At 46.7% G+C, this 44,369-nt stretch carries 42 protein-coding genes; 16 read left to right on the top strand and 26 right to left on the bottom strand.

Annotated features, from left to right (window positions below):
• The 3 genes from HMPREF1144_RS33025 to HMPREF1144_RS14820 form a co-directional block, all read left to right on the top strand.
• Positions 1-345, top strand: a 345-nt coding sequence (locus HMPREF1144_RS33025) for a hypothetical protein (protein WP_227500443.1), incomplete at its 5' end; no start/stop codon positions are given.
• 8 nt (positions 346-353) lie between these two features.
• Positions 354-830 carry a hypothetical protein gene (locus tag HMPREF1144_RS31595; protein WP_071532275.1) on the top strand — a complete coding sequence of 159 codons (477 nt, stop codon included), beginning with the start codon at positions 354-356 and terminating at the stop codon, positions 828-830.
• Positions 831-835: 5 nt separating this feature from the next.
• Complete coding sequence (locus HMPREF1144_RS14820) at positions 836-1,510, top strand: hypothetical protein (protein WP_042927826.1); 675 nt, start codon at positions 836-838, stop codon at positions 1,508-1,510.
• Here the strand turns inward: HMPREF1144_RS14820 and HMPREF1144_RS14815 are convergent.
• The 8 genes from HMPREF1144_RS14815 to HMPREF1144_RS14775 all read right to left on the bottom strand — a co-directional run bounded on the left by HMPREF1144_RS14815 (position 1,505) and on the right by HMPREF1144_RS14775 (position 10,507).
• The gene (locus tag HMPREF1144_RS14815; RefSeq protein ID WP_009653215.1) at positions 1,505-3,634 is read right to left on the bottom strand and encodes a hypothetical protein; all 2,130 of its coding nucleotides are present in this window, start codon (positions 3,632-3,634) and stop codon (positions 1,505-1,507) included. The genes HMPREF1144_RS14820 and HMPREF1144_RS14815 overlap by 6 nt on opposite strands.
• 1,370 nt (positions 3,635-5,004) lie before the next feature.
• Positions 5,005-6,639, bottom strand: a complete 1,635-nt coding sequence (locus HMPREF1144_RS14805; protein ID WP_009653248.1) for a Na+/H+ antiporter — start codon at positions 6,637-6,639, stop codon at positions 5,005-5,007.
• Between the two features lie 241 nt (positions 6,640-6,880).
• Positions 6,881-7,483 (bottom strand): HAD domain-containing protein, encoded by a 603-nt coding sequence (locus HMPREF1144_RS14800; protein WP_009653244.1) that lies wholly within the window; start codon positions 7,481-7,483, stop codon positions 6,881-6,883.
• Complete coding sequence (locus HMPREF1144_RS14795; protein ID WP_009653226.1) at positions 7,483-8,001, bottom strand: hypothetical protein; 519 nt, start codon at positions 7,999-8,001, stop codon at positions 7,483-7,485. The genes HMPREF1144_RS14800 and HMPREF1144_RS14795 overlap by 1 nt, the downstream gene beginning before the upstream one ends.
• Before the next feature lie 59 nt (positions 8,002-8,060).
• A complete protein-coding gene (locus tag HMPREF1144_RS14790) occupies positions 8,061-9,017 on the bottom strand; it encodes a DsbA family protein (protein WP_009653228.1) in 957 nt (318 codons plus the stop codon).
• A gap of 60 nt (positions 9,018-9,077) precedes the next feature.
• Positions 9,078-9,419 (bottom strand): hypothetical protein, encoded by a 342-nt coding sequence (locus HMPREF1144_RS14785; protein WP_009653225.1) that lies wholly within the window; start codon positions 9,417-9,419, stop codon positions 9,078-9,080.
• A 13-nt stretch (positions 9,420-9,432) separates the two neighbouring features.
• Entirely contained in the window at positions 9,433-9,762 is a 330-nt protein-coding gene (locus HMPREF1144_RS14780) for a hypothetical protein (RefSeq protein ID WP_009653221.1), read from the bottom strand.
• Between the two features lie 16 nt (positions 9,763-9,778).
• The gene (locus tag HMPREF1144_RS14775; RefSeq protein ID WP_009653217.1) at positions 9,779-10,507 is read right to left on the bottom strand and encodes a thioredoxin fold domain-containing protein; all 729 of its coding nucleotides are present in this window, start codon (positions 10,505-10,507) and stop codon (positions 9,779-9,781) included.
• Between the two features lie 133 nt (positions 10,508-10,640).
• Between HMPREF1144_RS14775 and HMPREF1144_RS14770 the strand changes: the two genes are divergently transcribed.
• Complete coding sequence (locus HMPREF1144_RS14770; RefSeq protein WP_009653227.1) at positions 10,641-11,240, top strand: lytic transglycosylase domain-containing protein; 600 nt, start codon at positions 10,641-10,643, stop codon at positions 11,238-11,240.
• Positions 11,241-11,377: 137 nt separating this feature from the next.
• On the opposite strand, the gene HMPREF1144_RS14765 is transcribed toward HMPREF1144_RS14770, so the two are convergent.
• Together HMPREF1144_RS14765 and HMPREF1144_RS14760 are read right to left on the bottom strand one after the other, a co-directional pair.
• The gene (locus HMPREF1144_RS14765) at positions 11,378-13,321 is read right to left on the bottom strand and encodes a DEAD/DEAH box helicase (RefSeq protein WP_009653237.1); all 1,944 of its coding nucleotides are present in this window, start codon (positions 13,319-13,321) and stop codon (positions 11,378-11,380) included.
• Between the two features lie 492 nt (positions 13,322-13,813).
• A complete protein-coding gene (locus tag HMPREF1144_RS14760; protein WP_009653218.1) occupies positions 13,814-14,614 on the bottom strand; it encodes a hypothetical protein in 801 nt (266 codons plus the stop codon).
• Between the two features lie 427 nt (positions 14,615-15,041).
• Between HMPREF1144_RS14760 and HMPREF1144_RS31585 the strand changes: the two genes are divergently transcribed.
• Entirely contained in the window at positions 15,042-15,314 is a 273-nt protein-coding gene (locus HMPREF1144_RS31585; protein ID WP_071532273.1) for a hypothetical protein, read from the top strand.
• A gap of 296 nt (positions 15,315-15,610) precedes the next feature.
• Here the strand turns inward: HMPREF1144_RS31585 and HMPREF1144_RS14755 are convergent, their stop codons facing one another.
• The 6 genes from HMPREF1144_RS14755 to HMPREF1144_RS14735 all read right to left on the bottom strand — a co-directional run bounded on the left by HMPREF1144_RS14755 (position 15,611) and on the right by HMPREF1144_RS14735 (position 24,413).
• Complete coding sequence (locus HMPREF1144_RS14755) at positions 15,611-19,537, bottom strand: conjugal transfer protein TraG N-terminal domain-containing protein (RefSeq protein ID WP_009653229.1); 3,927 nt, start codon at positions 19,535-19,537, stop codon at positions 15,611-15,613.
• A gap of 1 nt (position 19,538) precedes the next feature.
• Positions 19,539-20,948: a conjugal transfer protein TraH gene (locus HMPREF1144_RS14750; RefSeq protein ID WP_042927830.1), complete on the bottom strand. Its 1,410-nt coding sequence runs from the start codon at positions 20,946-20,948 to the stop codon at positions 19,539-19,541.
• Positions 20,932-21,975, bottom strand: coding sequence for a conjugal transfer protein TraF (traF, locus tag HMPREF1144_RS14745; RefSeq protein WP_009653234.1), 1,044 nt, complete (start codon positions 21,973-21,975; stop codon positions 20,932-20,934). Before traF ends, HMPREF1144_RS14750 begins: the two co-directional genes overlap by 17 nt.
• Positions 21,976-22,390: 415 nt before the next feature.
• Positions 22,391-22,924, bottom strand: a complete 534-nt coding sequence (locus tag HMPREF1144_RS31580) for a hypothetical protein (protein ID WP_071532276.1) — start codon at positions 22,922-22,924, stop codon at positions 22,391-22,393.
• Between the two features lie 10 nt (positions 22,925-22,934).
• A complete protein-coding gene (locus HMPREF1144_RS14740) occupies positions 22,935-23,465 on the bottom strand; it encodes a hypothetical protein (RefSeq protein ID WP_042927821.1) in 531 nt (176 codons plus the stop codon).
• 192 nt (positions 23,466-23,657) lie between these two features.
• The gene (locus HMPREF1144_RS14735) at positions 23,658-24,413 is read right to left on the bottom strand and encodes a hypothetical protein (RefSeq protein ID WP_042927819.1); all 756 of its coding nucleotides are present in this window, start codon (positions 24,411-24,413) and stop codon (positions 23,658-23,660) included.
• A 621-nt stretch (positions 24,414-25,034) separates the two neighbouring features.
• Between HMPREF1144_RS14735 and mobI the strand changes: the two genes are divergently transcribed.
• The 8 genes from mobI to HMPREF1144_RS14695 are packed head-to-tail and all read left to right on the top strand — an operon-like array spanning position 25,035 to position 35,078.
• Positions 25,035-25,499, top strand: coding sequence for a conjugative transfer protein MobI(A/C) (mobI, locus tag HMPREF1144_RS14730; RefSeq protein ID WP_009653245.1), 465 nt, complete (start codon positions 25,035-25,037; stop codon positions 25,497-25,499).
• A complete protein-coding gene (locus tag HMPREF1144_RS14725) occupies positions 25,499-26,341 on the top strand; it encodes a hypothetical protein (protein WP_071532272.1) in 843 nt (280 codons plus the stop codon). The genes mobI and HMPREF1144_RS14725 overlap by 1 nt, the downstream gene beginning before the upstream one ends.
• Positions 26,342-26,356: 15 nt before the next feature.
• Positions 26,357-29,245, top strand: a complete 2,889-nt coding sequence (mobH, locus tag HMPREF1144_RS14720) for a MobH family relaxase (protein ID WP_009653253.1) — start codon at positions 26,357-26,359, stop codon at positions 29,243-29,245.
• Complete coding sequence (gene traD, locus HMPREF1144_RS14715; RefSeq protein ID WP_009653241.1) at positions 29,242-31,368, top strand: conjugative transfer system coupling protein TraD; 2,127 nt, start codon at positions 29,242-29,244, stop codon at positions 31,366-31,368. Before mobH ends, traD begins: the two co-directional genes overlap by 4 nt.
• A gap of 2 nt (positions 31,369-31,370) precedes the next feature.
• On the top strand, positions 31,371-32,459 hold the full coding sequence (locus tag HMPREF1144_RS14710; RefSeq protein WP_009653239.1) for a hypothetical protein: 1,089 nt from the start codon (positions 31,371-31,373) through the stop codon (positions 32,457-32,459).
• Between the two features lie 23 nt (positions 32,460-32,482).
• On the top strand, positions 32,483-33,157 hold the full coding sequence (locus HMPREF1144_RS14705; RefSeq protein WP_009653243.1) for a DUF4400 domain-containing protein: 675 nt from the start codon (positions 32,483-32,485) through the stop codon (positions 33,155-33,157).
• 8 nt (positions 33,158-33,165) lie between these two features.
• The gene (locus HMPREF1144_RS14700; protein ID WP_009653247.1) at positions 33,166-34,302 is read left to right on the top strand and encodes a S49 family peptidase; all 1,137 of its coding nucleotides are present in this window, start codon (positions 33,166-33,168) and stop codon (positions 34,300-34,302) included.
• A 2-nt stretch (positions 34,303-34,304) separates the two neighbouring features.
• On the top strand, positions 34,305-35,078 hold the full coding sequence (locus HMPREF1144_RS14695) for a nuclease-related domain-containing protein (RefSeq protein ID WP_009653231.1): 774 nt from the start codon (positions 34,305-34,307) through the stop codon (positions 35,076-35,078).
• A 50-nt stretch (positions 35,079-35,128) separates the two neighbouring features.
• Here the strand turns inward: HMPREF1144_RS14695 and HMPREF1144_RS14690 are convergent, their stop codons facing one another.
• The 5 genes from HMPREF1144_RS14690 to HMPREF1144_RS14670 all read right to left on the bottom strand — a co-directional run bounded on the left by HMPREF1144_RS14690 (position 35,129) and on the right by HMPREF1144_RS14670 (position 37,488).
• Positions 35,129-35,485 carry a hypothetical protein gene (locus tag HMPREF1144_RS14690; RefSeq protein WP_042927816.1) on the bottom strand — a complete coding sequence of 119 codons (357 nt, stop codon included), beginning with the start codon at positions 35,483-35,485 and terminating at the stop codon, positions 35,129-35,131.
• A 400-nt stretch (positions 35,486-35,885) separates the two neighbouring features.
• Complete coding sequence (locus HMPREF1144_RS14685) at positions 35,886-36,290, bottom strand: hypothetical protein (RefSeq protein WP_042927814.1); 405 nt, start codon at positions 36,288-36,290, stop codon at positions 35,886-35,888.
• A 102-nt stretch (positions 36,291-36,392) separates the two neighbouring features.
• Positions 36,393-36,782 carry a hypothetical protein gene (locus HMPREF1144_RS14680; protein ID WP_133116577.1) on the bottom strand — a complete coding sequence of 130 codons (390 nt, stop codon included), beginning with the start codon at positions 36,780-36,782 and terminating at the stop codon, positions 36,393-36,395.
• A 113-nt stretch (positions 36,783-36,895) separates the two neighbouring features.
• Positions 36,896-37,183, bottom strand: a complete 288-nt coding sequence (locus HMPREF1144_RS14675) for a hypothetical protein (RefSeq protein WP_009653236.1) — start codon at positions 37,181-37,183, stop codon at positions 36,896-36,898.
• Between the two features lie 89 nt (positions 37,184-37,272).
• Positions 37,273-37,488, bottom strand: a complete 216-nt coding sequence (locus HMPREF1144_RS14670) for a hypothetical protein (RefSeq protein ID WP_009653220.1) — start codon at positions 37,486-37,488, stop codon at positions 37,273-37,275.
• A gap of 1,534 nt (positions 37,489-39,022) precedes the next feature.
• Between HMPREF1144_RS14670 and HMPREF1144_RS14665 the strand changes: the two genes are divergently transcribed.
• Positions 39,023-39,400, top strand: a complete 378-nt coding sequence (locus tag HMPREF1144_RS14665) for a hypothetical protein (protein WP_042927811.1) — start codon at positions 39,023-39,025, stop codon at positions 39,398-39,400.
• Between the two features lie 362 nt (positions 39,401-39,762).
• On the opposite strand, the gene HMPREF1144_RS14660 is transcribed toward HMPREF1144_RS14665, so the two are convergent.
• Complete coding sequence (locus HMPREF1144_RS14660) at positions 39,763-40,734, bottom strand: hypothetical protein (RefSeq protein ID WP_009653249.1); 972 nt, start codon at positions 40,732-40,734, stop codon at positions 39,763-39,765.
• Positions 40,735-41,272: 538 nt separating this feature from the next.
• Here HMPREF1144_RS14660 and HMPREF1144_RS14655 point away from each other — a divergent pair.
• On the top strand, positions 41,273-41,533 hold the full coding sequence (locus tag HMPREF1144_RS14655) for a hypothetical protein (protein ID WP_009653224.1): 261 nt from the start codon (positions 41,273-41,275) through the stop codon (positions 41,531-41,533).
• A gap of 207 nt (positions 41,534-41,740) precedes the next feature.
• Here HMPREF1144_RS14655 and HMPREF1144_RS14650 read toward each other — a convergent pair whose 3' ends face one another.
• Entirely contained in the window at positions 41,741-41,902 is a 162-nt protein-coding gene (locus HMPREF1144_RS14650) for a type I toxin-antitoxin system Hok family toxin (protein ID WP_017900895.1), read from the bottom strand.
• 69 nt (positions 41,903-41,971) lie between these two features.
• Between HMPREF1144_RS14650 and HMPREF1144_RS14645 the strand changes: the two genes are divergently transcribed.
• Entirely contained in the window at positions 41,972-43,051 is a 1,080-nt protein-coding gene (locus HMPREF1144_RS14645) for an IS481 family transposase (RefSeq protein ID WP_009653230.1), read from the top strand.
• A gap of 292 nt (positions 43,052-43,343) precedes the next feature.
• Here HMPREF1144_RS14645 and HMPREF1144_RS14640 read toward each other — a convergent pair whose 3' ends face one another.
• The 3 genes from HMPREF1144_RS14640 to HMPREF1144_RS33665 all read right to left on the bottom strand — a co-directional run.
• Positions 43,344-43,829 carry a GNAT family N-acetyltransferase gene (locus tag HMPREF1144_RS14640; RefSeq protein WP_009653238.1) on the bottom strand — a complete coding sequence of 162 codons (486 nt, stop codon included), beginning with the start codon at positions 43,827-43,829 and terminating at the stop codon, positions 43,344-43,346.
• Positions 43,817-44,083, bottom strand: coding sequence for a DUF1778 domain-containing protein (locus HMPREF1144_RS14635; protein ID WP_009653219.1), 267 nt, complete (start codon positions 44,081-44,083; stop codon positions 43,817-43,819). Before HMPREF1144_RS14635 ends, HMPREF1144_RS14640 begins: the two co-directional genes overlap by 13 nt.
• Before the next feature lie 97 nt (positions 44,084-44,180).
• Positions 44,181-44,369 (bottom strand): hypothetical protein (locus HMPREF1144_RS33665; RefSeq protein ID WP_042927808.1); only part of this gene is annotated, 189 nt, incomplete at its 5' end.

Here is a 44,369-nt window from a genome sequence, read left to right as displayed (position 1 = left end):
CCTTATAGTACAATAATTTTCGATATCCAAACTGACCCCCATAAGAGTTATCAAACTATCACCCACTACCATTTTGATTGGTTGACCCCTGCTGGCGACTACCCCAAATCTGCTATTATGGTAGTTGAATGCAAGGATGGCCGGTGGATGATAGTTCAGGAGTTTGGGGAAGATTATGGCTGCTTCGAAGGTGTGCTGAAGAATGAAAGCGATCTTATCACTAAGCCTACTTTTTATCCCGGCTTGCGAAGTGCAGCTATCTCCGGTTTTGGTATGATGAAGCAATTATACCCACTGTACGATGATAATCTCTTTAATGAATTCCTTTTAGAAATTTCGGAATAGGTATTTATATGACCAATATCCTTATGCCCGATTGCCTTGTAATGTTAAATAATCTCTTACAGGCTATTGAGAATGCACCCGTTGAGTGCGATGGTCATACATTAATGATAAGCAGTGCTCTAAATCATGCAGGCATTTCTCATCAACGAATGTGCGGGGTAGTTAAAAACCCAAAAACAAACTTTGAGTTATATCCACACTTCTGGATTCAGATAGGCGAATTTACTCTGGATTACCGACTCAGGATGTGGGTTGGGTATTATTCCGGTGAAAAACTAGCAGAGGATGCCCCTCACGGGATATTCCATGTTCGAGGGCTTGAGTATCAATACGCTTCTGGTACCCTTTGCCCACCAGCAGAGCTTGACTTTAATTTATTGAACTTTATGAGTGATGATTTTTACGGAAAAATTAACCATACTGAACTTACCGCTCTTGCACATTCAGTAAATTTAAGTGACTTAACCTGTGTAAAAAATCCTTGATAAATATGTCGAAAATACATCTCATTACTACATGTGCGAAAAGTAAAAACGGCCCGGTTCTGGATACTGTATTTCCCTACAATATTCCGGATATATGGAATGCGTACCAGCAATGGAAATGTCTTGTGCAGTCCAGATACACTTCGGGTAAAGATGAAATTACTGAAACCCAAAATATATACCGTGGCGCTCACTGGAATACGGCTAAGTCTATTGCAGCCTCACATTCTCGTATCTGCCTCTGGGTTATTTCTGCAGGTCTGGGCCTGCGGCACAGTTCTGACCCCGCAATCCCTTATGAAGCGACGTTTTCTCAGCCTGGAAAAAAGAGCGCCAGCATCTGGGGAATGCTGACCTCCGACCCTGTTCTGCCGGGAAAAGTAACTTCTCTTGCGGAGCTGTTAAGTTTGTACCGGCATGATAGCTTTGTCATCGCCGCCTCTCCCGTCTATCTGAACGCTGTAGAGGACGATCTTCTTAAAGGAATGGCTTATCTCACCTGTCCAAGAGAACAGCTTAAAATCGCTTCCAGCGCTTCCTACAACGGCAGATTAAGGGAGTATGTGCGATACGGTGGAATCCTGATGATGAAAGACCTTAATTCGAACATGACGACTCTGAACATAAAGCATGCTGGCATGCTGATCCATGATATGGGGATCATGCCAGACACACTATGATTGATCAGATTGGCGGCGAACCTCGATATCAACAATGTGGCGAGGTGTTCGCCCAAGCCGAGGATCGCCATTGGCGACGGCGATGATGTCCTCATGCTCGTCGCCAGCCCACAGGCCAATAAGCTCGTGCAGAAAAAAATCCGCGTAGGAGCAGCTGGCGTCCCGCACCTGCAACGCCGAAACCGAGGTTTTGCTCGTGTGCAACTGAGTCAAATTCCTAACGAGCCGCGCTGGGGCAACCCAGAGAACCGGGCGAGGCGAGGCCGGAGTCGCGAACAGATAGTAGGCGTGTTCTGACTGCTTGAGTATGTCCTCGCACTGCTTCAGGTTGATGCCTACCCTCGAACTGAACCCCCGTCCCGAATCAGTGCCTCTGCGCTTTTTTACCTGCATAAGGGTCGCACGCTGAATAACTGTTTCCCCCTTTTCCACGATACGGCTCAGGAACAGCACGTCTGCCCCCAGCGGAGCACCGGCTGGTGTATTCGCCCCTTCCTCCCGCTTGCTGGGTTGACGCACCTTCACTGTTAAGCTCGGATACCTCCCCCGCGTCGTAATTGAGAGTTGGCGCAACTGGTTGCTCACATTGCCGATCGCCTCCATCGTCAGAGTCAGGAGGCGCGCCGTATGGGCCTCCTCGTCCTCTCCCCAGGTCTCCGAATATTCGCGACAAAATTCTTCCTCAATCTGGCTAAGCGCCCTATAGATGACTTGCTCCACAGAAGGATCGCTCAGCCAAGTTTGGGCTCCTACGCTAGGCAACTCTGTGGCTCCCTCGCCTCGTCCTACCGGCCCCTCTAGGTCCAGTGCACCCTGCTTGGACCGCAGTAGTCCCTTGCACCTCAGTTGCAGTTGCCTTACATCAGTGCTGACAAGCCGATTCGCAAACGCCAGATGTTCCTCGTCATCCATCAATCGCAAAAGCACTGGCTCAACTTCGGCGAATGCCGTCTGCTCGAGCCAAAGGCAAGCAAAATTGAGGAGCCCCTGGGCTAATTCTGGATCCTCATTCACCTGTTCGAACAGATCCTGTCGCCAGGCCTCGCGGGCGGCCGGGCCTAGTTGTGTCCACAGCGATTCTCGGTCCCACGACCGAGATGGCAATTCTTTGAGGCTGGCAGCGACGCTTTGCTGGCTAGATCGCGCTGGGTCTCCAAACTTGTGCCAGGCCGCAGCAAGCGCGAGGTCCGAGGGTATGGTGTCCACGTACAATGTAGCAAGCCTCGAGAAGGCTTTGGCAACGCACCCCTTGATATAGTCATACTTCTCTTTCTTCGAATGGATGTTCCAGCGCAGGAACAAATTACGTACATCCTCCGGCAAGATCGCACAGCAATGTTCGATTAGCTCAGGAAAGACTGCCGGAGCGGCTCGTTCAAAAACCTGTTCACAGACCCACCGGGACGTCTGCACCTTCGACGAATTCTCAAATAGAGTTAAGACGAACTCAGGCCTTCTGTTGCTTGAATAGTCCGACGACCTGTCAATATTTTTTTCCAGGTAGTCACATACACACTGCCAATGCTGCAGGATCAGTTGATCGAAAGCCCAATTATTCCCTCCGTGAGTAGGGGCGACAAGTTGAAGAACATAGATGCAATCTTCCTCGGAAGTATTGACCACCAACGCCTTCATGATCTGATGATCGGCCAAATATTTATTCCGAGAACATGAACGGTTTTCGAGCAACCATTCAACCCAAATAGCACGCGGCTCGATTTTCGCTACAATGGTTTCGCGTAACGCCGAGGGATCGCCATTTAGTATGCAATCACTGAAGGTCTCCTGGGCGCACCGGTAAGAAGTTTGGTCCAAGATAGAGCGCGACTTCTCGATCCCCGTGGGTCCGTGTCCGAGAATTTTTAAGGTCAGCGCTATCTGCCCGTGCTGTGCCGCGTTCTCGAATTCGTAAATAAAGTGCTCACGCTCAGTTTGCGAACCATATAGCCAATGCGTAACCCTAACACCAGAGTTCTCAGTTGATAGGTGGGAGTAGTCCAGATGAAGCATGTCTTTATGGATGGTAAAATACCGTGCGAGGAATTCGACAAGCGGCTGAGCCCAACCTTCTAACGAAATACTGGCAACTGCCGATTTATTGTCGAAGTCAATATTTACGAACAAGATGATCCCCTTTCCCCGTAGCTGGCACCGACGACCTTCGCCGTGGTGGTCTGCAAATTCTCAATAAGTCTACAGTACGCGGGTTGACGATATGCCGTAAAGAGGTATAACGGTATATGGGTAGCAGTAGTACTCCTAGCGAGAACTTTGACCTTTGCGGTTTCGTGGTCTGTTTTTGTGATGTGACGATCGAAAACCGCCCTACTTTTCCAGGAGTACATTAAAGGATTTCAGATATGGAAATTTTATCAACTTTCAGCTTCAAGGACTTAATCGCCTTTGCTGTACCGGTAATTATTACTGCCTTATTTTTCAACAGAAGAAGGAAACGAAAAAGCATAAGAGTTAACTGCTCATTTTTATTTATTGTTTTATCTGTCGGATCTGCCCTCGAAATTTGGGGGAATATCTACGAAACGTTCTCTTACAGGAACAACCATCTATATAACAATGATAAGTTCACCACCGTGTTCAATTACGATATTCCTAAAATCGTATTTTTTTCCATTATCATTGTGGCTTCTATTACCCTTTTCATCCAGGAAGTTCGTATCAGGAAAACTCTTCTGTAAAATTAAATATTTGTACTTATCAGCAAGGCGGGCTAACAAACTGTCTCAGCCCCGGGATAAAACATTCTCCTGCTTCACTCGCTTTAAAATTTTTATCTTACGGGGCATTCGAGTGACTAACCAGCCTGCGAAACTAGGCCATTGTCCCGCAACTGTCAGAACCCGGACTGAAGCCCCGGCGCCGGAAAGCGCTTTAATCCCCCCATACTTCTTCACTCGGAAACAAGCATTGAAAGTAACTTTTCTCCGTAACTCCCAGTATCTGAACCACCTGACCCATTAACACCATTACGAACTGTTTTTACTCGATGAGAAGTAATACCCAATAACTGTGCCGGTGACGGAACAAGCCAGTGTTGAAAAAACATCAAACAGCCTTGTATTTCCAGAGGCCGAGGACAAAAATGTCAGGAGTATTAGAAAGAATGGCATTATGATCCCTAATACCGAAGTTATTCGTCCATTTATTCTTGCGGTCATGATTTCAGCCTTACCGATCCCCCCACAACAACCGCATGCCAGCCCGGTGAATGATTCAAGATACCTTTTTCGCTGGAAGCCCCAGTAACGTGGTATCTCTCCCATACCTTGCCTTCTTTTTACGCATACCACACATGAATTCCCGTTGGCTCCATTGCTACATGTCCCGGATCCCGAACAATGGTTACAGTGGTATAAAACAATATTTTCAGACATGAATAATTCCCCAGGCACAATAATTGATAATGAGTGTTGAATTAACAAAGCCTTCAGCCTCCCCACTCATCGCTGAACAGAGAGGACTGATACGGACACCTGTTAATGAAGACTCTCTTCTTTGAGGTCGATCGCCCTGAGCGTCTGATGGAATTCGGTATCGCTGATGGTACGGGCCTTTCGCATACGGAAAAGCTCATTACGTTGCGCGATAATAGCCTCACGTTGCATAAACTTCTCAAGCCTGGTGCGTTTCATCAACTCCAGTCCGACGTCGGTTTGTTCATCGCTGTAGTTGTAGTGAAGCCGCCGCTGGTATGTCTCAAGGAGCATATTTCCGGCATCAGCTCGTAATGCCTGCTCATCGGGATCATCGACAGGCTGGCTAAGCAAATCGCTCAGTCGGTTGATGGCCGCTTCAGTCAATGCTGCACCGATATTGCCGCTACCGGCGTCATGAGGCAAATCCTCTCCGAGAGAGCGTGTCATGAAGGGAAGTCCTACAGCTGCCACAATAAGTGATAACAGGATCACCGCCATTGAGAGAAAGATAAGCAACTCTCTGCCCGGGAATGGTGACCCGTCATCCAGTACGACCGGAAGCGTCAGTATCCCCGCCAGAGTGACTGAACCCTTCACACCCGCGAGAGCCATCACGGCCATCGCAGTGAACCGGGGGCGCGCAGTCGTGACCTTACCCCGTCGTTTCTGACGAAATACCGTCAGGGTTATGGACAGCCATACCCAGATGAAACGCATCACGCCAAGGGCTAGTGTGATAACCACAGCATACAGCAGTAAGTACCACGGGGATGAAGCGCCTGCCTGTTGTGCCACATCTGGCAGGGTCAGTAACATACGTGGCAACTGCTCGCCCAGCATCAGGAAAATCATCCCGTTTAGCGTGGTCTGAAGCATATTCCACACGGCACTGCTTTTCATGCGTGTGGCCGGTAAACGAGGCCCCGACAGCTGCTCATAGTGCATAGCGATGCCTGCGGCTACGGCAGCCAGGATCCCCGAGACATGGGATGCCTCAGCGAGAATATACGCCGCAAACGGGATAAGAAGGCTAATCAGTATCTGAATGGCCGGTTCTTCGCGTGTCCGTTTCACCAGAAAATTATTGCACTTACCGGTTACCCAGACGACCACAAGACCGCTCAGAATGCCACCGAAGGCCATCAGGAAGAATTTAGTCACCGCCTCTCCCGGGGAGAAGGTACCGGTGAGCACTGCAGCAATCGCAAAATTAAATGCCACAAGGCCGGATGCATCGTTTAGAAGGGATTCGCCTTCGAGGATATGCGCCATTCGTGAGGGCAGCGGAGAGTTTGCAGTCATGGCAGAAACGGCCACCGGGTCAGTTGGTGACAGAATCGCAGCGAGCGCAAATCCGGCGGCCACCGTAACCGCCGGGATAAGCCAGTGAATAAACCAGCCAATGCCAATAATGGTGACCAGAACGAGTCCAATCGCCAGTGACAGGATGGGTTTCAGATCACTGAAAAACGCATCCTTTGGTATTCGCCAGCCATCCAGAAACAACAGAGGGGGAATGAACAACAGCAGGAAGATATGCGGATCGAAATCAACCTGGAAGCCTCCGGCAGCGAGACCAGCCCCCGCAGCTATCTGGATCAAAGGTAATGGAATTTTTACGGGCAACAAATGAGATATAAACACAGTAACAACTATCGCTATCATGAATACAAGAACAATGGTAATCAGCGACATATTGCCCCTCCTCTTCTCATGGCAAACTCTTCAGGCATGTATGTTCATCCTTATCAGCAGGTGACTCTAATAGAGTGTTTATTCTAGGGGGGACGGGGATCGCTGGACAATATGTGTTGCTGTTTTTTCTGTTAAACCTTCCCGGTAATCCGTTGATGCCAGCTCCTTACCCCTGGTGTAACTTTCTGCGTTTCATAATCGGCGTTTATTTCATCATATTCAGAATATGAAACGCGCGCCTTCAGGAGAAATACTGACGATACTTCATGATGACTTCGGATACTGTTTCGTCAGTCATCCCCTCTCTATATTTTGTTGACACCAGATTTTCACACCCAGGTGGAAAACGGTGCGACTCATCATCAATAATAATAAAATTACTGATACCCAGATGTTGGGAATTTGAAAGACATTCCCTGTACCGGATATATTCACTATCCGGTACACTCTGAAGTGAAGGTGTAACGCCAATGATTCTGTTCCGGTATGATACTGGGAAAAGATGCTTTAGCCCCTCTAAAGACATCGTTTCCCTCCAGCTGCTGGAGACCACGATGAGGATTTCTGGACATTGAGTTAAAATTTCTTCAAGCAGGGGCATTCTTTCAAAGGACTCATTCATCCTTCGATGCAGGACGCCGTCAAAATCAAGATAGAGCAGAACAGCTCCGTCTGGATGAGTGGCAATTGCTACTTCAGGCGAAGCTGTAAATTCATATAATTGTGTATTTTTAACACGACTTCTAGTTAAACTGTCGTATAGCATAGCACTGAGAATGAGAATAATCACAGAGGCGGCAAACACCGCCCCACCAGCAGAAAGTGAAAACAAAGCCCCTGTCATCACTCCCCCTTTTGCTCTTCATACTTGATTTTAAGAGTGGAAAATCCATCAAATTCTTTACTTTCAAGATTAAATTCATCCGCTATTAATTTCAGCCCACCCAATGAAGAAAACGGAGGCACTGATAATTTAATATCTTTGATTACATCTGTATTATTAACTACTGTATCTATGTCTTTCATGGCTTTATTCAACCAAAAATGACTTTCCGACATAAGTGAAAAAACATACTGAACGTCATCTTCTCTTTCACAGATTATGCTTCTGCCATCAAACTTAACCGTCTCCTGGTTGAAGTAATCTGCCAAAAACTTCAAATGCGCATTGCTTAAAGATAAGTTTCTGTAAGCGTCTTTCATGCCGCCGTTGTACTCTGAATCAGCCAGATGAAAAGCCTTATAGACTTCCTCATACCGGTTATGCAATCTTTTTTTTGACTTAATGCTTTTATAAAGCATGTACGATAAGAAAATAATCAAAAGTAACATACTGTAGAAAATATTATTTTGTTCGAACATAAAAACCACCCTGTAAATTATTGCCATGTATAAAATAACAAAAACAGAACCCTTACAATTTAATTACCGGCAGCAAGGTCTATGGCTTTTTGAAGCCTGTAAAGTTCGGGAGCACCAGGCATTACTGTGGTCGTTTTGTTTTGCGGATTCTTAATGTTCATGACGATGAATACCGGAGTACCACTATAATTGAGCTTATCAGCCAGCATCATGTTCGCATCAAGCACATTCTGGAGCTGGTCACGTAGCTCTGCAGCCAGAAGGAAGTTACCGTGTTCGTCAAGAATATCTTTATACCCCAGCCCATGAACCAGCGTTGCCAGATTTTTCGGTGAGTAATCCTTTCTGGCCTGAAGCGCTATTCCGGTCTCGTTCATTAATTTATTATGAAACTCATAATATTTATCCTGACCGTATGTCCGGAAAATATAAAGACCAATTTTCGCGCCCATACCTGAAATCGGAGTACGGTCTGCAAAGATAGTGAAATCTTTAAAGAACGTTCGCACATTTTTGTTCGCGCTAATGGCCTTCTCAAGAACCGGGCTGGATTGCTGGCAGAAGTGGCACATGTAATCAAAAAACTCGATTACGGCTACATCCGCATTATCCGGACCGTAGTTTGGTGTGTAGGTTGATTCCAGGAGAACGTCTTTTGTATTCACTACATTAGACATTTTCTCCCCATCGCGGTTAGACTCCAGGCGTTTACCTGCTTCAACCAGGTTTTCAGGATGGTCGATCAAATATTGAGCCGCCGTCTTTCCAATCAACTCTTTGTCCTGTTCTGTCAGGACTAAACCGGCTGGCTGATTCGCCTGAGGCTCTGTAAGTGCTGAAGTATTGATCATATTAGTCTGCTCAATAGACTGTTTATTGATAGACTCATTAGTACGATCATTCGATTTCATCAGGTTACTGCCAGGTCCCCAGATCACCGAACCGGCTACAAAGCCACCAACCACCAGGGCAATATTAATCAAAGTACGTTTTTTAGAGCTTTGTTTATTTTCCATGATTTATCTCTGTGCGTTATTTAATTTTACGCGATGCAACTGATGCATCCGACAGACAATTTATTTACTGGTCTTTCGGCTGCTGCTTTCAAGTTCATCCACGGCATCCTGAATAACTTTCTGGATATCGATATTTCCGGCCGTCATGACGACATCATTGACTGAACCCCGGATATCAGGCGCATCATCCAGTAATGCGGACATTCGTTCAGGAAGGCCGCTGTTTTTCAGTGAGGCGTAATGGTCACTCAGCCCTGATGATTTCATCAGGTTATTGCTGGTGATTGATGAAGGTAACTCCGCATCCGGGAATGAAATATTTTCAAGGCTGTCTTTTGTTTGTGAATAGGCAAAGATACCGCCGATGATACCCACATAAACCACAGTTCTTATTAATCCCATGACAGGCTCCGTATTATGCGCTGTAGATAGTTATCGGGCTTAACACCCTGTTAATTTGCACTGGCGACGATTTGTCTGAATGCCCTGATGCTGATGCTGATGCTGATACTGATGAGTTCATTTCGGTCTGTATTTTCTTACCGGTAGTGTTTACATCATCAAACACCCGGCCCATAGAACTCTTCGTCGGAGTTCCCGCAGCATCAAGCAGCATGATCGGTTTTTCGGTACCGTCGACATCGACATCAACAAAAGTAACTTTGCAGCCGCTCTGATCACAAAAACTGGACTGTGCTGAAAATGACACAACCACGACCGCTGCAATTGCCATAAATTTCTTCATCGTCTCTCCCGGAGAGTTATTTTTTCTGATTGGCCGTTTTCAGGCTATTAAGCATTTGGTCCGGGTCTCGTAAACCCGCAAATACCATAGGCTCCCCTTTCAGGCTTAAACCCGCTGGCGTGCCTGAAAGTCTGAACATGTTCCCTGCATTGAACTGGTCCTGAACCGAATCCATACAGGCTTTTGTTGGCTGCTTATCAGGCAGGCCATCCCCTTTCATTGCTTTAGTCAACGCGGCCGGTTTATCTTCCGTACACCAGACTGAAGCCATGTTCCGCGCAATCATGGAGTTCATACCGGCCCGAGGGTATGCGATGTATTTTATGGTGATCCCTTTATCCAGATAGGACTGCAGGTCGTTATGTAGCTTCTGGCAAAAACCACAGGTGATATCAGTAAATATCCCTATGACATATTTTTCATCAGGCGCTTTGTAGGTGATAGTATCGAGTTTTTCAATATAGGCTCTCATCCCTTTACTGATAAACTCGTCAGTTGTGTTTTCAACATCAGCACCTTTCACCCGGAATAAATTACCGGTAAATATGTAAGCACCGTCAGAAGTGACATAACTGGTACCTTCTTTAGAGAAAACCGAATAAATCCCCTCCACCGGTGATTTTTCAGCAGTGACAGCATCAATACCGAGGGCTTCCAGTTTTACTTTAACTTCAGCGGGTAATTCAACGTCGGCATACGCTGGTATGGATAATAATGTCAGTGCAATAACAACAGGTTTTATCATTTCCTACCTCCTGAATTACTGTACCAAACAAGAAAAAATATTTTTCCGACCAGGCGGTGTTTTTACCCCGGGAGAGAAAAAAATCTTTTTGAGGTCGTGTAACCTGTAAAAGTTACTTTTGAGGAGCGGGTTGATGACAAAATTTTTATTGGGCGCAGCGTTGTTCGCAACATTCACCGTCAATGCCAGCACCACATTCAATCCGCCCCAGGATCGCCCGAGGCCCCAAAACGTACCTGAGGCGGTAAAGAACCAGTGTTTAACGGATGCAGCCCGTTTTTTTGGTATCGACAGTGACCTGGTTTTCACTCTGTTTGATAATGAAGGTGGGAAGATTGGTTCATTTGTACTCAACACCAATGGGTCATGGGATATTGGCCCGATGCAGATCAATTCATCAAATCTGGCTGAGGTAAAATCTCACTTCCCCGCGATAACCTGGCGTGAGCTTGCTTACGATCCCTGTGCTTCTTTCTGGGTGGGTACATGGTGGCTGCACCGGAAAATTATCGACCGGAAGGGGAATGTTTTTGAAGGAATTGCAGACTATAACAGCAGAACCCCACGCGTCAGAGCCAACTATATTTTCAAGTTCATGGAACGATATAACCGGCGTCTTCAGCGTAACGGGAAAATGATGCAACTCAATGCATGGACAGGGCTTGATCGCGTAAAACCACAAACGCCAGAGATATCGGGTAAGCTCGCGAACAACTCACCGCCACAACCCTGAACGATGCAATCAGTAAAAGTCACTTTTATCTCACCGTTGCAGGGTGTGCCGGTACCGGCGTGTCGCCATGTCCGGACGCCCCATTCAGTCCAGAACAGGGGGCCCGGTTCCCTCATGGACATCGTTAAATGTTCAAATCAGGGCTCTGTCACAGCATTCTTATGCATCTTTTCCTGCAGTGGCCCTAACTCTCGTGAAAGGGATGAGAAGTAGGCATGTTTCTCCCACAGTGAACGCTCCCCGATAACATACAGCCGCTGTCTGGCCCTGCTCACGGCCACATTCAGGAGGTTAGGTTTGCTGGCCGCCCAGGACTTTGCCCCATTTTTCTGAATGTTTCCCCCCAGCACAAGCACGACCACGGCCGCTTCCTTACCCTGTGTCGTGTGCACGGTCCCCGTTCGGTTGGAACGGAAACCGGTCCGGGAAGCGAGTTTTCTGAGCTTCATGGCGCAGTCCTTAAATGGCGAAATCAGGAATACGTCGTCAGGTGCTATGCCGTATTGCTCTTTCAGTGTCAAAAGTAACTTTTCTACTGCAGTACCTTCCTCAGCGATCCAGTTCCCTTCACATGATTTACCTTTAACATCCAGCCAGCCACTGTCAGGCAAACACGACGTGCTTTGCTTTTTCCCATGCACCATGAGCCCGCCGTAGGCGATATTATTACTGATACTGAACATGGGATCGTCACAACGCCGGTGTACTCGTAAAGGACAGCCTACCCATACCTGCCCTTTTTCAACATCCGGTAGCCAGGTTCCCAGCTCCATCGTTTGATCAGCAAGCACCTGTGCCGATATTTTACCCGGCCACCAGCTGGCTGGAATATCATAGGATTGTGCAAGTGCCCCTTCGACAGAGGAAGGAATACCACTCACCGGCTCCAGTTGCTTTGGATCGCCCACGACAACCGTTCGTTTTGCCCGCCATACTGCTCCTGCTGCCTGCTGCGGAAGGGCCTGCCCTGCTTCATCAATCAGTAACCACCCAATGGCTTCTTTGCCGATTTTTTTAAACATGCGCGGAACAGACGCAAACGTTGTGGAGATAACGGGGACAACCAGACTCAGTGAATCAAGGGCAAGCGCTGCCTGTTTATCTGGTATCTCCTTACCATTAAGCCAGTCACTCACCAGATTCAGGTTTGCTGACATTTCAACGGGGTGAGATTCAATAAATGCGCGGTGAACATCCAGTGCCGCAAGAAACATCCTCTCCCGCGTATCCCGCCATCTCTTACTGAGCCATGGTGCTGACAGTTCCCTTTGTTCATCCGTTGCGTTACGGTCCGGCCAGGCATCCCCCATCATGGTCCTGGCCTCTGCCAGTTCCGAGATATCCCGGGCAACCTTTTCCCTGATTGCTGTCTCTCTGCTGACAGAAAGCGCCAGCTCCGATTTAAGCGCCTCAGTCTGACTGTGCGCTTCATCACGGAGGGCTTGCGAGCTCGTCAACGCCTTAATATGTTCGGCGAGTGTTGTACGCAGTGAATCCATTTCATCGGTCAGTCGCTGATAACGCCCCCACCACTCTCGCGGTATTTTACCCAGTGAGAAAATCGCCATCAGTATGCCTGGTTTATTCGCCTCATGCTGGTGGACGCGTTTATCGGCTTCCGCCAGTTCCCGGTGTAACCGGGTACCAGCTTCTTCCTGTCCGGCAACATCAGAGGAAAGCGCCAGGTATATTCCGTTCTGTTCTGACAGAGCGGCATTAATCGAGGCCCGGCTCTCCCCGCACTGGATGAGTGCCTGCTCCTGATTGTTTATCTGTTCTTCAAGTTCTGAATACCTGACGAGCTCATGACGTGCTTCATCTTCGATGACTGTGGCTTTCTGATAACGAATAACAGCCTCTGACCAGGACATTGCGGGTTTACGGGCTCCCTGCGTCGGCTTCAGTAAATTAAGATGGTAATGCAACCCTTCACCCCGGGCGGGTGAGAATGTCTCCGGAGGCACTGTCGGTTTTTGATTCCGCTCATCGGGCTTTTTCCACCAGAAAGTATTCAGGAAATTTTCCCGGTTTTCTTTATTACCCAGTTTTGCGGCCAGAAGCCCCCATGCTGGTTTACCCATCAGGTGAGAAGCCAGTTCGCTGAAATAATCTGACTGTTTTGGTACCCATTCAGGTACAGCGTCAATACCCGGGAGTTCGAGCGAGATGTTTTCTACTGCGCCGTTATTGGCAGAGGCAACGATGATGGATGTCCCTGCAATGGAATCGTGAAGCGGAAAGAAGGGGATGGTTTTCTTATCGCATGTAAAAGTGCCTTTGTTTAAGAAAACCCTGTTCTTGTGCTCAATCAGTTTCCCTTATGAGGCAATGGAGCAGCATGCTATCTGCCTTGTTAAGTGCGCCACAGTCAGGATCTCACAGAATAGCCATGAGGTGAATCTCTCCGTTGAGAGTACCAAAACGAACTCAGCCAGCAGCAGAACAGAGGGGAAAGGAAAGGAAAAAACCAAAAGTGCTGTACCGGATGATCTGATAAACAGCTTTTACATTCATGAGATGGAGGCGCTCGAAGGACACTGGATAAAGAAAAATGTTGGCAGAGGTTTCTTTGACTACATGACGTCCGTGTCCCGGGAGAACAGGCAGGTAACGGATGTTCGAACCGGGGAGGGGTTAGATGCTGCATTTGACAGACTGCGTCCCACGCAACCGCCGGTCGGCACATGGCCCTCTCTATATCCGTTAGCGTTCAGCCAGCAGTTAGCCGTTAATGAGCTGTGGCGTAAAAATGCTGAGACACCCGGTATTTTTGCTGTCAATGGGCCACCCGGCACAGGAAAGACAACACTCCTTCGTGATGTGGTGGCCGCAGTCGTCACCGCGCGTGCCGGTAAACCGGTCTTCTCCAGTACCAGTTCGCCAAGCGTCTTAATCCAGGCAACATCAGCTGCCAGCTCGTCACGCTGTAAACGGACAGCTTCAGCATCAATCCATTGCATAATATGCAGGGTCAGCTGATCAAATTCAGGGAATCCGCTGTCCATCATCGGGAGTGTATCTGACAGCGCGGGAAGCCCCGTCAAGTCCGGACTGACGGGTGTTTTCAACGCTTTCACACCCTGGTCATGATTTAACACCTGTGAAGCAGCCCATGCGGGCATTGACAACATGAATGATGTGGCCTGGGGGATACCTTTATTGCTGAAACTGACATCGAACAACCGGCTTTTGCCAGTGTTCCGACTTTCAGCGACGTCATCATGGGCACCAAGCTTTTCTTCAAGCTGATCGGCTACGACCGAAATATTGTAGATCCCGCATTGAGCGGAGTAACGCCAGACCTTGCCTGAGGGGACGGGTTTTCGAACATGCTCTGTATCCGTCCAGGGAAGCAGCCCGTCGAATGTCACCATGTACGCTGGATTATCTATGTCACGAGCATTTTCTTTATCAATACTTTGTGGCGTCAGTGCCTCAATAGCTTTCTAGAAGCGGAAGACATGTTGCACCTTTTGTAAGCTTTCCTTCACTGAAACCTCATTCATCTGTCCAGGCTTATGTAGGGACGCGATCCCTGTGTCATAAAGCAGCTATATACCGCATTAACTCAACCCGCCCTCACGCATTCTGGCTGAAAAGTAACTTTCCGGGGCTATGCCAGGTTACCCCTGCCCTTAATGGATAAAAACGGTTCTGTATCAACGGATACACCATAGGATATGGGCTGTAAAGCCCCCTTTTGAGATAAGGCGGCATCCGGACTTGATGAAAATAGTGGGTTGGAGGAGAGTTTAAATAGTTTATAATCTAATCAAATGAGAGATAACAGAGGGCTACCCAATGATGTACGAACTGTTTGGATTTGAACTTTCCGACTTCAAAGGGCTCTTCTATGTCTTTTGCCTAGCAGTGCTTGTATATCGTTACATCACTGTAGGACGCAAATACCCGCTCTTCGGTACCCGTGAGAAAGATACCGATAGGGTTGTCTCGGAATCGTCAAACAATACTTATCGTAATCCGGTTGAATATGATCAACATGATATTACAGATTTACGTTCGACTGAATATTGGTGTTATGAACAAGAACAAAATCAGAGACATGATGACTAGCCTTGATATTGTTGGACAGTTTTGTACTTAAGAACAAAGAGTCTTCGCAAATCGTTATAAATAGCCATTTTTTCTCTTAACATTTTCCCTGTCTACATCAGATAAACCATTCGCCAGAGTAAAAACGAGTCTTTCAGTATGCCCTGTAGTGGAGCGTGTTTACGCCATACTTCGCTAATATTAAAACGAACGGTGCTCAGCACCGTTCAAATCACCTCGCCAAAATCAACCGAAATATGGTGTTTATTAGCGCTGAGTGTGTGATGGGGATCAGCGCTTTTAAACGGGCCTTTTAATTAGTTTTTTCGATGCTTATCCAAGAACTCTTTCGCAAAATCCTGGCCTTGTGTGGTTCCGATGCTTTCCGGTAAGCTTGCGATAAATGCAGGGTAAGCGGCTGCTGCTTCTGGCCCATATCTTGGGTTTTCAGCCAGTTTATTCTGGACAGTCCTCATTGCTGTGTCCTGCGCGTCCCGAAGCTGGGTTAATTTATCGTCCGTCATACCAGGTTTGTTTTCAGCTAAATTGCTGGCCTGTCTTAACTGCATATTGTTGCTCATGTTGCCGATGAGCGTTTGACCGGATGAACCGTTTTCTAGCTTCATTGAATCACCGACATAACGGTCTGAACCGGCTCCAGTAAACGTTTTTGCTACTGTTCGGTTGCTATCAAACACCTGTTCTCTGGCTGCCTGCCCTTTATCCCTCAGGTTCGGGCTTCTACTGTTACTGTCGCGCATATCTCCGCCCAGCTCGTAATCAGAGGACCCAGTCGGTACTCTGGTGGCCGTGGTGCCGGTATTGTTGACGGCATTATTCACAACATCCGAAAGCCCATTTTCATAACCATTATTTTTCCCGTTCAAAGCTAACCGGGAAACACGGTCAACATCGGATGATGAATAATTTTGACCTGATAGCTGGTTGAATGTAGAACGCCATGCTTCAGCTTCTTTAAGGCTGTTTTCTCTGGCCTCACCAGTCTGATTGCGGGCAACTTCGGAGTGTAACGCCGCCTGGCTTAAGGCGTTTTTGGAGTCTTTCTCTTTGTTCCCGGACGGGCTGAAAGTCTCCGCACTTCTCGGCATATCATGCGTTTGCATGTCTCTCATCGTTTGCTGAGTCGAGGCATTGATATCACTTGTTTCTGCATCACCCAGAACTGTACTTTGTGTGCCTGCAACTACGGATTGTAATGGACTATCGGTATCCGCTGCCTGTTTAGCCTTGTCTATGGTCTCATTGACGTTCCCCAAAGGTAACGTATCTTCGACCCTTTGAAGTTTTTGCGAATCTGCCTGAGTATGGACTTGTCCGTTATTTTCCCCGTTGGTATTAGCTACGTGAGCTCTGCCATCGCCCTCATTAAGTGTGCCAGCTGTCATTCCACCAACTTCCGTTGTTGGTTGTGCTTTCGCAGCCTGTTCTCGCTGAGCGAGCCCACCGGTTACAGCACCCTGCTGATTAGAAACATTACCAGAAACTTGTCCTGCAGAAGGCACTGCGGACGTGTCCGGAGCTGTTTGTGCCTGTTCCTGCCCGCTGGCATAGTTGCCACCAGTACCCAGCCCTACAAACTGATCCAGTTTCTCTGTCGCAGGCGAGATAATCCCGGCATTGGCACCCATGATACTGACAGCATTTTTAAGCATTTGAGAGGCTTGTTTAATATCGCCCAGATTATGAGCAACAGTCTCACCAGAATCCATACGAGATAGTTTTTCAGCTTCGTTAAACATCATTTTAACAAATGCATCGTTGCCGTTTCTCGTGTCTCCCAGCGTGTTACTGCCATTTAATGTCCCTTTCATTTCGTTCCATTTACCCACTGCTGCTTCACGATTTAAACCTGAAGCCTGCGCCCAATCACCTACAGTTTGCGCTGTCGCTGGTTTACTCAGGGTGTCAGACACTTTGGCCCCGTCAATGTTCAGACTGCTATTCATTGAAAGTTGTGAAGCCTGTTCACCTGTTTTACTGAATGCATTGCTCTCTTTATTAGTGACAGCCTGGGCGTGTTCCTGCATCTTCTGTGCCGTTTTTTGGTAACTGTCAGAGTCAGAGAAACCATTCTGGATCACATTGGACTCCAGCTTAGCTATGTCCTTAGAAAAACCATCACCATTTTTCATGCTACTCATCAGATTGTCAGTGAGGGCTTTTTTCGCACCGTCAGATAATTGACTGTTTCCTTGAATTCGTGCTGCTATCTGCCCTAAAAGTTTTCCTGATAAACCTGCTCCCCCCTCTTCGCCACCGCCTTTCCCTGCACCACCTTTACCACCCAAATTTAAACCTAAGTCTGCCATTCCGCTAAGGATGGCAGAGGCCGCCATAGATTTAAGGGCATCTGATGATACTCCAGTATCTTTTCCGAGATTTCTGGTCATCCCGGCCGCTACATCATCGACAAGTTTCATTCCGCCCTGGTTTGTTGAACCTGCTGTTTGTGTTCGATTACCTTGTGTTGCACTGGCCCAGGCTTCATTTAACGCCTGTTTTGAGCTGAGAGTGGAGGTCCTGTCGGTCCCTATCGAGTTCTGGCCTGATGCTCTGACTGTATCACTCAGCGATGCACCCAACCCAAGAGTTGGCATCATCCTGGTCTGAGAATCCAGAAGCCCTCCTGACGACATGCCACCACCTGTTGTAGTGGCTGCGGTGTGTGTCTGGTCACCAAAGGACTGTTTACCCGCATTCCCCGCCGACCAAACCTCTGGTGTGACGTGGCCGGTATTGTTTGGGGCATCAGGTGTGACATTTTTCAACGCTCCCATCATCGGGTGAATGCTGGTGGTCAACAGGAATAGAGTCAGCATCGGCACCATGCAATACAGAGCTGAGGCCACAGACAGGTAGCTGCCGTACGTCTCCTGAATGCTCCCCATATTTGCCCAGTTCATCGTGGTCTGAACCCCCAGCGATGTCCATGTGTCAAACTGTTGATTCAGTACCATCTTCACGTATGCGTTTACCATGACTGCCGTTATCGGCCACATGTTAACGAATACAATTAGCTGCAGATACTTAGCGGCTGAAGCGATACCTTCCCCCCCTAAAAACAGGATCGCAATCAGAGCAAAAGGGGCGACCATGTAGCTGAACATTTCCAGGAACGATATTGCAGCGCCTGAAATGTTGAGCCAGAGCTGCCCTTGACTAACCATTGCATTCGTTCTTTTCATGCTCGCTTCGAAGAGCTGATAGTCTGCCGCTATACCTAGCGCCTTCCTGTACTGGAGAACGCCTTTGTCGACCTGATTAAGAACGAATGCAGCTGTTGTGATATTGTGAGCCTGACCTGCGCTTCCAAAAAGCGTGGTGGCCGCACCGCCGATAAAGTCAGTTTGTTGACCATTATCCTCTTGTTGCGGCGCAACAAACTGATTCATCTGCCCAAGATTTCTCATAATTGAAGCGCCTTGAGGCGAGGCGAATGCAGCTTTTACCGCCGCCCATGCATCCGTACACGACGCATACTGCAGTCCGGTAGATGTCACCATGGGGACGCTGGCCGTCTTCAGGCTGTTGGCCGTCATTGAGTCCATAACATTTATTACGGACCCAAGGTCTGTTGCATAGATTTCATTCAACGCCACGCCTCTGAGTGCTGTCTGAACCTCTGAATCCTGGGTCGTTTTTATACAGTCTCGGGCAATAGACTGAATTATTCTGCACACATCGAATGTCACCGGTTTTTCGCTTCCGCTCATCGTATTCGGAAATGCCTGACAGAACCCGCTCGACTCCCCGCCCCACTCCATATATTTGACCATTTTGGTCATTGGACCCAGTGTCAAGCTGTCATCCAGCGTATCAGTGACCTGTCCTACCGGGGTGAGCGGGTCAAACGCTGCCCGCCAGTCTGTAATAAGACCATGTAATAAACCGGTAGTGAGCTCTCCCGAGGCAGCAATAAAAAGCGGGACATCATCGATATTTCTGACTTCGCCTGTTTTCACCGACTCCAGCGTGACATCGGCTTTAATGACGGCAATTGAATAGAACAACAGCCCCATAATCCATGAGAATATTGGGACATCAGTTTTACTCGGGGCGAGTACCCACTTCATTGATTTATAGAAGAGTCCAATAGCAGCAGCATAAGCCGCAAATTTGATCCATTCATTTGAGCCGTGGCTGGAAAAAATCAGTGCGATCCCATTAAAAGCCGTATAGACGAAATCAATTTCACCAATGGTGTATATCGTGAAATTACTCATATCAGCCCCCGTTCCCGCTATCACCATAAGTGCGTTTTTTAACGAATGCCATATCCCAGTAGGCCAGAACTGTTTTTTCCTCTGTGTTCTGAATGGACTGCACTTCAGAGGCACTGCGGATTTGGTTTCTGAATGTCTGGTTTATTTTTTCAAGTTGGTCTTTAAATGATGTCATCGCCTCAGAAGGAAGCGTCATATTTGTCATTTTATTTTGGACATTACTAAGCAGCTCGATCGTGAAATTTTTCGCCGCTATCGTACTGATATCATTGATGTACTGAACGCCCTCAGCAGCAGACAACGTCTGTAGGGTTGGTATGATATTATTTATTCCCAACATACCGATTAATCGACGTTGATCTTGTGACAATTCAGTGTCATTTCTCACAGCCCGCTGAACTTCAAGTAATGTCTCTATAATGGTTTCAGAAAGACCTTTGAATTGTGTAGAATCCTGACGCATTTCAAGACACTGGGCTTTCTTGTTGCTGCTTAAATCAGGTGCCGGGTTGCAGACATTTATTTTAACATTGCTTGAACCAGTGCCTTTTATGAAGTCTGAAGCTTTCATCGTTGGTGGGATCGGTGTTATCGCAGAGTTTTCACCGTTACTGTCCCAACTGACAATAAGCGTACCCGTCAGTGACATGATTTGTTCAGCTAATTTATAACCCGTTAATTCAGTCACACCACCTACATTCATATTGCCGTTATCAATACTCATGAAGCCCTGGTAGACAATGTTTCCCGCATATTTTTCTTTAAAGGCCTCTGGATCTTTTGCATAGTTCTTTTTGTTTACGTCACTGGCAGACTGACTCATGGTGCTACCGAAATCCGGGAAAAGACCGGACACCATAGAGTCAACAGCGCCGCCGCCGAGCCCAATATTCTGAGTAAACTCCTGCGGAGTACCCAGCCCGTTCTGTAGAAATTCGTACGTCGCGTTGCAACTGTCTTTGGCGAATTTGTTCAGCGCGGCGAGTTTGTCCTGAATGTTGGCAATAATAGCTGCGCAGTCGGCGCAAATTGCGGAGACCGCAGTGTTAAAGGCGTAGACGGCTGAGCCCTGCGCTATGCCACGCCCAATCTGCACGAGTTGGTCACCGTTGATCATACTGAAGCTGCCCAGAAAGATATCGATGCCGTTACAGCCGACACTAGCTTTAGGGAAACTCACATTTACGAGGTTAGTGTTGACTTGAGGCTGCCTGTAAGAAAAACTCCCCCCAACAGCCCCTACTCTCGATGCGGTTCGGACAGTTGCCGGATCTGTGGAGGCAACCATACCTTTGAATATGCCCTCCATGACGTTGGCAGAGTGGACCTCTTGCATGGAGAACACGCCAAAGAACATGGCCGATAAAAGTAACTTTTTGAGGAAAGTTACTTTTTTAATGTAAGTAGCCACTGTAGCCCCCTTCATTTGCAGTGATACCTGCATCAACCTTATCGGTCGTCGGCATGTCATATTCGCTGAGTTTTTTATCCATTATGTTCTGAAGAAGATAAGGATCCTGCTCATAACTCATCTTATTAACCGTCAGTACATCCCTGTCACCGAGGACATACTGTTTTTTAATATCGAGGGTATTCTGGAATGATGCTTCGTCCAACAGGTTCATTCCTCTTGCGGCCAGGATAATCGTGTTCTTTAACTCTTCTGCTGAGACCAGACCGGTACTTACTCTTGTTGCCTGGGATCCGTCATTTGACATCAGATAAACGGTAGGAACTTCCGTAATGGCATACTGTTTGATCATTTCCATAGTGGCACGACCATAACGAGGAAATATGCCGTTATGTAAAGGACGTCCATCAATACTAACTGGCATAATATCGATGTGATAATAGTTCTGCATGAAATTGAGAATCTGACTTTGTTCATGACAGTACTGACAGGTGCTTTGGAAGAAGAAGAAAAGACCACTTTTCTGGAATATGGAAGAAAGCGCTTTTTGCTGATTTTCCTCAAGTCCAGCGCGATGCGCATTTAATGCAACGGTCTCGGTTGGTTGACGCCTTTTTTCTGACATCATGGGATTATTAATGAAATAGTCTCTGGTTCGGTCAGAGAAGCGGGTGGCAATATCCATCATGAGTCGGTTAGCAGTATAATAGCGGGACAGATTCTCATCGGTTGGATTGTCCATCGCCGCAAAACGAAGATTCAGCAGGTTTTCTTTGAGCCAGCGTGAATCAAGTTTTAGTTCTTCATTTTGGTTATGGGAGGGAGAACCTGATAATGGTTGTTGGTCCTGTTGTTCTTCTTCCTCAACAGGTTCTTTGTCGTTATACCAGAAAAAGCCTTTTTTCAGTGACTGGCCTGAAACAAATGGTGTTGTTCCGGCATACTGAGTTTCGGCCACCGACGTTGTAGAAAGCACCAGCAATGAGCTAATGATGGTTTTCAGGATAAATTTTTTTGTGATCTGCATATGCTACCCCTTGATGGATAGCATTATCATCCCATAAAAAAAAATCAGTTTTCCTGGATAACAGGGGTCTTTTTAAAAAGGAATGATTTTTCTTTCATGTTGTTCCCTGCTCACACATTAGGATGTTGCCGGAACTTTATGGCGCTCCACAGGAGGCGGGAGGAAACTGACTTTTTGCAACATCTCATAGTAACCACTTAATCCCCCTCTCACATCAGTTCAAAAAGACTTTTATCACTTCTGATTTGTCGCGAAAAATTAAACTGAGAAATTTTGATTTTAGTGGGGGATATTCATTCTCTGTATCAGGCATGGGCAGTGCATCCTGAAGTCGAAGAATAAAGAAAAATCTTAAATGATAAAACACACATATGATTTATCAATGATAAGTATATCGTTAGCACGATTAATGGCGTCAGGTTTTTTTAGCCAACGCAATCCGTGACACCGTTTCCTCTGCCTGTATAAGAAGAGTTAACTGGTGAGATAAATTGCAATTTCTTGTCGTGAGGATTTCCTCTATACGGGTCTTGCGGTCAGGATTTTTTATCATGCGTAAAAAGCGGGAAGGGCTTGAAAGGTATTCTGCTAAACGAATACTGACAGCTGCGGAACTGGAAGAAAACAAGGCATCAAGCTCTTTATCGAACCTGATTTTCCCCGATGGACAGGTTGCTCTTTTTAATGGTGTGAGCTCGTGAACGAGTTGGATGGTACTATCAGGAAAATATCTTTTTAGATCTTCTGCTCTTAATGCCGTATGGACTACTGGCAGATATAAATAGGAAGCACAACGGACATTCAAATCTGGTGATAGTGTTCGTAACCGATTATGGATGCAATCAGACATATGATAAAAGCCCCGAGCATCTGAAGGTGTTGTAATTCCAGTTGCCGAGAAAGATATATGACAGATTGTGCTTGCAGTGTGTAAAAGTTGATTTTCCATGACCTCATCATCACTTTTCATCAAAGGGAACAACAGACTGTGAATAACGCATGATAGCGACTTTGCATTTTTTAGCACTACATGTCGGACAGGAGTCAAAACCGGATGGTGAATGGATGTAGGGCTTGTTGCAGACAAGACAGAAATCTTTATAGTCTGCTTCAGACATCCCATTAAGAACATCGACGATTTTGTTGATTTTTAGTGGGTAGATATCAGGTGAATAACCCGTATCAATTAACAAATCAATTAATGCGTTGAAATCCATTTCTTTCGTTGATTCATCGGGTCTTTGTGGATCATAACCGAAAATATGAATAGCGTGATTGACGACGACATTAGAAAGTAGCATGGCATACTTATCTCCAAGCCATGATCCAACCCCCCGTCTTGAACTGGCCGTTCTGGAATACTCCAGCCTGTCCGCAATTTTACGACCATAGAGATGCGCTATTGTGTACTTATTGGCATCGAATTCTACTAATTTATACGCGCTTGCGATCTGGTTCAGGTAGCTGACTTCATTTTTCTTTATAGCCATTATCCGCAATCTCCTAACATTGCTCCTGAGTTGGCACAATGGCACGGTGAAGTTCCATACCCTGGCGGTTCTGAAAAGTTACTTTTTAACGATATTCTGTTTAACGTTTATCAATTTTTTTGCGAATGAACTGACCGTGCTTTGACATATCCTGGCGCACAACCTGTAAAGTCGACCTGATTCGTATAATCTTTAAAATGTTTTTAGCTTCTCAATTGATTCTTTTAAGCTAAATTCAATGCGCAGATTCTCAATATTTTCACGAGGTATAAAACCATCTAGAACATCAGACATTATCTCGTAGGCCCAAGCAAAGACTTTAACATCACGACGGCCAGAATCGTATTGAATGAAACGTGGAAACAAAACAACGTTTGTCACCTCAACAAAGGCGTTCATCTCTGTATCGGCCAGCATCTGAAAAGCGTCATTCGATAACGATAGATAGGCGCGAACAAATGCCGGATTGAACCTAACGAGGTTCCACAGATTGACAAGGAAATTCATCTGTATTGAGACGATGTTTTTTCTAAACAACTCCAGATCCGCAGGTTTATAGACATACTGCTTTCCGCTAAATAATTCGCATGACGCATTTGGTTTAAGCTCTGAACTGTCAAAAGGCCTGCCGTATGTTTCAAACTTCAGGTACTGAGAGTCGTCGCGAATTTGTTTTATCAGGTTATTCCAGGAAACTTGCTGTCCGTTTACTCGTGGTATTAACAGGCTGCCAGGCCGCTCCTCTGATTGCGCAATCCGATTAAGTCGGGAATCCGTAGTCGGATGAAAAAAACGCCCGAGAAGGATCTCTGGAATATAGCGATAGTCTGATGCCAGTTCACGTGGTAACACGGACATCAGTTTTTGCTGACTCCGTATTAACTGTAACTCCGAACGGAGAAAAGCTTTTACGACCGTGTCAGTCTGTACGTTGGGTTGTATGACCATACGCTCTCCGGGCTCTTTCCAAGCATCTATATCTGCTATAGCGGTATGTGTTTTCCGTAAACATTATGATTATATCATAGCTATCCAGGCTAGAGAACAACAAAACTGGTACTAATATTATTAGATACTATCCATGATAAAGCCTCAAGGCAAGATAGAACGAATTGGCACTTATAACATTGGGCACTTTTTTTTAGAAATGCCTTAAAAAACCGACTTTTCATTAGTACTTTTTGGTGGAAAAGGTACTAATGAAAAAACTATGTCATTAGTACTTTTTTATGGAAAAAGTACTAATGAAGCTCTGAAAATGGTTTATGGCTCATGAGTACTTTTTGTCAAAATAGTTACTTATGTATAAGGGATACTATCAACACTCAGTTAAAAGTTACTTTTTTCCTCTGCGTGCTCTGAAAACCTTCTGATTCAGGACATCTCGTCACAACGGAAACGCTCTGAGTGCCTTCATTTTGACGGCATCCTTCCCTGAGGGGCCAAAAGTTACTTTTTTCTCGGCTCAGTCTGTATAGAAAAAAATTTTAAAAAAACTAATAACCGGCTTGTTAGTTCAGAAAATCCGTTCCTGATTCCTGTATCTTTTTGGGCAGGAGGGAACTACGCATGAATTCAGAAATTATTGCTCACCAGGAAACCGTCATTGGTAACGCTGTGCTCTATATCGAATTGCTGAAACAGGAAGCCACCCTTGTCCTAGATCAGTACTGGAATGTATGGAAAGCCAGGAACAAGTTGATATCAGATACAACCTACGCGAATGGAGGAAAATTCAATCCAGGCAGATTTGCACCAGTGATAAGAAAAGTGGGCTCATCCCAAAAAGTTACTATTTCCTGGAAAGATTTCTCCCCCAGGTTTAAAAATCGAATTGAACACTACGGGGTTCTCGTTAAACCTAAACTCGGCGGTTACAGTGTTAGCTGTTTTCCTAAAGCTCTGGACTGGGAGCTGGAGATGATTCAGGAAACAGAAAAGAAAATTATACCCATCCGCGAATTACTGCATGAGTACCATGAGCGCAGACTTGCGGACATCAAGCGTCTTGAAAAACTGAAGAGGTTATTATAATGGCTGAAAATACATCACAGAGAAACACTCCACGAACTCAGCGAAACGTGGGCAATAATCGCGCTTTGGGCATGGTCATCACAAAACTCAAACCGCTATCCAGCGTGTTTTATTTGCATTTCCATGAAAAGAACCGCGCCCGCCTTCGCCAGTTCAACGCGATCTCTAACGCAATTTATAATATCTTTCGCCTGGTCGAGTCAGACCCGACGACTGGCACAAAAGTTAATAAGTGGTTGACAGGCATCTATACTGAATTGTCAGGTAATGTAAACACCTACAAAGTGCAGATTGATAAAAGCCTTTCGAAAATTCCGGTGCAGGATTCGTCGTTTGACGGGTACAACTACGAGGAATTTGAAATTCGCTGGAATCATCCACTGACCTACAAGTTACTGGATATTATCTCAACCATTAATGTCATGACGCGCCAGGCACACCAGTTGTGGTTATTCGGTGAAATCACCCAGCAGGTGCATGACCGTATTATCCTGCAGCTTTTAAGCTCCCTGCAGGCCGCCATGGATTCAATTACCAAAATACTTGACGCGGAGAACCGTGCTTCCGGTAAATACGATGCACTTCCATTCATCAAAAACATCAAACGTTTTAAATCTGTTGAGCTGTATATCGCCAGCCTCGAAACCAAAGTTCCGGATAATCCATCATCCGAAGCCATCACGAAGGGTCCTGAACCAGAACGGCCTGATGACCAGATGAATTCTGGTGTTGATGCAAGCAAAGCTGCGGTAAAAACGGAACAGACTGAAACCGCGTCAGTCAACCCGGAAAAGGCGGCTGGTAAAACAGGACCTTCCGTTGCTCCTGTCCCGGCACAATAAAGCAAACAGGTTGATATGAGTATTATATCCAGTTTATTCATGAAAATTAGGGTCGCCCTCTTCGGAGGGCCTGACTATGAAATTGTCTATGATACGGATGATGAGTATGACATACCGCACACGCCTAATAAGGACGTGCAAAACTACCTCGACTATCCAAGTAAGCCAACGGGTATAACACTCTATTCAGAGCGTGAGATTCTGTCTGTCCATGCTAATCGGTTGCAGGAAATCAATATGTATATCGGTCTCCCTAATTCTGACCTGAGCGATGAAGCATATACATTCACGAACCTGATTATCAAACCACTGATGGAATTTACGCGCTGGATCCACCTTCTACCCGCCTCAGAGAATCATCACCATGCAGGTACGGGGGGGTTATTAACACACAGTCTGGAGACGGCTTTTCTGGCTTTAAAATTCGCGTACAGTACTGAACTTAGCCCTATTGGTTTACAGGATGAAGAGCAGGTACGTAAACGGCGGTACCTTTATGCTGCGTTTATTTGTGGTCTGTTACATGACGCAGGAAAAATATTTGACGTTGACGTTATTTCTTCAACTCCAGGGGTTAACAGTACGTGGCGTCCACTTTCAGCCAGCCTGATGGACTGGGCTAATACGAATCGTATTATGTCTTATGAAGTAATATGGCGCAAAAGAACTGCGAATGACCACTCTGTACGGGCTCCCGTTTTTTTAGAACGTTGCCTGAACGATACCTGCCTGAATTACCTGAGTGACGTCGTCAAAGAACGAATGTACGATAAAATGCTTGCCTCCCTAGGTAATTACACTACCAGCGATGATTTTATATCCCGTTGCATGAGGACCGCCGACTGGCATTCTACCGGTACCGACACAAGTTATCGTTATGATAAGCAATCCGGCATTCGTGCATCCGATACCGCAGCTCGTGCCATTTCAATTATAAAAGATAATATTAGTGCGCTTAACATCAACGGCTTCGATTCATCACCTACACTCGCCGGGCAGAATGGTCCCTCTCCCGTTCATATTATGATTATCGGAGGGGCTGTTTACATCAATGAACACACAGCCCTTGATTACATACTGAATCAGTTCAAAAAACTGGGTGTTAATTTCCCGGACGGCGAGATTGGTCGAAAATCACTGACGGATTTATTAGTGAATGGCGGCTATATAGAACCATACGGAGATCAACGCATTGCTCACTTTTTCCATCGCGGTGAATTTACTGAGATGGACATTCAACGAATGTTTAGTGACGGCATCAAAGGCCTGAGCTGGTACTCGCTTTTAAAAATAAAATGGGTAGGTTTCCTGTTTAAATACGATGTCATCCCAGAGAATCTTCCGGGGATATTTAGTATCAATGACACGAACGATTATGTGTATGTCGACCGTAAAGGTAATGACACGATTTACACTCGCCCGATCTCAATTGGTATCAAATCAATTCGGCTTGGTAATGGTAATCTTACTGATGAGCCTGTTACACCGGATGATGCACCACAACCTGATTCAAAACCAGCTGAACAATCTGAGAATGCGCAGGAAATGGCAGTCAGCATTGATCAAGATAATTCCGTCTCAGACGAAGAGAACAGCACTAACCCTCAGGTTTCAAGTGAGGAAGTGGAAACTCAGCAGAAAGAAAACAAACAAAAAAACACCAGCAAGAAACAGAAGAAGAAGGAAGCAATTACAAAGGAAGAATACATAACCCGTCTACAGCATCAGTTTAATAACAATGCGATTACGCCGTCTGAAATGGCACTAATTGATGGTCTGCTGCACGTCTCCGACAGTTACATTCGGTCTATTGCCCCCCTTGATGATACTAAGTTAATGGAGTCTGAGCTCTTTACACTCTCGCTCAGAATCGGGAGTATTAATGAAGAATTTAGTGTCCCGGCCAATGACGGAAAACGATATACCCAGCTCAGTAATGAGGTTTCGCTTATTCAGCTACGTCATCAACCCGATGTAAAATCTGTTGAGATGCTGCCTCTGCTTTCCTCAGATTTATTTGGTGGTGTGACACCGGATGAGACTGCATCAGCATTTAATTTATCGGTATTAAAAACCGATGTTTATCCTGAGCCACTTCCTCCTGAACGTTATGAAAAAGAGCTGCCCGTGGCTACAGATAGTCAATTTGAGCCGTCTGATATACCACCATCTGAATACCCTGACATTCAGACAGATGACGCGGACCAGTCATGGGGGGATTACGATATGTACTCACAGGATGACAGCGCTATTCAGATGAGGGGGGAACTGCCTGATGTGTCAACTGACATCCATGGAGCGGGTGAACTTACGAAAAACCGGCAACTCCTTGAATCTGTAACGGGTAATTCTACGGATTCCACGGTTGTTGATGCGGCCGATGAGCAGGAACAGGAAGGCTTCAGTGAAATCAATCGTGGTTTTGAAGAGCTGTTTGCACGACAGGATCATATTATTACGGACCCGGCGATTGTCATTACAGAAAATATTGAGGAAGCTGAATTACTTCCATTGCCAACAGATGAGGTTGCTGGTGCAACTGACAGCGATACCCTTCAATCTGATATTGATACGATCATCACACTCCTAAATAAAATCAGACTGAATAACACCTCAATTACGGTCAGACAATTGCTGCTTACTGTCGTGGTGACCGATATCAACTTTTGCCTCCGGCTTCGAATCACTGAAGATATCGCTTCATGGGGGTTTGATCAGGATGAGTTAGCAAAACTCCGCTCTGCTTTTTCTCAATTCCCTATTGCTAAGGTAAAGGTGGGGTTTGGTAGACCTATCCGACACTACATGATCCGCCTGAAAGACATTCAACAGGGCGCACAGCGCAACAATATCTTTTATGACGAATTTATTGCTTTCTTTAATCACCAGGAGGAAGGGTTATGAAACGCCGGAGTCGCAATAATTTACACACTCAGGAGATGCTCTACCGTCCTGCGCTGGAGTTTCGCTCTGCCGTGATATTGGTCTTTTTTTCCATCTATGTGCTTATTGATTCATGGAGTCAGACATATGGCATCAGCGAGATCCCCTTCTATTGCGCCCTAGGGTTGATTGCCTTTGCCAGCTGGCGGATATGGCATGGTGTACCTGTTTTCCGGGCACACTGGCGTTTATTTCATCGTTCAATGGACTTCCTGTCTCTTGAAGATTTTCGAATGATTAACAACGCACATTACTTTGCCGATGACCGGAAATACCAGAAGCTGGTGACCCTTCAGGAGACCGGGGGCGCTCCCGCGAAGAATCCGGTGAACCGGCTTTTACGCAGGAAAGAAAAGGTGGAGCTACCCCAGCGTACAACCTTTTTATGCAACGGTTTCAAATGGGGACCGGAACACTCAGAACGGACCTACCAGGTTCATAACCTCTCCAGTGATTTACATGAAGTTCAGTTACCTTTTGTGCTGAATCCTGTAACCCGTCATTATCGAAAACTCGCGACTGACCTCGGCGGGAACTATTCAATTTTCGGCGTTGATAAAAAGGTTCCGATTTTCGTCAATGAAGAGAATTTCTTTGGGCATACCCTTATCACAGGTAACGTTGGTACCGGTAAAACCGTGCTTCAGCGTCTTTTGTCCAGCTCGATGCTTCATCTCGGGCATATCGTGCTTGTTGTTGACCCAAAGAATGATTATCAGTGGCAGGATGGGTTAAAAGAGGAGTGCGAGAGCCTGGGTAAACCCTACATGCACTTCCATGCAGGTAACCCCTCTAAATCTGTCTCCTATGATATCAGCGCCAACTACGTCAAGGATACGGACCTGTCAGCCCGTATTATGAGTATTATTGCCGGTACTGAAGGTGGCGAGGATCCCTTCCTCCGCATTGCTGAAGGTCTGGTAACCACAGCTATTGGCGCGTTGAAACTCGGCGGGAAAAAGCCAACCATTCAGAATATCTATTATTCGATTCGTTCCAAACAGGACCTGATCGTCACCACGCGTAATGCGCTCCGGGGTTTCTATGAGTACCACCTCGGTCCGGAATGGAACTTAACTCTGCAGGTATCGCCCAATCTGGACCTGGCTAACGAAATACAGAATCTGCAGGGATATTTTTATACTAATTACTTTCAGGATAACTCGCCAAAAGTCATGTATGGCATGGATACCGTTCTCGAATGTTTCAAGTATATCGCCGGTGATGAAACCCACTATTACAAAATCACAGCCAGCCTTATGCCTATGCTCAAACGCCTGTCGCAAAGCCCAATGGATATCCTGCTTTCGGCTAATGACGTTGAAAACCCGGACCGTAATATCGTTAACAGCCACGGGCTCTTCAACAGCGGCGGTGTGCTCTATATTTCGCTGGATGGTCTGTCTGATCCGGCAACGGCTCGCGACCTCTCACAGCTGATTACCTCTGATATCGCCGCAGAAGCGGGTAGCCGCTATAACACAGCCTCTGATTTATCGACCGCGCCCCGGGTATCCATTTTTATTGACGAGGCGCATCAGGCTATCAACATGCAGATGATTAACCTGCTTGCCCAGGGCCGAGCAGCCAAACTGGCATTGTTCATCTCAACACAGACCATATCAGACTTCGTTTCAGCCACCAGCGCCGATACAGCTGACCGTCTGACAGGCCTTTGCAACAACTACATTTGTACACGTGTGACAGATGCTAAAACACAGGAGCTTGTCCTGACGAAAGTGGGCCAGGCCAACGTATCAATGAACCAGGTCACCTATACCACCAGCGCAGGCACCAAACAGTCACATACCGATTTCAATGGTTCAATTTCCGAACGAAAGTCCACCACAATGGTGAGTGCTATTCCGCAGGAGTTGCTTTCAATGATACCAACTCTTCATTTTATAGCCTGCCTTCAGGACGGCCGAAAAATCGTGGGACAGATGCCGATAACCATACCGGGAAAGGCAATGCGCAGGTCGACCGGGTTAGTCGAAATGGTGATGAAATCGCCCTACAAACTGAAAATGAGACGCAATCTCAATGTTGATGAAATCCTGAGTAAATCACAAAAGGTGGTCTGATTATGGAGCGAAAACAGGTTTCCCGGGCATCGTTGCTCAGTATGAATTCAACTCAACCCAAATATATATCACGCGCCAATAAGGCGCTGAAACAGTACGGCATTGATGTTGACGATGAGGCCCTTCCGGAAATACTGTCACGGTATGCACAGAAACTTACCGGTGATCTTTATAAGGTGTATGCCCATGACACCATTGAGAGTCTGGATGTGCTGGCCCGGACGCTGTCCGAATTTTTTATCATACGGTATGCCGTCACCATCGTGACGCACGACGATAAGGAAGTGTCTTACAACTGGTCAGTATCGCAGGGTCCTTTCACCGACTGGCTCAGTCAGCTGCTGGCCGCCAGCATGGCTAAGAGCCACAGGGTTGACGTCCAGATAGATACCAATCAGGAACGCATGGCATTCATCCAAGTTAACTCAGAGCGGCTGGGATGGTACCTGTTACCCGCGTTTGTCGATATCTCAGGATTACTTTCCCTTTTCCTTGACATGCCTGAAAAGGTTGAATATCAGGTGATGCGCCGTAAACGAAACGGAAAGGTGCCCGACATCCACCAGCATGACCTTGGCATTTTCGAAGAGGATGCCCTTATCTCCGGCCTGAAAGAAAAGTTACTTTTATGGAGCGGGAACCTGTGCGATCCATCTGATGAATACACATCTCTTTTCAACCGGGTCATTGACCTTTCAATCCTGGGCAACCGCCACCAGCCATCGATGTACCGCAAGAGCTGTATTATTCAGTCGGTTCTCGATGAGTTCTCCGCGTCGGTGTTGTCCCTCCCCGTCCGGTTTAATGGAAATGCATTATGCGCAGTGTGGACCCCCTGGTCTGAGCCGTTTAGCCAGTTCTCTCGTTTACGTCCAGTAGATGAAGATACGGTTTATATGCCCTCCCCGGGCCAGGTGCGCTGGAAAAATGCAGACGTGCGCCGAAAAGTAACTTTTTCTCTGATATCCAGGTTGATCGCATCGGATGACCTTGCCTGTTCGGGCATTCTTCATGGCTGGAAGAATCACTACCTCGACAGAGCAACGAACATCCGTCTGGCTACCATCTGGACCGGACTGTTTTCCGATTAATAACAAACCTGCAGGTGAATCTAATGGCTGAAAAAGATATGGCGGCGCAGCGCATGACGATGCTGCGCTTTGGGTTAGGGCTGGGTCTGTTGATTTATTTTCTGTTCAACGTTTATCTGGAGGACACGAAAACCCTTTATAAAGATATCAGAGCGGAGGTGAACGCCAGCAAATCGCTTATGGATGTCAACAGATGGCAGAAAGTGACCCAGAATACGGAAAAGACGTTTAATTATCTCTTTGTAGAATTAAATCTCACGAGTTACATAAATAAAGTTCTTTTACCCGAGGATGATAAAACAAAACCGGCGAAGGGGATGAACCTTGCGGTAAACAAATTCATGAGCCCGAGCTATACCGCAGCCCGAAACATCCCTCTAATGATGTACCAGGCCATTTACCGGTGGTATCTGCTGGTAGGCTGGTTTTTCACATTCCTGCCCCTGATGATAGCCTTAGCGCTGGATGGTTATTACCAGTGGAAAATGAAGAGATTTGTTTTTGGTGATGTTACAATTCAGCTCTACCGCCTCTGGTTCCGCTCGCTGACGATAATCGGCGTGTTGTTATTTGCGTATCTGGTCGTCCCTAACCTGAATTTATTCTACGGGCTGACACAGTATTTCCCGCCGCTTGCTCTGGCGTTGCTTGCTATTGCCATTAACCGGCTTCTTGCGCATTACCAAAAACTCATGTGAGGAAATATATGTTCAAAAAAAGGCCACCTCAACCTGAAACAGGTTCTGTTCAGGATGTGGTATCACGTGAAAGTAAGAAATTTTTCCGTTTGTATAAATCGCATGTGTTATCAAAAATGGTCCTGACAATAATTGGTATTGGTTTTGCTGGTTATAGTGGCTGGTCCATGTATCAGGATAAACAGAAGAACGGGAAAGGCGCGGACCATATTGCGGTCATCCGTATTCATGGTGAAATGGGAACAGGCACCCCTACAGGTGATGGGGTTATTATTGCCCGTGCTTTACGCGAAGCGTGGAATAATCCCCACGCCAAAGCGATTCTCATCGATGCCGAATCTGGTGGTGGCGGCCCGTCTGACGCCATCAATATTTACAGGGAAATAAATGCGCTGAGGGCATCCCTTCATGGGGCTCCGGGCATCACTATAGATAATTCAGGCCAGATTGAGTCATCGAATAAAAATGACACACCACCAGCGCCAGCCGACGAAGTTAAACAGGCACTCCTTAAAGCACTGGGGACCGGAAACGGAAAATTACCAGCAGCAGCCCGTGACGTCAGACCGATAATCGTCAGCATTAAAAATATGTGCGCCTCTGCCTGTTATTACGCCGCCTCATCGGCAGATGCCATTTATGCAGATCCTAACGCTATTATCGGCAGCATCGGCGTACGTATGGACCACTGGGATGTGTCCAGGATTATGGATCGCCTTGGCGTGGCTAACGAACCGTTAACGGCCGGTGCCTATAAAGCATCCCTTGACCCATGGCGTCCCATTGATGACGAAACCAAAGCATTTCTGCATAGTGAGTTGCTCGACAAAATGCATGAACAGTTTATTCATGATGTCGAATCTGGCCGCAAAGGAAAGTTACTTTCCCGTGAACAGGCGGATAAAGAACTGCTCTACACAGGGCGTTTCTGGCTGGGTGACCGGGCGAAGCAGTTTGGCCTTATCGATGATACAGCCACCAGCACTGAGGTGCGTGAACGGCTGGGCATCGTCTATGGAACCACACGTTTTCGAGACTATAACGCGCCAAAGGCCACGTTAAGCAGCATGCTTGGGCTGTCCCTGGACGTTAATCTGAAAGAGACGCTGTCCGGTGCGTTGAATCCCACCAGCCCGGTGAGGTGACGATGGACCTGACCACGTTATCGACCATCTTTCTGGTGTTCGTCATGCTTATTCTGTCATGCATTATTCTGTGCGTCTGGCCGCTTGTCAGTAACATGTTCAGTGAACAGCGTACGCGTAATGCCCTTAAAGGACTATTGGCCGATCTGGAGGGAAGACTCATATCAGATGTTACTCTTCCGCTGAATTCTTCGCAGACGACACAGATTGACCATATATTTATCAGCACGAAAGGGATCTTCATTATCGAAGAAAAGCATTATGCCGGTGACATTTACGGTGCCCTCGACGATAAATCATGGACGGTGGTGTACGGCTACGGTAAAGCTAAACACAGGATGTTGAATCCGTTCCTCCAGAATAAAACGCACATATCAGGCGTATGTCGGGCTATTAAGCGGGATGATAAGCACATCATCAACGTCGTGTTGCTGACCGGGCGCAGTAAGTTCATGGCGGACCCCGTTCCGGAGTGGTTGTGCTCTAATTGTGATGACCTTGGGAACAAGTTCACCTCGTACGAGGCAGAGCCGGTTTTTAGTGTGGAGGAAACTGGCTGGATCGAAAATGACCTGCGTAAAGCTATGCTTCCCCAGACGCTGCTGACCGACCTCGGGCACGTCTATTCACTGAAACTGAAACACCGGCAACCCATATCCGTACCGCACAGAGTGACCTATTTTACGTTACTGACAACCACCCTGTTCTTCCGTGCGCTGAAAAAGTTATTTTCACGTAAACGGTCTGAAGTCATCCATAAACAGTACCGCGAATAGCGCTACCCGTTTCATCATCAGATATAAACAGGGCCACCAGCGGGCCCTGTTTAATTTATATAGTCAGATGCTGGTGGGTTAAGGTGAGGCACCGACTGCCAGGCGTGGATCATGTTGACCATTTGCTCCGCGATCCCCATTGACTGGTTTAGCCGGTATGCCGTCCGGGCCACCATCCTTTTCTGATGTTCATCAGATTTCACATCCACCAGCCTGAAGCGCCACCACTGATTGCCGCAGTGAATGACACATATATCAAACTCGGCATTGACCACTGGCAGGTAGTGACGGAGATTCAGATCCTGCAGAAGTGAATACGCCTGAGGCATATACCGTCCATCGAATGAGCCCGCCCAACGATACGTTGCGATGAATGGCGGTGAGTCCAGAGATTTAAGAAATGTCATGTCAGGTCCACCAGCAGCTTTACCAGTCTCTTATTATAAAGATTCAAATGCCTCCTCAAAGCCCCCTTTTTCACCCGGGCAATAAAGTGACTTTCGCCCGCTCCGGTAAAAGTGACTTTTATCGACATCGTAACCAGGTCTGGTTCCATATTTAGTGCGAGTTTTTGGTACCGGTACTTTGGGTGGATGGTCAGCGACAGGATTAAGGTGATCGGGTAATCATAAACAACCAGGAATTATGAGGCGCAATGATGTGACTGCCCCGGTGATTAAAAGTGACTTGTGTCGAAGTATACAACACGTGGGATGTGCCGTGGGTTCGCAGGCCCCAAAGGTGGGAACAGTAGCTGCGACGTCTGAAGCTCTGCACCACCTGCTTAATGACGCCAGGGAAGCCTGCTCACCACGGCGAGTCCTTCACAAACCGGCTGACTGATATCATCGCGTTATTCTCTACATACCAGTCCACCAGCTGTTTGTCGTTCATCCCCTCAGGGGTTTGCACAACAGCATTGTCCGGGCCTGAATGGACCTCGGCTACCAGTACCAACCCTATCGTGCCAGCAATGTCCCTGAGAGCGGTAAAACGGTGTGCCTGCTCCACGTCAAGGTCAGCGAAGCGTACGCCGTTCAGAGAGGCGATAAACGGTAAGAATGACAGATTGCTTTTCCGTCCTGCTCCAGACGCTGGGGCATCTGGTAATGCAGCTATCTGTTCGAGTGATAGTGAATCCAGGCCCCGATTGCTGTGGGTTAAGGGCAAAACCAAACATCCATTATTTTCTGATTGCTGTTCATTTTTCATGTTGCCTGCCTTTCGTTGCGGTCTGATAGAGTGGTCACTATACAATACGCTTTCGTTGAATTTACATTCACGTAGGTGACGTATGAAGCAGGACTCAAATTATTACTTCTTAGATCCATTTTTTTTCCCCCGAAAAGCGAAAAAATAAATGAGGGCTGTCGTAAAAGAGCCACCCAGCCAAGCCCAAAAGAAATCCCAGGAAAAAAAAGTTTTATCCCGGGGACTGCCTGTTTCTATAGAGTTTAGCACTGGGTAGGTTTTAGCCTTCCAGACCAGCTCGTCATACTCGTTTTTTGTCAGACGAACATAGTTGTCATCATCGGGTTCGGAGACGTCGGAACCTTCGACTAGGGCACTGGCCTGCAATGTGCCGTTTTTATCAGCAGAATGCACCCACGATGTGTCCGGGCTTGCGGCCTCCGCCTGTGATAAAAGCGCAATACAACTAATAGCCAGGAGTATTGTGTGTTTTCTCATTACGTTAATTTCCATTCAATAAGACGATCATCCAGTCCATCCACCAGCAGCAGCAAGGCAAAGGTTTATATCCATGACTCAGAAAGTTACTTTTGCCTTATGAGTCCGGTGCCATGAAGTTTATGCCCCTAGAAAAATTCGTCTGAATTCATCGACACCTTAACACCAAGCCAGAGCACGTTTGCTTGTAATGCATAGGCGGATAGCTTAATGAGCATCCCCTCCTGCATAAGACCTTTCAACGGTATATTGTTCATATCACAAAACAAAGTGACCACCAGCAATACATAGAAGAATGCTAAAGGAAACGTTCTGAAAAAATATACTGTCATTGCCGCAAGCCCACGAATTACGTAGAGCGTACTCATGACAAAGGTTTGAGTACGAGAAGGTGGTTCCTGAATTTTGATATTCATGTGAATGTCTTTTTGTTGGAGGATGGATTTATTATGCTCAGGTGAAAAGGTTAACCAGCATACCCAGCTCGATTAACCCACTCCACACTTCAGATAGTCGGGCTGACTTCTTTGTACCAGAGTCGGATTGCCTCGAACCTGCTGGAAGTGCTCGCCATGGATCCTGAGACTTTAAAAATAGTTTCAACTGATATAACGTCTATGTTTTTATCTTCCAGCCATTTATTCATGTCGATGGTGGCCTGCCACTCCCCCCTGTCAAAGGTTTGTCTGTCATCTCTGAAATCATGAAATTTAATGCCCATATTTGACTCCTGAAAAAATAAGTAATCATTAAAAACGCGAATGACTGTCTTTCAGCATTATACATAATCATATTGTCTGTCGTAGCCACTGGTTAGAGCATTCAGCTCATTTCAGGTTTTTTTATATCATCGCCCATTCATAATCACCCTGGCATTTCAGGGTTAGTATCCGGCGGTAGATAAAAGTTACTTTTCTCTGAATGCCTGCCCCTGGTGACTGCCAACATCCACCAGCAAAACCAACATCATCGATGTGATGATATCCCCCCCTTCGGGCCCAGCACAATGGCATTCTATGGGCGCGCATGAGCCGCTACTGTCAGCATTAACTAACTATTCGAAAAGTTTCTGAGTTACTGAAGAACATTACTGAAGCCGATTATTACGTTTTGCGATTAACTACATTTATCGCCACCAGAAAAGCATTTCAGATTTACTCCATCCGAATATCATGACCTGTTGTGATAATATCATCGCATATTCACCCATCATTAATAGCGAGCCTACATGGAACACAAAAGCGATCGGAAAGAATCATGCCTCATCCCTACTACTTCAGATGATAAGTTTGTATTTATTCTTACACTCACATTGACACTCATCTGTTTCGCCATAATATCTGCCTTGACCTTTCTGGTCTCAGATGAAGAAATTAAATCCCTGAGGGTCTGGTTTTACATCCCTTTTGTATTTTTCTCTTTTGTATCCTACCTCTCATATTGTGCCTGGCGTGGTTCAAGGCCGAAGAAGCCATGAACAAATTAATACTGTCCCTTCTTCTTTGCGTCCCACTTGCGTCAGGCATTTCTGCAGAAAGTGACCCTGATGTCAGACCGCCAGAGAAAAAATAAATAATCGCATTATATGAACTGTCTCCGGTAATCGGATTGATTATTTCTGATATTGCCAGTGTGCGTAGACATAATTGCAATGACACAATGACCATAAAACGTATGCAGGACACACTGGCTAATGATGTGTTTGTGTCCGACACACTGAGACGGAACGCGGCAGATCGTTCATATATGGACTCAGAGGCATACCGGGCCGAACTGAACCGGAACTACAGGCAATGCCACTAAAGAGCGCCAGCTGTCGTGCTGTGCGCTTCCTGAAGGCTTTTTACAGCTGATACCAAAGACTGGCCCTCTGGCGTAGAGATAGCGTACCCCGACGTTATGACGTCATTGAGTCCTGGTCGTCTTGTTGCCTGTTTTCCGTCCACCGTCGACAAAAGTTACTTTCTTCGCCTGAAGATTCATTATTGCTGTGTACCCGATAACCCGTAATTTACCAGGCATTATGAGCTTGCAATCACTTAAGGCGGATGTCCCTTACCTCACTCGTATTTATCCAGGCATTATGCAAACTCATACCGGCCCAATGATGCCGATCATAAATAGCTTTTCCTCTGATTGTGTTTTGTTTACCCCAGTCATCCTTTCCGGCCACTGACATTATCAGGGATGGTTGGCATTATGTTTCTGTGTCATATTTCGGCCCGGTGTAAAATAATCGGTAAGTGGTGCTGACCATGATGAAGTTTTTAAAAGTAGCAGGGATATCTGTTTTAGCGCTGGCCGTGTTTATAGCAGTGCTTATAGCGTGGTACTGGCTGGACGCCCGTGCGTCTCTCCAGGCGGATATACGCGCCTGCCCTTCAGTGACGACAGAGCAGGCCACAGCCGCCGTTTTAAAGAATGTCCTGTTAAATGGCGAACGGCTGTTTTCGAAGCCCCATTTAACTCAAAAGGATGTGATCATTGAGGAACGAGGGGTGCAGGTAGGACAGACCGGCACGCTGGTACCGTTCAGGATTGACGGCGTAACTGACCGGCGTTACTTCGGTATGACAGGTTGCGCATCGCTGGATGCGGTTGAATACGCCACGGAATATTTTACAGAGCCCTGACAGCGGTATGGCGTTTCACGCCCGCTCTGCACGTCATCATTGCGTCAGATCCTTCAGGTAATGTGCGGGGTGCCTGCCAGTGTGAGCGAAAGTAACTTTTCCTCTGATTGCCTTCATCACTTCTTTCAGAAAACAGTACATGACGATTGAGCAACCTGCATCAGTACAAGGGAAAGGATCGGATACGTGCGGTCAGCCACTCCCCCTTACCCCCCTCTGTGCCCGCGAACACTTTTGGTCGTTTGGAAAAATCGCAATCAGAAGAAAGGTTCCGGGTTTCTTGGGTGATCGGCGTGCGCCAGTTGGCCCGCCAGGTGCTTTAGCTGGTTTGGATTGTACATGCTTGCCCCACCAGCTGACCGTCATTCTATCCCCATGTCCTCGTCAGCGTTAAAGGCGATCGCCTCTTCATCCATGAACGCCGGATAATTAAACTCCTCCACTGCTTTAATAACGTCCGGGTGGTTGCGCCAGTATTCATCCACAATACCGACGGATAACTGTTCTGCTTCCTGTCGCAACTGACGAGCGGTCTCATAGTTGTCCCAGCCGCTTTCGTAGCTGGCTTTCTCGTAGAGTGCCTTCTGTTGCTCTTCAATTCGGCGGATTTCCTCCAGACTAGCAACGTGCCCGTACCATTCCAGGTTGCAGGCATTACCGGCAACCACTAGCCGTTCATTTTCATCCCGGATTTCGATCGTTCTTTCATAAAAGCTGACCGGTCCGCAGTCTCTGCACATCCACGGATCATAACTATCCTCTTCCTCCCCACGTTCGTTCCATTCACCCCGCATAGCGGCTTCCTTTGCCCGTTCCAGCGCATCTGCCACGGTCTGGGCTTTACCCAGCAGGAATGTCCCGTCAGTGATGTAGGTGCCTTGCATCGGGTCATCTTCAGGGTATTCCACACGCCCTGTTACATAGACACTGAACCGATACTGTTTCTCTTTCTGATTGACCAGATAGCTTTCGCGTTTTGCTGTCGCCTCGTCCTGATAAAATGCCAGGGATTTTAACGGAAATGGCATATCCCTTAGCCATTCATCGCGGGCAAGCCGTAGAGCCAGACGCTCGACGTTCGACGCAAGGTCGTACACTGCTTTACTTGTGATAGCCCCGCAGCGCCTGAGTAAGCGGACACATTGTGCAGCGGATTGCCTGTGGCCCCCAATCATGCTGTAAAATTTATCTTCGTCGATATCGATTTCCGCCCGACAGATGGCGTCATGCAACATGAAATCGCCCTCGTGTTTTGCCAACTCCACCAGCGTGGTCATAATATTGGCAAACACATCTTCATTCTCTGCAGCAGTGATTAATTGTGTTGTAGTCATTTTATTGTCCCTGTCTTTAACGTTGCGGCGCTCCCTTAAGAACACTCCGCTGGCTGATAACCAGGATAGCAATTAAAATCAACGCATCAAGACCCAAAATAATTAACGAATCATACCGTTCAAGGGGTACGATGAAGGGTTTAATATTGAGGAACTATGTCTGTGTGATGACCTCAGCCTAAAAAGTTACCTTCCTGTTTATCTCAGGCCATAATTTTGCACTGTTTATGGACTGTGTTATTTTATCGAACAGTTATCTATACTAATAAACTGTCAGTGTCTATATGCCCAGCAATTACCCCCCCGGATAATAATAACCAGTCTCGCCGGGTGGCAGTGGTCGGACATTTCTTTTCCTGATTGCAGTTTTTTAAATAATAAATTAACATAACGGAAATTGAAGCATCGATGCATTGATTTAATCATTTATCACCCTGAATATTATTGTTAATGTCGGGTTTCAGGGCGGATTAATAAATTTCAACTTTACCCATAGAAATGTGTTATTACTAACGGTATGACTTATGAGGGGTCCGGCATGACACTTACGGCATATTACCAGTTAAAAAACACAAAAAATGCAGGGCTCGGTATCGAATTGCTGGATAGTGAAGCTGCTGCCTTTATTGTTCTGGAAGAATGCAGTTATGAAAAACCGAATGAAATTGCCCGCTACGGACACAACGGTACAGCTGGCGATCGCTCGAACGCCTTCAGTTGCGCGATGAATAAAGCGCTGAGCTCTCAGAATTACAGCGGCGCAATGTGTGATTACAACGTTTACGAAGAAACCGCCTGAATCTTCCTGTAGTAGCTGTGTGTAGTCTTTGCCCGCCACTGGTGGGCTTTTTTTTGATTTCCCCTCCCCGGTCGTGCGGTTTTTTAATTGGTATCCGGGCAGGAAAAAGGGGCTACCAGCGAACCGGTAACCCCTTCATAAAGCGCTTCAGGCATGTCAGATCAACCCAGCTCCTGAAAAGGCGGGGTTTCCCCCGCCTCCAGGTTGCTACTTACCGTTGGATTCGTAAGCCAGGCTTGCCGCGACCTCCCTGTCCCCGTCCTTTAGCCGGAGTTCGCATAAGCGGTTCCGGGTCAGGCATGTGAATATCAAGAGCGTGATACACACGATTAATACGCACCAGATAAGGGCGTTTCGCGGTAGTTTCATGGTTTACTCCTCCTGTGTAAGTTCACACAGATATTGCAAATACCTCAGGGTTAATAAGGGGGTTACCTGATGTTGATGCAACATGTCGGAGTAGGCTATTTTGGGTATTACCGAGCAACTGCTTATGCGATGAAACACTCCCTTATGCCCGAGATTGCGAAGTTAAGAATGAAGGCCCTGAACTTCTGGGATAAGCATGGTATCCGTGCCGCAGCTGATGCTTTTGGCGTATCAACACGAACGCTCTACTGGTGGCGCCAGTTGCTTCGCACCGGTGGTCCTCAGGCGCTTATTCCAAGAAGCAAAGCCCCCCTGGTTCGCCGTTCAAGGCACTGGCACCCTGATGTGATCAAGGAAATCAGGCGCCTGAGAACTGAGCTACCCAATCTCGGCAAAGAGCAGATTTTTGTCAGGCTGAAGGCATGGTGTGAACTGCGACATTTTACCTGTCCCAGTACATCAACCATTGGAAGGATCATTGCCGGAGCGCACGATAAAATGCGGATGGTTCCCGTTCGCCTCAGTGCCAGAGGCAAAGTCAGGTTGATAAAAAAACGCTCAGTGAAGCCCAGAAGGCCTAAACAGTACCGCCCGGTAAAAACAGGCGAACTCATAGGGATGGACGCGATTGAACTCAGAATGGGGGATCTGCGCCGCTATATTATTACCATGATCGACGAGCACAGCGACTACGCGCTCGCCCTGGCAGTTCCTTCACTCAACAGCGATATCACCAGCCATTTCTTCAGCAAGGCCACAAAGCTCTTTCCTGTTGCTATCAAACAGGTTGTTACTGACAACGGTAAGGAATTCCTTGGAAACTTTGATAAAACGTTGCAGGAAGCCTCGATTAAACACATCTGGACCTATCCGTACACACCGAAAATGAATGCGACCTGTGAGCGATTTAACCGGACACTTAGAGAACAATTTATTGAATTCAATGAATTGTTGCTTTTTGACGACCTGAATTTGTTTAATCAAAGAATGGCTGAATATCTGGTGCTGTATAACAGCAAAAGGCCACATAAATCACTCGAACTGATGACGCCAGTGGACTATATTTTACGTGAGAGTAAAAATTGCAATATGTGGTGGACCCATACACCTCCTTGCAAATTGCACGGTAAGAGGCCATACTGGTGTTGACTAGACATACAGTGGGCCTCGGGTTGTACTGACCCCAAAAAGTTGGACAGATTAACCGAGGCATCAGAGAAAGAGTCCATTTAATACATGGGCTCTTTTTTGTTCGATATAAAGCTAAATAATCAATCTCGCAGCTGTATTATCCATTCCACAGCATTCCTACTGCACGTGCATTCTTGTCTAGCCAATAACTCCTTCATCATCTTCCCTCATGAAGTATGTCTATTGACCTACCCGCATGCGCAGCATTTAATTATTGCTCATAAAGTTCCGAACATAAGGTTCTTTCGCATTACTGAGGGAGTCTGAGGAACAATGTCCGTGGCTGACTTTGTGATGGTTTGAAACCATGATGAATATAGAAGTTTTTGGCTTCTTCCGTAAGCGCGTGAACCATGATTGCACGTACACCAATATTCTCGGCAACCCGAAAGCAACGAAGCACTGCGTCATGAAGCAAATCAGCACCAAGCCCTTTTCCACGGAACGATACATCGACGGCAAGCCTGGCAAGTATAATGACAGGAATGGGATCTGGCATGTTACGCCGAAGATTGCCTGTCGCTTCTGTATGATTGACGCTCCCGGTGGCCAGAGAGTAAAAACCGGCTACTTGCTTCGTGTCTTTCTTACACACCACAAACGTTCGGGCCGCTCCAGTCGCCTGGTTTTTGAGGCTCCTCTGCTTTAACCAGTCATCAAGCACGGCTTCACCGCTGATAAACTCCGCCACCTGATGAAAAGAAGACAACGGTTCTGGTGATGTTACATATCCCACTGAGGTTTCCTTGCCAGCAGTTTTTCGATAGCAGGATCATCTGCAACCGGCGCATCAATCATATCGATGAACTCGGCGTATTGCTCATCGTTAAAATTAAAGACGCGGCGGTCAAGGATGACATCCTCGGCAGCCTTACAGGCCATTTCCAGAATGAAATCTGTTCGTGATTTGTGAAGGATTTCAGCAGCAGCATCAATGAGTGCTCGCTGGGATTCCTTGGCTCTGAGGTTAAGTTGAACATCTGATTTCATGAAACATCTCCGTATAGCAATTGCTTTACAGAGTAGCACAATAAAAATGTATAGCAAACGCTACACATCAAGTTATTGCCTTTCATATTTTGAATGATTAAGTCCGCTTCGTGCCAAAAGCGGACGCTACGATTCCGCAGTGATTAAACCCCCAACCCCAAAAGACCTGTTGAAATGGGGTCAGCAAAACAGATACATTACGCACGTTGTTACCTTGTATCATCAGGATGCCGTTGACTGTGTTTTTTAGCCGTGAAGTCATTTCCAGAATCGTGCTTATCATCAT

The sequence above is a fragment of the Klebsiella sp. OBRC7 genome (genome assembly GCF_000293135.1).
GTDB classification, from domain to species: domain Bacteria; phylum Pseudomonadota; class Gammaproteobacteria; order Enterobacterales; family Enterobacteriaceae; genus Klebsiella; species Klebsiella michiganensis.
The sequence above is the reverse complement of the archived record's forward strand: the minus strand, read 5'-3'. Positions and strand labels throughout refer to the sequence as shown.

Coding starts and splice junctions, on each gene's coding strand:
- HMPREF1144_RS31595 (WP_071532275.1), top strand. CDS start 354: ATGACCAATATCCTTATGCCCGATTGCCTTGTAATGTTAAATAATCTC.
- HMPREF1144_RS14820 (WP_042927826.1), top strand. CDS start 836: ATGTCGAAAATACATCTCATTACTACATGTGCGAAAAGTAAAAACGGC.
- HMPREF1144_RS14805 (WP_009653248.1), bottom strand. CDS start 6,639: ATGTCGCTGATTACCATTGTTCTTGTATTCATGATAGCGATAGTTGTT.
- HMPREF1144_RS14800 (WP_009653244.1), bottom strand. CDS start 7,483: ATGACAGGGGCTTTGTTTTCACTTTCTGCTGGTGGGGCGGTGTTTGCC.
- HMPREF1144_RS14795 (WP_009653226.1), bottom strand. CDS start 8,001: ATGTTCGAACAAAATAATATTTTCTACAGTATGTTACTTTTGATTATT.
- HMPREF1144_RS14790 (WP_009653228.1), bottom strand. CDS start 9,017: ATGGAAAATAAACAAAGCTCTAAAAAACGTACTTTGATTAATATTGCC.
- HMPREF1144_RS14785 (WP_009653225.1), bottom strand. CDS start 9,419: ATGGGATTAATAAGAACTGTGGTTTATGTGGGTATCATCGGCGGTATC.
- HMPREF1144_RS14780 (WP_009653221.1), bottom strand. CDS start 9,762: ATGAAGAAATTTATGGCAATTGCAGCGGTCGTGGTTGTGTCATTTTCA.
- HMPREF1144_RS14775 (WP_009653217.1), bottom strand. CDS start 10,507: ATGATAAAACCTGTTGTTATTGCACTGACATTATTATCCATACCAGCG.
- HMPREF1144_RS14770 (WP_009653227.1), top strand. CDS start 10,641: ATGACAAAATTTTTATTGGGCGCAGCGTTGTTCGCAACATTCACCGTC.
- HMPREF1144_RS14765 (WP_009653237.1), bottom strand. CDS start 13,321: ATGGGTAAACCAGCATGGGGGCTTCTGGCCGCAAAACTGGGTAATAAA.
- HMPREF1144_RS14760 (WP_009653218.1), bottom strand. CDS start 14,614: ATGGTGACATTCGACGGGCTGCTTCCCTGGACGGATACAGAGCATGTT.
- HMPREF1144_RS31585 (WP_071532273.1), top strand. CDS start 15,042: ATGATGTACGAACTGTTTGGATTTGAACTTTCCGACTTCAAAGGGCTC.
- HMPREF1144_RS14755 (WP_009653229.1), bottom strand. CDS start 19,537: ATGAGTAATTTCACGATATACACCATTGGTGAAATTGATTTCGTCTAT.
- traF (WP_009653234.1), bottom strand. CDS start 21,975: ATGCAGATCACAAAAAAATTTATCCTGAAAACCATCATTAGCTCATTG.
- HMPREF1144_RS31580 (WP_071532276.1), bottom strand. CDS start 22,924: ATGGAAAATCAACTTTTACACACTGCAAGCACAATCTGTCATATATCT.
- HMPREF1144_RS14740 (WP_042927821.1), bottom strand. CDS start 23,465: ATGGCTATAAAGAAAAATGAAGTCAGCTACCTGAACCAGATCGCAAGC.
- HMPREF1144_RS14735 (WP_042927819.1), bottom strand. CDS start 24,413: ATGGTCATACAACCCAACGTACAGACTGACACGGTCGTAAAAGCTTTT.
- mobI (WP_009653245.1), top strand. CDS start 25,035: ATGAATTCAGAAATTATTGCTCACCAGGAAACCGTCATTGGTAACGCT.
- HMPREF1144_RS14725 (WP_071532272.1), top strand. CDS start 25,499: ATGGCTGAAAATACATCACAGAGAAACACTCCACGAACTCAGCGAAAC.
- mobH (WP_009653253.1), top strand. CDS start 26,357: ATGAGTATTATATCCAGTTTATTCATGAAAATTAGGGTCGCCCTCTTC.
- traD (WP_009653241.1), top strand. CDS start 29,242: ATGAAACGCCGGAGTCGCAATAATTTACACACTCAGGAGATGCTCTAC.
- HMPREF1144_RS14710 (WP_009653239.1), top strand. CDS start 31,371: ATGGAGCGAAAACAGGTTTCCCGGGCATCGTTGCTCAGTATGAATTCA.
- HMPREF1144_RS14705 (WP_009653243.1), top strand. CDS start 32,483: ATGGCTGAAAAAGATATGGCGGCGCAGCGCATGACGATGCTGCGCTTT.
- HMPREF1144_RS14700 (WP_009653247.1), top strand. CDS start 33,166: ATGTTCAAAAAAAGGCCACCTCAACCTGAAACAGGTTCTGTTCAGGAT.
- HMPREF1144_RS14695 (WP_009653231.1), top strand. CDS start 34,305: ATGGACCTGACCACGTTATCGACCATCTTTCTGGTGTTCGTCATGCTT.
- HMPREF1144_RS14690 (WP_042927816.1), bottom strand. CDS start 35,485: ATGACATTTCTTAAATCTCTGGACTCACCGCCATTCATCGCAACGTAT.
- HMPREF1144_RS14685 (WP_042927814.1), bottom strand. CDS start 36,290: ATGAAAAATGAACAGCAATCAGAAAATAATGGATGTTTGGTTTTGCCC.
- HMPREF1144_RS14680 (WP_133116577.1), bottom strand. CDS start 36,782: ATGGAAATTAACGTAATGAGAAAACACACAATACTCCTGGCTATTAGT.
- HMPREF1144_RS14675 (WP_009653236.1), bottom strand. CDS start 37,183: ATGAATATCAAAATTCAGGAACCACCTTCTCGTACTCAAACCTTTGTC.
- HMPREF1144_RS14670 (WP_009653220.1), bottom strand. CDS start 37,488: ATGGGCATTAAATTTCATGATTTCAGAGATGACAGACAAACCTTTGAC.
- HMPREF1144_RS14665 (WP_042927811.1), top strand. CDS start 39,023: ATGATGAAGTTTTTAAAAGTAGCAGGGATATCTGTTTTAGCGCTGGCC.
- HMPREF1144_RS14660 (WP_009653249.1), bottom strand. CDS start 40,734: ATGACTACAACACAATTAATCACTGCTGCAGAGAATGAAGATGTGTTT.
- HMPREF1144_RS14655 (WP_009653224.1), top strand. CDS start 41,273: ATGACACTTACGGCATATTACCAGTTAAAAAACACAAAAAATGCAGGG.
- HMPREF1144_RS14650 (WP_017900895.1), bottom strand. CDS start 41,902: ATGAAACTACCGCGAAACGCCCTTATCTGGTGCGTATTAATCGTGTGT.
- HMPREF1144_RS14645 (WP_009653230.1), top strand. CDS start 41,972: ATGTTGATGCAACATGTCGGAGTAGGCTATTTTGGGTATTACCGAGCA.
- HMPREF1144_RS14635 (WP_009653219.1), bottom strand. CDS start 44,083: ATGAAATCAGATGTTCAACTTAACCTCAGAGCCAAGGAATCCCAGCGA.